Origin of the sequence: Phascolarctobacterium succinatutens (assembly GCF_958453765.1) — a bacterium.
In the GTDB taxonomy this organism is placed as follows: domain Bacteria; phylum Bacillota; class Negativicutes; order Acidaminococcales; family Acidaminococcaceae; genus Phascolarctobacterium_A; species Phascolarctobacterium_A succinatutens_B.
This window is the reverse complement of record NZ_CAUDZA010000018.1, coordinates 1-44,384: the sequence shown is the minus strand read 5'-3', so window position 1 is coordinate 44,384 and position 44,384 is coordinate 1. Positions and strand designations below refer to the sequence as shown.

Genomic DNA, 44,384 nt, shown 5'->3' with positions numbered 1-44,384 from the left:
TGGTAGCTATGCGTGAAACAGAGGGCGGCAATATCTACGGTGATTTTATTTACCGTGCAGATCTGATTGCCGAAAAGCTGGCACAGATTGAGGAGCGTTCTCCTTTAGTTGTGGAAGAATATCAGGCTAAGCTGCAGGAGCGTCTGACTAATCTGCTGGCTGACAATAATATCAAGGTTGAGCCAGAACGTTTGCTGCAGGAGGTAGCAATTTTTGCTGACCGTACCAGCATTACGGAGGAAATTGTCCGCTTGAAGAGCCATATCAAGCAATTTAAGGCCATCATTGCTACAGACCAGCCGGTAGGACGCAAGCTGGACTTCCTTATTCAGGAATTCAACCGTGAAGCAAATACTATTGCTTCCAAAGCCAACGATTATACTATGGCGCAGATTGTTGTAGAAATTAAGGCGGAAATAGAAAAAATCCGTGAGCAGATTCAGAACATCGAATAAAACTGGAGGAAGTTATGGATATAAAGCTAGTTAATATCGGCTTTGGCAATATTGTCGCAGCCAACCGCATTATTTCTATTATCAGTCCGGAATCAGCACCGATTAAACGTATTATCCAGGAGGCCCGTGATAAAGGCATGCTGGTTGATGCAACCTACGGACGTCGTACCCGTGCTGTAGTTGTTGTGGACAGCGGTCACATCATCCTGTCAGCGGTACAGCCGGAAACTGTAGCCAATCGTCTGGTGGCACAAACTGCTGATTCTGAAGAAGAGGAGTAATTGGATCATGAGCAACGATATTGATAATGTTACTCCCAAGGGAGTACTTCTTGTAGTATCCGGTCCGTCGGGAGCAGGCAAAGGAACTATTTGCCAGATGCTGAGAGACCAGCTGCCGGATTTGGGCTATTCTATTTCTGTTACCACACGCGCACCGCGCACGGGTGAGGTTGACGGAGAAAGCTATTTCTTCAAGACAATTCCCGATGTTAAGCAGATGATTGAAAAGGGCGAGCTGCTGGAATATGCCGAAGTATACGGCAATTATTACGGCACACCGCGCAAATACGTGGAAGAGCAGCTGGAATCCGGCCGTGACGTACTGCTGGAGATTGATATCCAGGGCGCTTTGCAGATTAAAAAGCGCTTCCCCGAGGGTGTTTTTGTTTTCATCGTACCGCCTTCCTTGGATGAGCTTTCCGCACGTATTTATAAGCGTGGTACTGACAGCGAGGATGTTATCAAACGCCGTATGGCTTCTGCAGCCAGCGAGCTGACCTACGCTGCAGAATATGATTATATCATCATTAATGATATTGCGGAAAAGGCAGCGCAAAAGGTACTTACAATTATGGAGGCTGAGCGTTACCGCGTAGCCAGAACATATTTTATTGTTGATAAGATTTGTAAAGCTAAAAAATAAATTTACATTATGCAGCAGTCTGCTGTGTGAACCATGAAATACTTAAAGGAGTGATTCTATAATGTCTATGGTAGATCCGTCTATTGACTATTTGGCAGAAAAAGTAGATAGCAAATACACTTTGGTTATTTTGGCAGCAAAAAGAGCACGCGAGCTCACTATTCCCGGCGTAAATTCCGCGGAAAAAGAGGTCAGCGCTGCGCTGAAGGAAATTGCTAACGATACTATTACCTACGAGCGTACTAAAAACGTATAACAGCGGGAGGGTAAAACCTTGTTAAAGGGCAAAAAAATTGTTTTGGGAGTAACCGGTGGTATTGCCGTTTATAAGGCTGTAGATCTTGTCAGCCGTCTGCGTAAGCAGGGCTGCGAGGTACGTGTGGTCATGACTGAGCATGCACAGCAGTTTGTTACTCCGTTAACCTTCAAGGAAATCAGCGGTAATGCTGTTGCTACCAGTATGTGGAACAGCAACCAGGAATTTAATGTCGAGCATATTGCTTTGGCAAATTGGGCTGACGCTTTCTTAGTTGCGCCTGCTACCGCTAATATTCTGGCTAAAATGACATATGGCATTGCGGATGATCTGCTGAGCACTACGCTTTTGGCAGCTCAGGCACCGATAGTTGTTTGCCCCGCAATGAATACCGGTATGTATCTTAATGCTGCAACCCAGGAAAATATCGCTAAGCTGCAAAACCGCGGTATTACTGTAATGCCGCCTGCTTCCGGACATCTTGCCTGCGGCACCAGCGGCCCCGGCCGTCTGCCTGAACCGCAGCAGATTGTGGAGTTTATGAGCAGCTTTTTTGCCGGCCGTGAGGGCGACCTGCGTGGCCTGAAGGTACTCGTTACCGCAGCAGGTACACGTGAACCGATTGACCCTGTCCGCTTTGTCGGCAACCGTTCCAGCGGCAAGATGGGCTATGCCGTAGCTCAGATGGCTGCCGAGCGCGGTGCTGAGGTGCTGCTTATCAGCGGTCCTTCTGCGCTTGCTGTACCGCCTAATGTGAAGGCTGTGCAGGTTGAATCAACAAATGAAATGCTGGAGGCCTGCCTTGCAGCCTACGATGCAGTTGATATCGTTATCAAGGCAGCAGCAGTTGCCGATTACCGTCCGCGTGATGTGGCAGACCAAAAGATTAAGAAGAAAACAGATGACGCTCTGATTGTCGTTATGGATAAAAATCCGGACATCCTCAAAACCTTGGGGGCCAAGAAAACGCATCAGGTTTTGGTTGGCTTTGCCGCAGAAACACAAAATCTGCTGGCTAATGCCCGCGATAAGGTCGTTAAGAAGAATCTTGATATGATTGTAGCCAATGATGTTACCGCTGCCGGTGCCGGTTTCAATTCCGATACCAATATCGTAAAGTTCCTTTACGCTAACGGCGATGTATGCGAGCTGGAGCAGATGCCGAAGGTTGATGTGGCGAACCGTATTTTGGATGAGGCTTTGCGTATTCGTAACGAGCGCGTGTAGTAGAACGCGTATAAGGCCGCATCTGCGTCATGACCGCTCCTCGACGTACTAGAAGTACGCCATCGTCGCAATCATATAGCATCTGCAGACTTCTCCGCGCTCTTTGGAGTAGGGATTGTAAGGTCGCATCTGCGTTATGACTGCTCCTCGACGTACTAGAAGTACGCCGTCGTCGCAATCATATAGCATCTGCAGACTTCTCCGCGCTCTTTGGAGTAGGGATTGCAAGGTCGCATCTGCGTTATGACTGTTTCTCGATGTAGCAGTAGTACGCCGTCGTCGCAATCATATAGCATCTGCAGACTTCTCCGCGCTCTTGGAAGATAGGCTTGCAAGGCTACGTATGCATTATGACTCTATATATAATAGAATTGAATTCTATTTAGCATCAGCAGTTGCAAAAAAGTATTTTCACATATTTTTCGTAAAAAAAGTACTTGTCATTATCTTGATTTTGTTATATAATGGCATCTGTAACCAATTTAATACAACTCATCAAGAGCGATGGAGGGAATGGCCCTGTGAAGTCGCAGCAACCATTGCAGCGTGACAGCTGTAAAACGGTGCTAAGTCCTGCAGTATATCTGTAAGATGAGAATGCTAAGAGTAATAATTTAAGGCGTTCTCATTACGAGAACGCCTTTTCTTATACCATCTAAACACTCTCAACAACGTTTTTTATTTATGAAAGGAGCTACCAATGAGAAAATTATTTACTTCTGAATCCGTTACCGAAGGTCATCCCGATAAAATAGCAGACCAAATTTCCGATGCTGTGCTTGATGCCATCCTGGCTCAAGATCCTAAAGGCCGTGTTGCTTGCGAAACTATCGTTACTACCGGTCAGGTTCACATTTTCGGTGAAATTTCTACCCAATGCTATGTTGATATCGCACACATTGCCCGCGAAACCATCAACAATATCGGCTACAACCGTGCAAAATTCGGTTTTGACGGCAACACCTGTGGTGTGCTGATTTCCATCGACGAGCAGTCCCCTGATATCGCTATGGGCGTTGACAAAGCGCTGGAGGCTAAGGAAGGCCAGGCTGCTGAGGAAGAAACCGGTGCCGGCGACCAGGGCATGATGTTCGGTTATGCAACCAACGAAACCGAAAGCTACATGCCGATGCCTGCATATCTGGCTAACAAGCTGGCTCTGCAGCTGACCAAGGTTCGTAAGGAAGGCGTGCTGCCTTACCTGCGTCCGGACGGCAAAACTCAGGTTACCGTTGAATATGATGACGGCAAACCTGTTCGAGTAGATACTATCGTTATTTCTTCCCAACATGCACCGGAAGTTTCCAACGAGCAGATTCGCAAAGATATTATCGAAAAGGTTATTGCACCGATTGTTCCCGCAGAAATGTTGGATGCGGAAACCAAATACTACATCAACCCGACCGGCCGTTTCGTTATCGGCGGTCCTCAAGGTGACGCTGGTCTGACCGGTCGTAAAATCATCGTTGACACCTATGGCGGTATGGCTCGTCATGGCGGCGGTGCTTTCAGCGGCAAGGACCCCTCTAAGGTTGACCGCAGTGCTGCTTATGCTGCACGTCACGTTGCTAAAAATATCGTTGCCGCAGGTTTGGCAGATAAATGCGAAATCCAATTGGCATACGCTATCGGCGTAGCACATCCGGTTTCCGTTCTGGTTGAAACCTTCGGTACCGGCAAAATCAGCGAGGACAAGATTGCTGAGCTGGTTCGCAAAAACTTCTCCCTGAGCCCGACCGGCATTATCCGTGAGCTGGATTTGCTGCGTCCTATCTACAAGCAAACTTCTGCTTATGGTCATTTCGGCCGTACCGATGTAGATCTGCCGTGGGAGCATACCGAAAAGGCTGCTGCACTGCGCGAGCAGGCAGGCCTGTAAGCTTAACTTAAAACTGTCGAAAGCACGCTGTCCGCAGCGTGCTTTTTCTATGCCTGTCTGCGGCTTTGCACTTGCTAACCTCTCTTGATAAGAGGTATAATATTATTATCTATAACTATAATTTGTCCACGATAAACTCAGCTGAATTTAAACTTACCCCATTATAATTTACCCCTAAGGGATTGGTGCAGGGAGGAAAGAAAGTGAATTTACAGAATCGCAAGGTTAAGATAGCTCTAGGCCTGCTGCTGGCGGTATGCGTAATTATCGGTTACCGTATTTACAGCAATATCCAGGCTGATAAGGCGCGTGCTGCTAAGCTGTCGCAGGTACGCAATGTGGCGGTCGTTACTGCTCACCCCGTAAGGCAGACGATTGTCCCGAGTCTGAGCTTTTCCGGCAGTCTGGACCCGGAATGGCAGGCAGAGGTTGCCGCTAAGGTGGACGGACGCTTGGAAAAGGTTTATGTCCGTGAAGGCGACCATGTTAGCCGAGGACAGGTACTGGCAATTTTGGAGCAGGCTGATACAGATGCTAATCTGTTAAGTGCCAAGGGCAGCTTTTTGGATGCACAGACAAGCTTGCGCAAGGCGGAAACAGATTTGCAGCGCTATGAAAAGCTATATGCTACGGGTGCGGTTTCGCAGCAAGTGGTAGATGATTACCGCTTTGCGCGCGATAATGCTGCAGCCAAGCTGGAGGCTGCCAGAGGCAGCATGCGGGCGATGGAGTCTAAATCCGAGGGCACGGTGCTGACAGCGCCTGCTGACGGTATTATTGCCAAGCGTTATTATCAGGAGGGCTACTATGCAAAGGCAGGTACGCCTATTTTTGCCGTTGCTGATATCTCTATGCTGAAAACTACGATTCATATTCCCGAAGGCCAGATTGCCGGTGTACATGTCGGCAATGAAGCAAGCATTACTCTGCCTGCTTATCCCGGTAAAAAGCTGATAGGTAAAATTACCCGCATCGCTCCGGTTGCGGATTTGCCGGCGCATACCTTTGCGGCAGAGGTGAGCGTGGATAACAGCGAAGGTCTTTTGGCCGGTATTTATGCTAATGTTATGCTTACCGCTTCGCCTAAATCTAACGTTCTCACCATTCCGGTGCAGGCTATTGTGATGCGTGATGACCAGCAGACGGTATTTGTTGTTGATGATAAAGGCGTTGTACAGCGTCGTGTGCTGAATGTCGGTTATACGAATGATAAGCTGGCTGAAATAGTGAGCGGACTGGATGAAAAGGATACTATTGTTATCGAAGGACATAACAAGCTGCGTGAAGGCAGCAAGATAGATTTGAAAAAGGCTGGTAAATAACGATGATTGGAACATTTATCAAGCGGCCGGTCTTTACTACCATGTTTATTTTGCTGTTGGTAGTGTTCGGTATCCGCTGCTATCCGGAAATCGGCGTTGATCTGAATCCTGATGTTGATTTGCCTATTGTCAGCGTGCGTGTTACCTACAGCGGTGCTTCGCCGCAGGAAATGGAAACGCTGGTTACTAAGCCGATTGAGAACCGCGTCAGCCAGGTTTCTGGTATCAAGACGTTGTCTTCCACTGTGCTTGAAGGCTACAGTGAAACGGTTCTGGAATTTAATATCGGTGTAGACCCGCAGGTGAAGGCCAGTGAGGTACGTGAAAAGGTTGCCAGCGTGCGCAAGGCGCTGCCGGATGATATTGATGAGCCGGTAACACAGACGGTAGACCTCAACTCCCGCGCTATTGTGGCCTATACCTTTGCTTCGCCTTCGCGCAGCCGTGGTGAAATCCGCCGCATTGTGGAGGATAATATCAAGGATGAGCTGCAGATGGTGGAGGGTGTTTCCGAGGTTACCGTTGTCGGTGCCAGCCAGCGTGCTATCCGCATTGTGCTGAAGCCGGAAAAGCTGGCGGAATACGGTATTGCCTATCAGACAGTGCGCAGTAAGCTGAACGCCAACAACTATAATACTCCCGGCGGTAAAGCGAAAAATGACGCTATGGAAATCACTGTGCGTACCTTGGGCAAGTATAACAATATCAATGATATTAAGCAGGTGGTAGTTGCTAATCATAACGGCCGTCCTGTTTATATCAGTGAAATTGCCGATGTGCTTGATTCCTGGGAGGATGAGGATACCTTTGCCAGCGCTAACGGCGTTCCCTGTGTTATGACCTTTGTGCGTAAGCAGTCCAAAACTAATACTGTTGATGTTACCGATAATGTCAATGCCAAGATGGAGGAGCTGAAGCACAGCAATCTGCCGCCCGATATCATTGTTGATAAGGTGCGCGACCAATCTAATTATATTCGTGATAATATTGCGGATGTCTGGAATGCGATTCTTTTCGGCGGTTTTCTGGCGCTTTTGATAACATATCTATTCCTGCGCAATTTCCGTGCGACTATTATCGGAGGCCTGTGTATTCCTACGTCTATTATCGCCACCTTCTTTATGATGAAGGTTATGGGCTTTACACTGAATAATATGTCGCTGATGGCTTTGAGCCTGGCAGTCGGCATTTTGATTGACGATGCGATTGTAGTAATTGAAAATATTTTCCGCCATATAGAGATGGGGCAGACGCCGTTTGTGGCAGCCAGGGAAGCGACAGAGGAGCTGACGCTGGCAATTTTGGCGACGTCCCTGAGCTTAATGGCTGTATTTGTGCCTATCGGCAATATGGGTGAAACCATCGGCCAGTTCTTCAAGCAGTTCGGTCTGACGGTTGCTTTTGCGGTAGCGTTCTCTACTATCGTAGCCTTTTCGCTCACGCCAATGGTTTCGGCGTATTGGATTAAGGCAGAAACCGAGGAGCAGAGCAGCAAGGAGCGCACGCATTTTGTGCAGAGGGCTCTCGATAAATTTGAAGCAGGCTTCCAGTCCGTGCGTGAAATGTATGACAGCTTAATGGCCTGGGCTTTGGAAAGACCTAAGAAGGTTGTTGCCGTAGGTATCATTTCGCTGTTGCTGAATTTGCTGCTGCTTCCATTTGTGGGCACGGAATTCCAGCCTACATATGATTCGGGTGAATTCAGCGTCAATGTTAAAGCGCCCATCGGCACCAGTCTGCAAAAAACGGTAGAGCTGGCTAAGCCGTTGCAGCAGGAGATTTCGCAGCTGCCGGAGGTCAAAATCGTGGCGCTTAATATAGGCAACGGCCGTAATCCTGTTAACCAGGGTTCTCTGGATATCCGCCTGAAGCCAAGCAATGAGCGTGAACGCAGCATGCAGCAGATTATGGATGATTTGCGCGGACGCTTCCAAAATGTTGAAGGCCTGAAGGTTACCGTTGTATCCAACCAGGGCGGCGGCCGTGGTGACAGCCGTCCGGTGCAGATTGGTCTGCGCGGCAGCAATATCAAGGAGCTGAAAAATTACGCTCAACAGCTGGCAGACATGCTGCGTCAGACTGATGGTGCGACCGACGTTGATATATCAGATTCGGAAGAGCAGCCGGAAATCGTGGTCAAGCTGGACCATGCCAAGGCCAGCGAATTCGGTCTTGATGCTACGGAGGTCGGTAAGGTTATCGAAATGGCTATTATGGGCAAAAGCACCAGTAACAGCTATACCATCGGTGACAATGACTATGATATTATTTTGCAGATGGAGCAAAGTCAGCGCACTAATATCAATGATGTTATGAACCTGCGCATTTCTTCTTCCGCAGGTCAGTTTATCCGTCTGGGTGATATCGCAGATGTGCGTTACGGCAGCGGTCCTACACGCATTGAGCGTGAGGATAAGCAGCGTCAGATAGTTGTGTATGCCAACACAGTAGGTATTTCGCCCGGTGATTTAATCAGCAAGGTGCGCAACGAATATATTCCCGAGCTGAATTTGCCGCCGGGATATAACTATAAGATGATTGGTCAGGCCGATAATATGGCACGCTCCTTTAAAGAGGTCTACAAGGCCGTTATTTTGGCTATAGTTGTGGTATATATGGTGTTGGCGGCGCAGTTCGAAAGCTTTTCGCAGCCGCTGATTATCATGGTATCACTGCCGTTTGCGATTATCGGCGCTATTTTGGGCCTTTTGGTCGCAGGACAGACGGCGAATATGATGAGCATGATTGGCTTTACGATGCTTTTGGGCCTGGTTACCAAAAATGCAATTTTGCTGATTGACTATGCCAACCAGGAGCGTGAAAAGGGCATGTCTATCCGCGAGGCGGTGCTCCTGGCCTGCTCGCTGCGTCTGCGTCCTATTCTGATGACTACTTTGTCTACGATACTCGGTATGCTGCCGATTGCTTTGGGCATCGGCGAGGGTGCGGAGCTGCGTCAGTCTATGGGCGTGGTGCTGATTGGTGGCTTAACAACCTCCACCTTGCTGACGCTGGTGGTTGTTCCCCTGATTTATCTGCTCTTTGAGGAGTGGAAGGCGAAAAACTATGTGCAAAGAGGAGAATAGGCGTGAAACAGTTGACACCTAAGGCCTTTGCCGATTATCTGGCAGAGGCTGCAGAAAAAATCCGTCAGGATGGTTTCAGTATTGTTAAGGATAAGCCGATAAATTATGGCCAGCAGATTGCAGTACAGTTTTGCGAGGCCAAGGCATCCGTGAATATATATAACGGCAAAAAAGGACTGACGCATGTTTATAACGGCGACAGTGCTTTAAAGCAAAGATTACTGCTGCTGCTTGAAGGAGTGCAGAATGCGTCTGAGGAGCTGCAGCCTGCAGCCGCTGGAGCAACAGTAAGCAATGGTTTGTGGGCAGGCAGTGATGAATCCGGTAAGGGTGATTTCTTCGGCAGCCTGGTTGTGGCGGCCACGGTAGTGGACAGCACCACCGCAGCGAAGCTGCAGGCTGCAGGCGTGAAGGACTGCAAGCTGCTGACTGATAAAAAAATCCTTGAGCTGGAGGATGTTATCAAGGCTACGGTTGTTGATTACAGTGTGCTGGAGCTGAAGCCGAAGATTTATAATCTGCGCTATGAGCAGGTAGCGGCTGCCAGAGGCAAGCTCAACCAGCTTTTAGGCTACGGACATGTGGCGGCGCTCAGTCAGGTACTGGAGAGGCAAAAGGATTGTCACAGCGCATTGATTGACCAGTTCACCCAGTCAACGGTAAACTTAAAGGCTTTGCAGCAGCGTTTTCCAGGCTGCAGTGTGCGTCAGCAGCCTAAGGCAGAAAGCAATCTGGCGGTTGCTGCTGCCTCGGTGCTGGCCCGCGCCCGCTTCTTGCGGACGATGGACGAGCTGGCGCAGCAGGCCGGCGTAGGCGAGCTGCCGAAGGGCGGCGGCGAGCAGACAACGGCTTGCGCCCGCCGCTTAGCAGAAAAATACGGCAAGGATGCTTTGCGTGAATATGTAAAGCTGCACTTTGCCAATTACAAAAGAGTGTAGAGATTATGAAAAAACTAATTGTTAATGCAGATGATTTCGGTCTGCATCCTTTGATTAACGCAGGTATTATCAAGGGCTATAAGGAGGGCTTTATTACCAGCACCTCGCTGATGCCCAGTGCTCCCTGCTGGCAGGAGGCAGTAAAGCTGGCGCAGGAAAATCCTCAGCTCGGTATAGGTGTGCATCTGACGCTTGTCGGCAGTGTGGCGCCGGTGTTGCCTGCAGCGAAGGTCAGCAGCCTTTTGGATGAGCAGGGACTGTTTTTGCCTGATTACGTTGCCTTTGCCAAGCGCTTTTACAGCGGCAGCGTCAAGCGCAGCGAGCTGGAAGCGGAGCTGCGCGCGCAAATCGAAAGGGCGCTGGAAGCAAAAATAAACATTACGCATATCGACAGTCATCAGCATACCCATGTACTGCCGGGAATTAATGCACTTGTATTAAAGCTCTGTAATGAGTATAATATTATAAGGGTACGTATACCTAAGGAAGCCTATACCTTTACCGGAGGCTTTCATACAGGTATCGGCAGAATGATCGGACGCAGCGGGCTTAGCTTTTGTGCTCAGCTGGCAGCGCAACGCGCCGACAGCCTTGGGCTAAAGCATCCGCAGCATTTCTTCGGCATGCTGGCGGGAGGTCATCTGAATGCGGAGCTGGTAGGCAATATCCTGCGTCAGCTTCCGGATGGCGTAAGCGAGCTGATGACTCATCCCGGTCTTGATTCTGCTGCCTTGGGTAAAATATTTCCCTGGCAATATCATTGGCAGGAGGAAATGCAGGCGTACCTTGACAGCGGCAATAAAAAGCTGCTGGAGCAGGAGCATATTCAGCCTGTTAATTTTACAGCCTGCTAAAGCTCTTGTACTAAAAAATAAGCTCATTTGGAGTCTGCTAGATGAATAAAAAATTATTGTTCCGCCTAGGTCTGCTTTTTGGCTTTGTCCTGCTGATTTCGGCGGCGGTTATTTATTTTACATTTGATATACGGACCTTGGAATACCTGACGATGTTCGAGCCTCGCTGTATTCTGCTGGCTTTGTCATGTCTTGCGATAGGCTTGATTTTTGACGGCCTGCGTCTGATAACCTTGGCTGAGGTGACGGACGAGAAGCTGACCTTTCATCAGATAGTGAATGTAGTTCTGAGCAACTACTTTCTGGCGCTGGTAACGCCCGGTGCCAGCGGCGGCGCTATTGCTCAGGTTATGTTCATGCGTAAGGCCGGGGTACCGGTAGCCAAATCTACGGTAGTAGTTTTGGTGCGCACGGTGATGTCCATTATCTTCCTTATACTGCTGGTGCCTGTGGTGCTGCACAGTGATGAGGATATTGTAAAATGGATGCCTGCGTCGGTGCTGACGATTCTTTCGGTGCTGTTTATATCACTGCCGATAATCGTAATTTCCTTGCTGCAAACACGTTATCCGGAGCGGGCGATTATGTGGTTTACACGTAAGCTGTCTTTTACTACGCAGCGTAATTGCTTTATCTGGTACAACGAATTCAAGAATGCCGTTGTAGTTATGGGCAAGCATCCGAAGATGGTTTTCCGTGCGTTTATTGAATCCGGTGTGAGCCTGCTCTTTATTTATGCCACCGTGCCTGCTTATTTTACCGGTCTGAATATTGATTTTGACCTGGGACAGGTTATGGGACGCATGGTGCTGCTGAATTTAATACTGTATTTTTCACCGACTCCCGGTGGCAGCGGTGTAGCGGAAGCAGGCTTCTTGGTGCTGTTTTCCAATATTCTGCCTAACGGTGTGGAAGGCATTATGGCAGTTCTCTGGCGCTTTACGGCGGAATATCTGCCCTTTATGCTGGGCGCGGTAGTAACAATCAGAGCTTTTGGCAGCGATGTGCTGAATATGGCATCGCTCAAAAGTAAAACTACCGAGGGTAAGAAAAATGAGTAGTTGGCATATGAATTTTGAAATTATTTTGAGGGATGGAAACTGATGAATCAGATTGAAAAAAACAGCCTGCTTATCGTAGCAGGCACTGCGTTATTTATGATTATGTTCGGTATCGGCAGCATTCCGCTGCTGGATCCGGATGAACCCGTATATGCGGAAACAGCAAGAGAGATGCTGGCTGCCGGTGATTTTTTGTCACCGAGAATTTTTGGCAATTTCTGGTATGATAAGCCGCCCATGTATTATTGGCTGGTGGCTTTTGCCCAGTTTCTTTTCGGTGACAGCGAATTTGCGGCCCGCTTTCCTGCGGCATTGATGGCCTGCGGCACCTCTGTGATGATGTATGTAGGTATCACAAGGCTGTTTAATGAACGTGCAGGCTTTTGGTCTGCGATGATTCTTACAAGCTGTGTAGAATTTTTCTATATGGGCAAGGCGGCGGTGACAGATACAACGCTGCTCTTTTTTATGACAGGAGCACTGCTGAGCTTTATTCATAAGCGTTATTGGCTGATGTATGTGTGCATGGCGCTGGCTACTGTTACCAAAGGTCCTATCGGTATCGTATTCCCGGGTGCGATAATTTTTCTGTATCTGGTGGTTATGGGCCAGCTGCGTGAGATTTTGCGCATGCATGTTATCCGTGGTCTGCTGCTGTATTTTCTCATCGCTTCGCCCTGGTATTACGCTATGTATACTGTGCATGGCATGGAATTTATCAATACCTTCCTGGGCTTTCACAATATAACGCGCTTTACGACGGCTGAGCATGCCAACCGCGTTACCTTCTGGTATTATTTTCCTGTAATAATCTTAGGCTTGTTCCCCTGGACCGGTATGCTGTGGCAGGCTGCGAAGGCATCCGTCAGCGAAAGCCGTATAGATGATATGCGTAAGCTGCTGTTCTTCCACGTTTGGTGGATTTTCGTGCTGCTGTTCTTTACAATCTGCAAAACGAAGCTCGTATCCTATATTCTGCCGTTGTTCCCTGCTATGGCGGTAATAATCGGCTGGAATATAGCGAGAATGCAAAGCAGACTGCGCCATAATACAACCTTTTACGGTTGGGCGGCAGGCAGCGGTATTATGTTTGTCCTGCTCGGCATTGGCTGGATTGTCGGTGCGCAGTATCTGCCGGAGGCTGACTTCAGCCTGGTGATGCTGGGCGTGCTGACCATTCTTTTGGGTGCAGCGGCAGTCTTTGCGCTGCTGTATTATCGCGATATCGAGCTGGCATCCTGGCTGCATGTGATGATTGGCGCGGTGACGATGTGCGTGGCCTTTGCTTTTGTTCTGCCTGTGATTGCCGACCGCTTCAGTGTAAAAACTATGAGCAGCGTGTATAAGGAGCAATGTGAGCAGCAGACGCCTATTTATGTCGACAAGTTCCTGCGCCCCGGCTTTATGTATTATGCAGGCAAGCCCGGTATCGAAATGATTCCGCAGACAGGTGCTTTGACAGATGCTTTGCGTGACGGCAGCAAAAAATATCTGCTGGTGCGCGGTTTGGAATACCGTCGCGTGCAGAAGGCCGGTCCGTTGCCGGATAATGTGCGTACAGTAAAGGAAATTAGCGATATCTATCTGCTGGAGCAAAATTGAGTATTAATAATCAACCGTTGTGCTATTTAGCGCAACGGTTTTTTGCCTAAAGGCTCTGAGTCTGATTTTTTAGGATGTTGAAACAAGCAATTGGTTGATGCATACATAAGATTAACGCGTATAATTGAAAAATACGCTTGTAAGGATAGTTGCTTACATTTTGTGTTTTGGTATCATGTAAGTAGCTTGAATTTACAATGTGTGATAGATGAAGTAATTACATAATCATTTGTAATTTTACAAGAACGTTGCTATAATTAGAATATGATTTATAGTAAAAATACAGAATAGAGGGGTAAATATTATGGGAAATACAGCAGACTATATTGAAGTTAAATCCTATGGTGATATTTTGCCAAAGAAGGGGACAAATTCCAGAACTCCCTATGAACATCAAAAGATGGCCATGCAAGCCTTGGATAAAATGAATCAGGAAGCAGCGTTTAGTACACTGGTAGTGATTCCGACAGGTGGCGGCAAAACCTATACGGCATCTATGTGGTTACTTAAAAATGCTATTGATAAGAAAAAGAAGATTTTATGGATTGCTCACCGTCAGATGCTTTTGGATCAGGCAGCAGAGTCTTTTCAGAAATTTGCTTACACAGAGGTTATTCCTCATGTGTCATCGTTCTGCTTCCGCATTGTTTCCGGTGCCTCCACCCATGACCGTACCATTGATATTCGTCCGCATGACAATCTGTTAATTGTCAGCAAAGACAGTCTCGGAAGAAATATGGATAGGCTTGAGAAGTGGATTCATGGTGAAAAAGAACTTTTTTTAATTGTAGATGAAGCGCATCACGCTACTGCGAAGACATATAGAAAAATTATTGATTATGTGAAATCCCAAGTACCCAATTTGAAGATGATTGGCTTAACTGCAACGCCGTTTCGTACATCTGAAAACGAACAAGGACTGTTGGCAAAGATTTTTACAGATGGTATAAAAAATGGTCAGACAGTTCATGGTGATGTTGGTATTACCTATCAGATTGGCTTGAAGGAACTGATTAAGCGTCAAATATTATCGAAACCGATTTTTGAAAGCTATTATACTGACGAAGAATACGGCGCCTCTATGGGAGCAGATGCATGGAATAGTATCCAAAACTTTGATGCATTACCGGATGAGATAGCTTCTCAGATGGCAGACAGTGCTGCCCGTAATCAGTTGATTGTGGAGACATATAAAAATAAGTGTCATGAGTATGGACAAACAATTTTGTTTGCTGTAAATGTAGTACATGCAATTCAGCTAACTGCTCTTTTCAGAAAGGCTGGTATTAAAGCTGATTATATTGTTTCCGCAATTCGTGACTCGATTACCGGTGTAACAATCAGTCGTGAAGATAATCAGAGAAATATCGAAGCGTATCGCAATGGTGAATTGCAGGTGCTTATAAACGTAAATATTTTGACAGAAGGAATTGACTTACCACAGACAAAAACAGTTTTCCTTGCAAGACCTACAGTATCTTCTATTCTGATGACTCAAATGGTAGGTCGTGCTCTGCGAGGACCGGAAGCAGGGGGTACAGCCAGCGCATATATTGTTTCGTTTGTTGATCACTGGAATGAGCATATTGCCTGGGTAAATCCAGAAAGTCTGTTTGATGGAAATAATGACTTCCAGGATAATGATCCGGAGCGTATAAAACGAGAACTGCGCATGATTGCGATTTCTAAGATAGAAGAGTTTGCCTCTATTCTGGATGATTCTGTTGATACGTCAGCATTGGAGAAGGTGCCGTTTGAGCAGAGAATACCGGTAGGAATGTATGCGTTTACCTATCTTGAAGAAAGCGGCATGGACCATGCTTATCAGGTTATGGTCTATGACAGTACACAGGCTGCTTATCAAGATTTGATGGAAGCACTCCCGGCCTTATTTGATAGCTTTGCAATTTCGGAAGAGTATCTGACAGAATCTCAGCTTGCGGAGATGGAAGCACAATGCAGAGATACTTTCTTCTGTGGCGAAATGGTTCCACCATATGAAGAAAGAGATGTGCGAAATATTCTCAAGTATTATGCACAGTATGAAACTGCTCCTCAATTTTATACGTTTGCCGATGTAGACCGCAGTAAGCTGGATGTAGGGAAAATTGCCCAGTATATTTGGGACGAAGATATGGGGCAGAGAAAAAAGACAGAATATGTTGATTCTATCTGGGATTCTAACGATGATAATATGCTCCGTCTTTTCTTTGGAAGAAAGCTGTATTTCTTACGCCAGCTTGATATTGAATTGATGAAGATATCACACTCTAAAGATATTTTTGATGAAGACAATAATGTGAAGCCTGGAACAAGAGCATTGGAAGACCTTCCTCTTTACGAGATTAGAAAGTATAACCCTGAATTGGAAAAAACTCTTCGTGCAAAGGCCTTTGAGAATGCAAAGGATGCAGATGGATTTTACTGCTGTGCAGGATGTGGTAAAAAAAATCGTTCAAAGGTATATTTCCAGGTTGACCACATTATCCCTATGAATGCCGGCGGAAAGAGTGTTGCAGAAAACTTACAGATTCTTTGCAGACAGTGCAATGGAGTAAAGGGAGACAGATAATGCGAGAATTATTTTATAACGCATTAGATGTTGCTGTAATCATCAGCGCTATGGAGTTGAATTGCAGAGATGAAAGTCACTTGATTGATTCTATTTGGGATGGGGAAAAGGTTTTTCTCTATCCGGAATATCGTCGGAATCAGAAAAAATTTATTTTGGATGTCAGGTATTGGCTTAATTACTTTTATGAAAAACCAATTTTGGACAAAGAATTTCCAGCAATACAGAAGGATACCGCAGATACAAAAAGTTCTTTTGACGAAGAAAGTTATGTGAGCGACTTTTCAAATTTGGATTTGTTTTTCAAAAATATTCGTCTACGTATTTTGTACAGTACGGAGAAGGATTATGTCCGCGTAAAGCTTCGAACGCTTTTGAAAGAATACGGTTATAAGCGACGGTCTAAATTATTATTAGAGCATATCAACAGATGTATGCTGTTTTATCATCTAGAAGCTACTCTGCGAGGTGGTGTGTCTTGCTGTATTGAAGAGGTAGGATTGGACAAGATGCTGACATTTAGAGTACTTTGAGGAAAATAGAAATAATAAAGGCTTTGGTTAAATTTTGTGTTTGCTCTATAACATAAGTTTTGGCGATTGGCGCTAGCCTCACAATTTAGTCTTATATTATAAAAATTAGCTGCATTAGCTGGTATATACAAAAACTCCCCATCCGTCTTACCTTGCAGTAAGAAAGATGGGGAGTTGCTTTTTCAGCTTATATAATTCTTTTAGTCCTGACCGGGAACCTTCAGCACAGCGCCGGTAGCAGCGGAGGTAACCAAAGCAGCATAGCGTGCCAGGTAACCGCTCTTAACCTTCGGCGGCGGGCAAACCCAGTTTTTACGGCGTTCAGCCAGCTCTTCGTCGCTCAGCTTAACGTTCAGGGTACGGTTCGGAATATCAATTTCAATGATATCGCCGTTTTCAATCAGAGCGATATTACCGCCTTCGCGTGCTTCCGGAGAAATGTGACCGATGCAGGCACCGCGGGTAGCACCGCTGAAACGTCCGTCGGTAAGCAGAGCAACGTCTTTGTCGTGGCCCATGCCTGCCAGTACAGAGGTAGGATTCAGCATCTCGCGCATGCCGGGGCCGCCCTTCGGGCCTTCGTAGCGGATAACTACAACGTCACCGGAAACAACCTTTTGTGCGCAAATTGCAGCAATAGCTTCGTCCTCGGAATTATAAACCTTAGCCGGACCGCTGAAGACCTTCATGGAAGGATCAACCGCACTTTCCTTGACAACGCTGCATTCCGGAGCGATATTGCCTTTCAGAACAGCGATACCGCCGGTTTTGTTGTACGGATTTTCTACGCTGTGAATAACTTCAGGACGCAGGATTTCCGCATTTTTGATAATCTGGCCGACAGTTTTGCCGCTGACAGTCTGGCAGGATTTTTTAATCAGTTTCAGACGGTCAAGCTCGTGCATTACAGCAGGAATGCCGCCGGCTTCGTTCAAATCAACGATGTGGTGGCTGCCGCCCGGGCTCATCTTAGTGAGGTACGGAGTTTTCTTGGAGATTTTATCGAACAGCTCCAGCGGCAGGTCGATGCCTGCTTCGTGAGCGATAGCCGGCAGATGCAGCGCGGTGTTGGAGCTGCCGCCGATGGCCATGTCAACAGTAATAGCGTTCTTGAAAGCGTTGAGCGTCATGATGTCGCGAGGCAGAACGTTTTCCTCCAGCAGACGCATAACAGCCATGCCTGCGTGCTTAGCCAAAGCAATACGCTTGCCGTTATAAGCAGCGGGGATAGTGCCGTTGCCAGGCAGGCCCATGCCCAAAACCTCAGTCAGGCAGTTCATGGTATTTGCAGTGAACAGACCGGAGCAGCTGCCGCAGCCGGGGCATGCACAATGCTCGATTTCTCTGAGCTCTGCTTTATCAATCTGACCGGACTCAAAACGGCCGGCAGCTTCAAATACAGTAGATACGCTGATATCTCTGCCCTGATAACGACCGGGCAGCATCGGACCGCCGCTGACAACAACGGTCGGGATGTTCAGACGGGCTGCTGCCATCAGCATGCCCGGAACAATTTTATCACAGTTCGGAATCAGGATTAAGCCATCAAACGCATGGCCGTTGGCAACAGCTTCAATGCTGTCCGCAACCAGCTCACGGCTTGCCAGCGGATATTTCATACCGTCATGGCCCATGGCGATGCCATCGCAGATGCCGATAGCCGGGAACTCAATCGGAGTACCACCAGCTTCCAGCACGCCGTATTTGGCTGCCTTGGCGATGGTATCCAGATGCATATGTCCTGGAATGATTTCGTTAGCGGCACAGCAGATGCCGATTAACGGTTTCTTTAATTCTTCTTCAGTATAACCCATTGCATAGAACAGAGAGCGATGGGCTGCGCGGGTTGAACCTTTTTTTACTTGTGTACTGCGCATGTTTCTTTGACCTCTTTCCCTTAAGTAAATAGTACTACCGTACGGGCTGCTGATAAAGCACCGTATACTTCATCAGGTTTCCTCGACGTACAGAATGTACGCCATCGTCAACCTTCTTCGTCTCCGGTACTTTCTGAGCAGCCTGCGTGGTTTTAAATAAAAAAACAACAGTCCCGAAGCCTTTCGGGATACTCATAAAATTTTACAATTTTTATAGCCTGATGTCAAATTTTATGGACAAAAAACTACAATTAAGTGTAAGTTTGCACCTTAAAACTGCATCTTAGTTACATTCTTTACAAACTTGGTAAAGTTTAAAAATAATTCACGATTACTGCGTGGAGAATAGTATATAATAGGCGTGTAAAATTGTTGCGAGGTGATTATCATGAAAACTAAATTAACTGAGCTCTTAGGTATAAAATATCCTGTTATCCAGGGTGGTATGGCGTGGACGAGTGACGCTGTGCTGGCTGCAGCAGTTTCCAACGCCGGTGGTGCCGGTATCATCGGCAGCGGCGGCCGCACTGTGGAATGGACACGTGACGAGGCGCGCAAGGCAAAATCTCTGACCGACAAGCCCTTCGGCGTTAACGTTATGCTGATGGCTCCTAACATTGCGGAAATCATTGCTATGCTGTGCGAAGAAAAGGTAGCCTTTGTTACCTTGGGTGCAGGCAACCCTGTACCGCACATTCCTGCTTTTCATGCTGCAGGCATCAAGGTTATTCCGGTAGTACCTAATGTTAAGCTGGCAAAGCGTATTGAGGCTGCCGGCGCTGACGCTATGGTTATTGAGGGCATGGAGGCCGGCGGTCACATCGGCAAGCAGACTACTATGGCGCTGATGGAAAACGTACTGCCGCAGATTAAATCTGTTCCGGTGCTTGTTGCAGGCGGTATCAGCGACGGCCGTGCGCTGGCTGCAGCTTTGCTGATGGGCGCTGCAGGTGTGCAGATGGGCAGCCGTTTCCTGCTGACTGAGGAATGCCCGGCAAATCCTGCTGCTAAGGAAGCCATTGTCAAAGCAACCGATACTGACAGCGTAGCAACAGGATATAGCCGTAATCTTGGTGTACGCTGCCTGGCGAACGCTTTTACCGATGCTTATACTGCCCGTGAAATTGCCGGTGCTCCCAAAGAGGAGTTGATGGCGATGGGTACAGGCACCAACCGCAGAGGTCTTGTGGAAGGTGATGTTACCAACGGTACCGTTATGTGCGGTCAGAGCCTGAACGTGCTGAATGATATCCTGCCCTGCAAGGATGTTATGGAGCGTATCATTGCGGAAGCCAAAGAGGCTATTGCCAACGTACAGAAAATCGAGCTGTAAAAATTAAAGCAAAAAGCATGCATTGCTGTAAGAAGCGGTGCATGCTTTTTTGCGTTTAAATCTGGTCTGTATTTATTCAGCTTATCTGGTTGCATTCGGGGAACAGGCTGCTTAATCGTTCTATTACCGCGGCAATTTTATCTGCCTCGATGGCAGCGTAATTGATAACGAGCGTGCAGCCGTTATTTTCTTCGGTATTATGACTGTAATCGGAATAGAAGGAAAGGCACATATCTGCTGCCAGTGCTGCCTTGCGCACTTCTGCTTCCGTCAGTCTGGTGTTGATATGCAGTACAAAATGCGTACCGGCGTTGCGTTCGGTAATTTGCGAGACAGCGGCCAGCGGCGAGGAGTGGATGGCAGCCAGAATTTTGTGACGCTGCTCGCGGTAGTAGTTTTTCATTTTGTTGATATGACGTTCAAAATAGCCTTCGGAAATAAAGCGTGCCAGCGTATACTGCTCGAAGCTGGATACGGTGCAGCTGTAAAAGCTCATGGTCTGCTCATAGCGCTCTAAAAGACGCGGCGGCAGCACCATGTAGCTGATGCGCAGTGAGGGCACAAGGCTTTTGGAGAAGGTGTTCATATAGATGACACGGCTTTGCGTATCCTGCGCGTACAGCGGCAGGATGAAGCGACCGGTGTAACGGAATTCGCTGTCGTAATCATCTTCAATGATATAGCGCTTGCGGATGCGGTTAACCCATTCAAACAGCTCCAGCCTGCGCGTTACGGGCATGACAATGCCGGTGGGGAAGTGGTTGGCGGGAGAAAGGTGCACTACGTCGGCACCGCTTTCCTCCAGCTTGTCAATCATCAGACCGTTGTCGTCAATGGGGATGTACTTCCAGGGATTGCCGAAGCTGGCGGAGATGGAGGCGAATTTTTTATAGCCCGGTTCTTCGATGGCAAAGGTGCAGGCATGGCCGAACATCTGCAGCAGGCGGCCGTAAAGATATTCCGTACCGGCGCCGATGATAATCTGCGAAGGATCAACCTGCATAGCACGGTTGTGTGCCAGATAGTCGGCAATAGCCTTGCGCAGCTCGTAGACGCCTTTGTAGGGAACAGTTTTGAGCAGCTCTTCGTTGTGCACGGATAGCGTTTCGCGCATCAGGCGTGTCCAGGTAGCCAGCGGGAAGTTTTGCAGGCTGATGCGGTTGGCCTTGAAGTCGGCAAAGTATTCGCGCTCCGCTGCCTCCGGCAGCATCGCTGCAGCAGCATTGCGGCGCACGCGGTAGCTGCTGACGTCCTCTACAAAGTAACCTTTCTTTTCGCGCGAGGTGATGTAGCCTTCTACCGCCAGCTGGGCGTAGGCGTTGGCCACGGTGATGATGCCTACGCTCAGATGCTGTGCCAGCGTGCGCTTGGAGGGCAGGCGTTCGCCTGCCTGCAGCCTGCCGCTGATGATATCCTGACGGATGCATTGGTATAAGTAATCATAGAGCGGTGTGCTGCCGCGTTTATCTAAGTCATATGTTAACATAGGTGCTACTTCTCCTTGGTTCTAAAATATTTTTGCTTTTTGATTCTTTTAATAGAACCATTTTGATTATACAATAGTGACATCGCAAAAACAAGTCCCGTCACAACGGCGTGAAGGGCAAGAGCCAAATGAGGAGGATTATCATTATTATGGAAAAAGTAAAATTACAAGCACAATATGGTTTATACATTAACGGACAGTGGCGCAACGCATCCGACGGCGCAACCTATAATGCAGAAAGCCCTGCAGACGGCAGCCATCTGGCAGTCTGCGCCCAAGGCAGCCGTGAGGATGTAGAGGCAGCCTCCGCAGCAGCCTGGGAAGCCTTCAAAACTTGGAAAAAGACTACTCCGGCACAGCGTGCCGCTCTGCTGAATAAAATTGCTGATATTATTGATGCTAACAAAGAACATCTGGCGATGGTAGAAAGCATGGATAACGGTAAGCCTATCCGTGAAACTATGAATGTAGATATTCCGATGGCAGCAGAGCATTTCCGTTATTTTGCCGGCTGCATCTTAGCGGAGGAAGGTCAGGCATCCGTACTTAACGAACAGTTCCTGTCCATCATCCTGCGCGAGCCTATCGGTGTAGTAGGCCAGATTATCCCTTGGAACTTCCCGTTCCTGATGGCAGCGTGGAAGCTGGCACCGGTGCTGGCAGCAGGCGATTGCACCGTACTGAAGCCTTCTAAGGAAGCAAGCCTTTCCATTCTGGAATTTGCCCGTCTGATTGACGGCGTACTGCCTGCAGGTGTTTTTAATGTTATTACCGGCGCTGGCAGTAAAACCGGTCAATATATGCTGGAGCACAAGAACTTTGCGAAGCTGGCCTTCACCGGCAGTACCGAGGTTGGCCGCAACGTAGGCCTGGCTGCGGCAGAACGCATTATTCCGGCAACGCTGGAGCTGGGCGGTAAAAGTGCCAACATTTATTTTGATGACTGCGATTTTGATCAGGCCATCGACGGTGCTCAATTAGGTATTCTCTTTAACCAAGGTCAGGTTTGCTGTGCCGGCAGCCGTATCTTCGTGCAGGATACTATTTACGATAAATTCGTACCGGCTTTAGTCAAAGCCTTCAACAAGGTTAAGGTGGGCCTGCCCTGGCATGATGATACTCAGATGGGTTCTCAGATCAACGAAACCCAGATTAAGAAAATCCTGAGCTATGTGGAAATTGCTAAGCAGGAGGGCGCTACTATTGCCTGCGGCGGTGAACGCTTTACCGAGGGCGAGCTGGCCAAGGGTGCTTTTATGAAGCCGACGCTGATTACCAATGTAACCAATGATATGCGTGTAGCGCAGGAGGAAATCTTCGGACCTGTTGCCGTAGTTATCAAATTCCACGATGAGGACGAGGTTGTGGCTATGGCTAATGACAGCGAATACGGGCTCGGTGGCGCTGTTTGGACTAAGGATATCAACAAGGCTATCCGTGTAGCACGCAATGTAGAAACCGGCCGTATGTGGGTGAATACCTACAATCAGATTCCGGAGCATTCTCCTTTCGGCGGCTACAAAACCTCCGGCATCGGCCGTGAAACTCACAAGATGATTTTGAACCACTATACACAAGTGAAAAATATTATGATTAATCTCAGTTATGCTCCTTCTGGGTTTTATCCTCAGGACTGACGATTAATAAACAGGATTATTCCTGATTAGTTGCGCAAAAAAAGCTCCGGCGGTTGCCGGAGCTTTTTTGCTGAGCGGGTTATATTTATTTATCTAATTTTGCATTATCCATAAATGCTGTGCCGAACTGAGTATAGTTCATTTCCGCACCGTGCAGGTCGGCGTATTCCAGCATGGCCTTGTCCAGCAGTGCCTTATCCAGCTTGCTGTTGTTCAGGCTGCTGTGGCCTAGCTTGCTGCTGCGCAGGTCTGCTTCCGTCAGGTCGCTGCGCTCTAGATGGGCACTGTACAGGTTAGTACCATGAAAAACAGCGTTTTTCAGGCTGGCACGGCGCAGCCAGCTGTAGGGCAGGTTGGCAAAACTGAAGTCGGCGTAGTCGGCCTGTACGCCGTCCATAGAAGCCTCCTGCGCTTTGACCTGCTGCAGTTTAGCGTTCAGCAGATGTGCGCCACGCAGTTGGCAGCGGTTAAGATATGCTCCCTGCAGGCTGGCGTTGGTAAAATCGCTGCCGGAGGCATTGGCATAGCGCAGGTTAGCATATGCCAGATTGGCACCGCGCAGACTGGCGTTGGGCAACAGAGCGCTCTGGAAGCAGGCATCCTGCAGCTTGGCTTTGTCCAGCTTGGTAGCATCCAGGCGTGCTTCCGTAAAATCGGTGTTGGTAAAATCGCGGCCGGATAAATCCATTCCCGATAAATCAGCACCGGAAAGGTCGCCGCCAGGGCAGCTTGCTCCGTTCAGTACCGCGTTTAAATCACTGTTGCTGTAGGCAAGGCCTGTGCTGCTTAAGCCGAGAGCCAGGAGAGTAAGCAAAGTCTTGAAAATATTCTTACGCATTTTGCCCTCCTGCATAGTTTTCTGCTTCATCCAGCAGAAGCTCCAGCTGCTTGGGATCATCCGGCAGACAGTCGATTATCTTCCAAGGCTTAACCTCGGCAAAATCCTCGGGCTTATAGCCGGAGCCTTCCAAAATAATCAGGCAGGGAGCGCCGATAGCGTTGGCGCAGCGCACGTCGTTAGGCGTATCGCCGATGAAAATCAGCTCGTTGGGCTTGGCCTGTTCGTTTTGCATATACAGGCGATGGAAGGCAACCTTAGCCAGCATTTCGCGGTTTTCACTGATTTCGCCGAAGACGCTGTGTTCATGGTTAAAATATTGGTCCAAACCGAAATGCTGCAGCTTGAGATGGGCGCCGGTGCTGGTGTTGCCGGTAAGCAGGCAGTTGCAGTAACGGCTATCCGGCCGGCAGAAGTATTGCAGCGTTTTCTCCACGTTTTTCAAAACACGGCCCTTGTGCAGCGGCAGCTGCTTGGGCAACTCCATATGGTAGCGGATAAGCAGGCCTGCTGCTTCCGCGCTGTTGCAGCGTCCGCGCAGACGGGTAACAACGCTTTTGATAATATCCGAGTCAGTGCGTCCTGCCAGGGACTTGTTGAAATCGAAGGCATCCAGAAAATAATAATCCTTGATAACCTTAATCATGGCATCCTTGCCGGCACCGCCGGACAGAATGAGGGTGCCGTCTACATCCCACATTAAATACTTCATGTGAAAAATCTCCTTTGGTTTAAGAAAAAACAGGGGCTGTTCATACAACCCCTGGAAAAGTTTATCTTACAGTCCCGTTTAGATGCCACGGGGCTTGAGCATCATTTTTTTCAGTTGAGCGCCGACGTTTTTGGTAACGTTCTGAGTGCGACGGATGAATTTGATATTGGAGCGGTGGTTGGGCTTCATATCGTATTTGCTGCCGAAATCGCCGCGGTCCAGCAGGGTAATCTTGGCTTTGTCGCAGTCAAAGGCGCTGCGCAGATAGCGTGCCATTCCAGCAGGGTCGGCATCATCATAGCAGCTGAAAATATCTGCCGCAATAAAACCGAGCTTAGGATATACATGCAGAGTTACATGACCTTGTTTGCAGAGTGCGGAGATGGAATATTCGCTCTGGCCCTCTTCCTGACAAACAAGCAGCTCGCGGCTGTTCATCTGGTATTCATCGCAGCCTTCCTGCAGCAGAGTCTTTGCTTTTTCAGTGTCGTTGACTTCGTTTACGCCGCAGTTATACATATCTATGGCTATTAATTTTCCTGTAAATTTCTTAGGTTGCATGTGTAAAACTCCTCATGTTTATAATTACAATAATACAAAGCCGGTTCAGGCGCAGGGCGCTGATTTGCCGGAAACAATATATAGTGTATATCTCATTCAATTATAGCGAAAATTATAATACTTGTAAAGTCAAATTGCTATCCTAATTGAGAAAACTATGTTATAATAATAGCTATAGTTAAAACATTTGTTTTGTGTGGCGGTGAGAAAATGGAAAAGCTGGAAGCGATAGTTGATGATATAGTGTTTCAAAGCGATGACGGCATGTTCAGCGTGCTGCGTATGGAAAGCAAGGCGCAGGGACGCTTTACTGCTGTTTATCATGGCAATGCGCCGTATATGGGCGAAAATGTGGCTATGGAGGGCAGCTGGATTGAGCATGCGAGATTCGGCAGACAATTTGATATACAGTCACTGCATGTTTTGCAGCCGACTTCGGTAGCAGGCATTGAACGCTTTCTGGCTTCCGGCGCTGTGAAGGGCGTCGGCCCGGTGACGGCGGCAAGAATTGTGGAGGCCTTCGGAACGGATACGCTGGAAATTTTAGGCAGCTATCCAGAGCGCCTGGCACAGGTGCGCGGCATCAGCGCCAAAAAGGCTGCCGCTATTGGTGAATCCTACAGCCAGCTTTCAGGCCTGCGCGAGCTGATGGTGTTTTTGGAAGCTCACGGCGTGAGCAGCGGTTATGCGGCACGCCTGCAGGCAACCTACGGCGCTACGGCGATTACCCGCATTAAGGAAAATCCCTACAGCCTGGCGGAGGATATTACCGGCATCGGGTTTAAAACTGCGGACAGAATTGCTATGGCTATGGGCATGGAGCATGACTGCGAGGAACGCTTGCGCGCAGGCATTGCTTATGCGCTGACGCAGGCCGCAGGCGTGGGACACACCTGCGTGCCGGAGGAGCTGCTGGTGCGTGAAACGGCGAGAGCATTGGCGGTAGACACTTCCATGGTGCAGGATGTTTTCAGCAGCCTGTTGGAGCAGGATTTACTGCGCACGGAGGAAATGGGCGGTATTCGCCTGATATATCCTGAATATCTGTATACGGCGGAGGTGCAGACCGCACGCCGTCTGCTGAAGCTGCGCGATCAGGCGAAGCCGGTGACGCGCGTGAATGCGGATGAGGTTATTGCCAAATGGGAGCGTGATGCCGGTATTACGCTGGCAGAGGCGCAGCGTCAGGCAATTTATGCTTCGCTGGAGCATGGTGTCTTTGTGCTCACCGGCGGCCCCGGTACAGGTAAAACAACTGTTGTCAAAGGCATTCTGAATGTGCTGGAGCAGGCTGGCTGCCGCATTCTGCTGGCCGCGCCTACCGGACGCGCAGCACGCAGACTGGCGGATTCTGCCGGTCATCCTGCAGCAACGGTGCATCGTCTGCTGGAATATCAGCCTACGGGTGACGGCCTGTGCTTCGGCAAGGATGACAGCGATCCTCTGGATGCGGAAGCGATTATTATCGATGAGGCTTCGATGCTCGATATCAGCCTGACCTATCATCTGCTTAAGGCAATTCCCGGCGGCTGCCGCCTGATTTTCGTCGGTGACGTGGACCAGCTGCCGTCCGTTGGTGCAGGCTCGGTGCTTAAGGATATGATCCGTTCGGGCAGAATGCCTGTTGTACGTCTGGAAAATGTTTTCCGTCAGGCAGAGGTAAGTCCGATTGTCCGCAATGCGCATAAGATTAACCGTGGGCAGATGCCGGAGTTTCTTGCCGGTGCCGACAGCGAGTTTGCGTTGGAGGAGTTTGCCAATGAGCAGGATGCTGCGGAATTTGTAGCACGTACCTATGCCCAGCTTACGTCCGGCGGTGACTGGCGCAGGGTGCAGGTGCTGACACCGATGCACAAGAATCCCTGCGGCGTGCAGAATCTGAATAAGCTGCTGCAAAAATATCTTAATCCGCCGTCTGCTGCCAAGCCCGAGGTAAACATACCGGGTAATGTACTGCGTGTGGGTGACAAGGTTATGCAGATTCGCAATAACTATGAAAAGGATGTTTTCAATGGCGACATCGGCCGTGTAATTAAAATAGACGGAAAAAATGTTACGGTAGCCTTTCCGGAGCGTCCTGAGGGTGATTACGTTACCTACGCTCAGGGTGAGGTGGAGGAGCTGCAGCTTGCCTACGCTATGAGTGTGCATAAGTCGCAGGGCAGCGAATATCCCTATGTTATTTTGCTCATGGTGCAGAGCCATTACATTATGCTGCAGCGCAACCTGCTGTATACGGCTGTGACCAGAGCTAAGGAAAAGGTGCTGATTGTCGGCAGCAAAAACGCGGTGCGTACCGCTGTGGAAAATGACAAGACGAAAAGGCGTTACAGCCTGCTGGCTGAGCGCCTGCAGGAAAGCAGCGAGGTGTTCTGATGCATCGTTGGTTAAGAGATTTTGCTTATTACGGGCGTGTGGCGAAGGAGCTTATCTTTCACCGTCGCTGCGCTGTGTGTGCGACTAATATTGATAACGGCTACGTTTGTGAGCAGTGCCGCAGGGAATATCTGCTGCAGCGTCAGCTGCCCTGCTGTCCGCGCGAGGAATATCTGGCTGGACAGGCAGCACCGTTGCCGACGGACGTTTTATACAGTGCGTTGCTGCTTTATAAATATGAGGGTGTGTTTAAGGATGCGCTGCACAAAATTAAATTTGAGGGTGAGGCAGGCTGGCTGCCGCTGCTGCGTGAGGAAGCGGAGCTTGCGTTGCCCGTGGCCAAAATGCGCTGGCTGCAGCAGTTTGACCTTATTACCTGCGTACCGACTGCGCCTGAGCGACGCAGGCAGCGTGGCTTTGATGTGCCGCAGGAGCTGTTTGCGGGCCTCTTGGAAGGACGCAGCGTGGGCATGGAGGTTTTGCTGGAGCGGGTGCGCCATACTCAGCCCTTGTACGAGCTGAAGCCTGAAGAAAGAAAGCAGGAGCTGGCAGGCTGCTTTGCCCTGCTGCCGCATGCCAAGGTGCGCGGCAAGCATGTACTGCTTTGCGACGATATTTATACTACGGGCAGCACCTTTGCGGAAGCGGCACAGGTGCTGCTGGACGCAGGGGCGGCGCGCGTATCGGCGTTGGCGCTGTGCGCGGCGCAGGCTAACTGGGAGTGACTTTTGGTTGATGCAAAAAATAAAGAATTATTGGCGGCGTGAGCCTGTTTTGTGCATAGCGGTTATTTTGGCTGCCGTAAGCAGCCTTTACAGCAGGCCGCAGCTTGCCTATATAGATTTTGACGTGTTGGCGATACTGCTTTCGCTGATGCTGGTGGTAGCGGAGCTGAAGGAGATACGCTTTCTGGACTGGCTGGCGGTGGAGCTGCTGAACAAATGCCGCAGCAAGCGTCAGCTGGAGCTGGTGCTGTTGGCAGTTACCTATGTCAGCTCGATGTTCGTGACGAATGACGTGGCTTTGCTTACCTTTGTGCCGTTGGCACTGGTTATCGGCAAAACCTTAAAAATGGATATGGAGCGGATTATTATCCTGCAGACGCTGGCTGCCAATCTCGGCAGTATGCTGACGCCGCCCGGTAATCCGCAGAATTTGTTTTTATACGCGCATTATGCTTATACCGCCAGCAGCTTTTTCGCCGTGATGGCTGTGCCGGGAGTGATTTCGCTGGCGTATCTGCTGCTGCTGCTGTTCCATGGCAAGGACAGCGTGCTGAAGCTTGAGCTGCCTAAGCTGCAAAGGCCGCCACAGGGAATATTGCTGCTCTTTTTGGGACTGCTTTTATTAAACATTGGTGCTGTGCTGCATTGGTTCGACAAGCTGTGGGCTCTGCTGCTGACAGCAGGCGTAGTGGCCTTGTGCGACTGGCGTCGCCTGCGTGAGGTGGATTACAGTCTGCTCGTGACCTTCGCCGGTTTCTTTGTATTCATCGGCAACATCAGCCACAGTCCTGCGGTAAGCTATTTGCAGCAGTCGCTGATGGGCAGTGCGGCAGGAACATATTTAACCGGACTGCTGGCAAGCCAGTTCCTCAGCAATGTACCGGCGGCTATGCTGTTGGCAGGCTTGACTAAGGAAGCAGACGCGCTACTTTTGGGTGTTAACATCGGCGGTCTTGGCACGATGATTGCTTCGATGGCTAGCGTGATTTCCTACAAATTATATGCTGCAGAGCATCCTTCGCAGGCAGGAAAGTATGTACGTACCTTTTTGTACTACAATTTTCTGGGCCTGCTGCTGATAGGAGGAGCGGTTTACTTCCTTCTGTGAGCGGGGAAATGCTTTGCGGCATTTCTTTTAGCGTAATGGTAAACCAATAGTATGTAATAAGTTGACTATTTGCATCACTTGCATTATAATAAAGCACGTGAAGCAGATACAAGTAAGCTGCTTAGATGAAAGGAAAATGCAAAAATGTTAGAGCTTGCACATAAGCTGGCGGACAGCGATGCCAAATTCTTCGGCGGCTGGGTGCTGGCAGGAGCAGAGGCACATATTCATCAGCCGGCAGAGGCTATGGCGAATCAGGTGCTGCTGGCGAAGGAACGCAAATCAATCATCCGCGTAGCGGGAACTGCGGCAGACGGCAGTTTGGCTAAGGAGCTGCGGGTATTTTTGGTGCTGCCTAAGCATAAATTAGGCACGAAGCCGCTGGAGCCCGAAGCGATTAAGGGCGATTTGCTGATAAAGCACACCTTTACAACACAGGAAATAGCGGACTATGTTACCTATACCGGTGACGAAAACGTCATCCATAAGGGTGAACATCCCATCGTGCCGGGGCTATGCATGGCTGCCTGGCTGCAGAAGGAACTGGCGCTGACAGAGCTGGACTGGCGCATCAGCTTCCTTGCTCCTGTTTACGCAGGCGACGAGCTGTGTATCTACAGGTCGGAGGGTCAGCTTGCTGCTTATGTGGGAGCAATAAATGTTTTTGTGATTAAAGAATTATAGTAAGGCTGGTGTATGGAAATGACAACTTCTGGTACAGAAATCAATAAGAATCATAGAGGAGCAAGCGTCAACAAGACTGCGGAAATGACTAAGATGGCGCTGATGGTAGCAATGAACTGCGTATCCGCATATATTATTATTCCGCTGCCGTTTTCACTTTCTCCGCTTGCATTGCAAACTTTGATTGTAAATCTTACAGGCTATGTGCTGAACGCTAAGCAGGCCTTTATGACCATGCTGGTTTATCTTCTGGTAGGCTTGGCAGGTGTGCCGGTATTTACCGGCGGCAGTGCGGGACCGGGCAAGCTCTTCGGTCCTACCGGCGGTTATATTATCGGCTTCTTGTTTACCGCTGTTTTCCTGGCATATTTCAGAGGCGAAAAATACAACTTCAAGCGTTACGCTCTGCTTGGCTGCGTTATCGGTATTCCGCTGATTTATGTGTTCGGCGTTGTGCAGCTGAAGCTGATTACCGGTATGCCGTGGGATAAAGCGATTCTGACAGGCGCGCTGCCCTTCATTCCGCTGGATATTGTTAAATGCTTGGCTGCCGCAGTTATCGCAGGACCGATTAACCGTATCTTTACTGATAACAGATAAATAAGATATAATTTAAGAGCTGTCAGCTATTTGCCGGAAGGCAGGTGGCAGGCAGCTTTTTTCGGATATAGAGGTGTTAAGATGGAAAATGCATATATTTTAGGTGGCCTGCGCAGCTACGTAGGCGTAGTCAACGGTATGTATCGTCATATCCCGGCGGAGGTGCTGGGGGCGGAGGTGCTTAAGCAGGTGATGGAAAAATATCAGCTGCGTGAGCCCGATTATATTATTGCCGGCAACGGTGTGGGCGCCGGCGGCAATATTGCGCGCCTGATGGCATTGACGGCAGGAGTAGATATTTCGGTGCCGGCCTTTACGGTGGACGTACAATGCGGCAGCGGGTTGGAAAGCATTGCTGTTGCCGCAGCAAAGATTAACAGCGGCGAGGCTGATGTAATTATTGCCGGTGGCTTTGAAAGCAGCTCTACACAGCCAAGACGTGGCTATAATCCCAATCATCCCGATTATGCGGGAGACGAATGGTACAGCGTAGCTAAATTCATGCCCGGCATTCACCGCGAAACGGTAATGCTGGAGGGGGCGGAGCTTGCTGCCAAGCGCGAAGGCATTACTAAAGAAGAAATGGACAGCTGGGTACTGCGCAGCCATGCGCTCGCAACGCAGGCGCGCGAGCAGGGGTTGCTGCATAATATTATCGCTCCGGTCTGCGGTGCCGTTAAGGATGAAGGCATCAGGCCGCGTATGAGCCAGCGACTGCTTGACAGAATGCCTAAGGTGCTGGAGAGCGGCGAATTTATTACTGCGGCCAATTCCTGCCTGATTAACGACGGTGCGGCCTTTGTGGTGCTGTGCTCGCAAAAATATCTGCAGGAGCACGGCTTAAAGGCGCAGGCCAGAGTGCTGGGCAGCGCAGCTTGCGGCGGCGATCCCTTGGTAAGTCCGCGTACTGCAGTTACCGCACTGCAAAAGCTGTTGGCAAAGCATGGCCTGCAGGAGCAGGATATCGCAGACTTTGAGCTGAACGAAGCTTTCGCTGTAATTGATGTGCTGTTTGCCCGCAGCTTTCCGCACAGCGTTGATAAATACAATGTGTTCGGCGGGGCGTTGGCCTATGGTCATCCCTACGGTGCCAGCGGCGGCATAATTACGCTGCATCTGCTGGAGGCGCTGAAGCAGAAGGGCGGACGCTACGGCGCCGCAAGCGTAGCAGCAGCAGGTGGCGTAGGAACGGCGCTGCTGTTGGAAAGAGTGGAGTGAAGCAGATGGATTACTTAACCTTAATTGCACAACAAAAACAGGATAAGCTCGCTCTTATAGAGGACGAAGAAGAATATACTTATGCCGGATTGGCGAAGGCAGCACGTGAGCTGCGCAATCAGGCGGATTTTAGCGCTCCGGCGGTTTTTATCCATGAAAACAGCATTGCCCGTCAGCTAATTGCCTTTTTGGCCTACAGCGGTACTAAAACAGTGCCTGTTATCGCTACCGAGGTGAGCAAAAAGCAGCAGTTCTGCTGCGACGATATTCCGCAAGCGGCCTGCATGGGCGTTATGACCAGCGGCAGCACCGGCAAAAGCAAGCTGTTGTGGCGCAGCTATCATAGCTGGGCGGACTTTTTCCCGGAGCAGAACCGCATTTTCGGCGTTGATGAAAAGACGGTAATTTTTTCTCAGGGAAGCCTGGCCTTTACCGGCAATCTTAATATTTATATGGGCGTGTTGGCTGCAGGCGGTACACTGGTGGTGACGGAGCGCTTCCGTCCGCGCCATTGGCTGCAGCTGATGCAGCGCTATGCGGTGAACGAAATCTATCTGATTCCGTCTAAGCTTTTACTGTTGCCAAAATTTTTGCATGAGCCTGATTTGCGTGTGCGCAGTATCATCAGTGGCTCGCAGAGCATGGGCAGGCAGGAGGCGGACAAGCTGCTGCAGGTATTCCCCAATGCGGATATTACGCTGTACTACGGTGCCAGCGAGCTGAATTACATTACCTACATCAAGGCTACGGAAATGACGGATGACCGCACACTTATCGGCCGTCCGTTCAAGGGCGTGCAGGTGGGCGTTTGTAATGAAGAAATTTTCATTGATACGCCATATCATGTGGAGGATATTACGCTGCCGTTTTCCCTGAAGGACAGAGGACATCTGGATGCAGAGGGCCGTCTGCACTTTTTGGGGCGCACGGATGATATTGTGAGCGTCAACGGCCGCAAGGTTTCGGCAGTCAAGGTGTGCACCGCGTTGACCGAGCTGGAGGGCATTGAGGAGGCTGCAGTAATCTGCCGTCATGTGGACGATGCCGATGCGCTTATTGCTTTTGTGGGGGCGGCGCGCGAGTACGGCAAGCAGGAGCTGGTTAAGCTGCTGCGGCAAACCTTAGAGGATTACGAGCTGCCCAAGCAGTTTGTTTTTATGGAACAGCTGCCGCATAACGAAAGCGGTAAGGTGGATAAATTGGCGCTGAAAAAAATGTACTTAGAGTGATTTTGGAGATATAAAATAAACCGTCGTCAGAATGTGTTGGATTGCAGGTTCTGACGGCGGTTTTTGTGTTTAAGTTTAATAAAAAGATAAAAATACTGATCAAAAATGCCTTAAAAATTTTTTATAAATGTAAGCAAAGCTGGCAAGATAGACAAAAACTGTCATTTGCATATGCTATAATACGTTATAGCAAGGCTTTAAAAGAAAAAGTGATACCGAATTATAAGCAGTTTTTTATAAATAAAGGATTTTTAAATTTGCTGTAGAATTGATTTAATATACTGTACATGAATTTTTTTGAAATAAACAAAAAAGCTTGCCGAAGCAAGCTTTAGTTCCACACACTGTGGGGTCTTCTGAAGAAGACGATTTGAATAAATCATGTTTTTTGAACTCGTGATGTAACTTCTGATGGTACTCAAGAAGTTATTCATAGTATATTTCATCTGTGGAGGTTTGTCAATATGCAAAAATTAAAGAATTGTGATTATTATATCGGCTTAGATATGGGTGATGCATCTGTTGGCTGGGCTGTTACGGATACAAATTATAATATTTTAAAATTTAATGGCAAAGCATTATGGGGAATCAGACTTTTTGATTCTGCCAATACTGCAGCTTCTACAAGAGTTTTTCGTTCCGGCAGACGCAGAATTGACAGAACAACATGGCGTCTTAAGATGTTACAGGAATTATTTGCGGAGGAAATCGCTAAGGTTGATCCCGGTTTCTTTATGCGATTAGAGGATAGCCGTTTACATTTGGATGATAAGCGGGATAAGGCAGTATATAATTTATTTGTTGATAAAAATTACACAGATAAGGATTTTTATCAGCAATATCCTACAATGTATCATTTGCGTTATGCATTGGCAACGCAGGCGGGACCGTTTGATGTGCGCTTACTTTATCTTGCTGTGCAGCATATTGCTAAGCATCGTGGACATTTTTTGTTTGATAATCTTGATGCTTCCAAAGTAAACGATTTTAATGCGGTTTTCAGTGAGGTTGAGAATTATGTCCGTGATGAGATGGGAATTGAAGATTGGTCATGTCAAAATATAGATGAATTGGCTAAAGTTTTGTGCGATGTAAACTTAGGACGTACTACTAAGCAGAAAGCGATGCAGAGTTTATTACCGGCACAGACAAAACAGCAGAATGCTATTATACAGCTTTTTAGTGGTGGTAAAGCTAAGTTAGCTGAGTTATTTGTTGATGAAGAATTAGATGAATGTGAAAAGAAATCAGTAAGCTTTCAAGATGATGATTTGAATGAATTTGAGCCTGTGCTTACAGCAGCATTAGGGGAGCGTTACGAAGGGTTACTCCGTTTCAAAGCTATTTATGATTGGAGTTTGCTGGCAAAAATATTGCATCTAGATACAAGTAAAAAAGATGAAGATGAACAGCATCTGCTTTCTGAGTGTAAGGTGCAGGTTTATGAAGATCATAAACGGGATTTGGCTGTTTTGAAATCCATGCTTAAAGGTAAGCCTTTATATAATAAGATTTTCAGGCAGGATGGAGATATTTCTTACGAGAAATATGCTAAAGGAATCAAAGGACGTAATCAGATTGATTTTTGCAAGGATTTAAAGAAGCAACTTGAAGGTATTGCAGAATATAAAAAGATAATGCAGGAAATTACGAGTATTGATGATGCCAAAACAGAGGAGGAACGTGTACTGTTTCGCATTACCAATGGATTTGCTTTTCCTAAACAAACAACTAAGGATAATGGCATCATTCCCATCCAGGTGCATTTAGCGGAATTAAAATGCATTCTTGATAATGCTGAGGGCTATTTACCGTTTTTAGGTGAGACTGATAATAACGGTCTTTCTGTGCGTGAAAAAATTGAACAGATTGTTAAGTTCAGAATACCGTATTATGTAGGTCCGCTTGCGGGGACACGTATGTCCAGAGAACAGGGCAGATGTTGGGTTGTACGTAAGAATGAAAAAATTTATCCTTGGAATTTTACTGAAATTGTAAATTTGGAAGAGAGTGCAGAAAAGTTTATAACCAATATGACAGCAAAATGCACGTATCTTGTCGGTGAAGACGTACTTCCTAAGGAATCATTGCTGTATTCGGAGTTTATGGTGCGTAACGCAATTAACAATATTACTGTTGATGGCGAACGCTTACCTGTTGATGTGCTGGAAAAAATCTTTAAGCAGCTTTTCCTTGCGAAAACTTCAAAGGTTACCAAGAAAACATTAGAAAGATTTTTTAGGCAGGAAAATATTTCTTTCCAAAATATCGGAGGCATTGATGACAAGATTAATGCTTCGATGAAATCATATAATGATTTTAGAAGAATTTTCGGTGAAGATTATATTCAACTGCATAGAGATGAAATTGAGAATATTATCAGATGGATAACCTTATTCTGCGACGAGAAAAAAATGTTGGTCACTAAAATAAAAAACACTTATCCGCAGATTTCTGATGATGAAATCAAAGCTATTAAAAAACTGAAATATAAAGATTGGGGCAGATTGTCTGCAACTTTATTGAATAGCAGTACTATTGCTTATGAGGATAAGGCTTTTGGTGAACTTGTCACTATTATTAGTGCTTTGCGTCATACAAATAAGAATTTCATGGAGCTTTTGAGCAGCTATTGTTCTTATGATTTTATTGGCAAGATTAAAGAGTTTAATGGTAGCAGACAAAGCAGTAATGGTAAGCTTACTTACAAAGACGTGGAAGAGCTTTATGTTTCTCCTTCTGTTAAACGTTCTATCTGGCAGACGCTGACGATTTTGGAGGAAATCAAGAAAATCATGGGTTGCGAGCCAAAGCGTATTTTTATTGAGATGGCTAGGAGTAAAGAAGAAAGTAAGAGTACTGACAGTCGTCTGAAAAAGTTGCAGGACTTATATAAACAATGCAGGGAAGAAAATATTGATTTCATGCCTCAGACAGATGAGCTCAACGCATTTAAAATTCAGCTGAGTTCCCAAAAAGAAGATGATTTGCGCATTGATAAGCTCTATCTTTACTATACACAGATGGGACGCTGCATGTATACGGGCGAAACAATAGAACTGGCTTCTTTGTATGATGATAATCTGTATGACATTGATCATATCTATCCGCGTTCCAAAACAAAGGATGATAGCCTTAGCAACAGGGTACTTGTTAAAAAGGAGGTTAATGCCGCCAAAACAGATATTTATCCGCTTGATGCAGCAATTCGCACCAAAATGCATAGCTTCTGGAAGCTGCTGTATGATAAGGGATTCATTGATGAAAGAAAATATGAACGTCTGACACGCAGTACACAGCTGAGAGACGAAGAGCTGGCCGGCTTTATCAGCAGACAGCTTGTGGAGACAAGACAGTCGACAAAAGCTGTTGCTACGATTTTAAAGACAGCGTATAAGCATAGTGAGATTGTATATGTTAAGGCCGGTAATGTATCTGATTTCCGTCAAAAGTTTGAATTTGTAAAATGTAGAGATGTTAACGATTTACATCATGCAAAGGATGCTTATCTGAATATCGTGGTTGGTAATTGCTATTATGTAAAATTTACTGCTAAACCTTTGGATTTTATTAAAAAAAATCAGGATAACAGAAGTTATAGCTTGAAGCCAGAGATTTTTTATAAATTTAGCATTAAACGTGATAGTGAGATTGCCTGGGTTGGCGGTAAAGATGGTACGATTACAACTGTTACCAAGACCATGCATAAGAACAATATTCTCTTTACCAGACAGCCGGTTGAAGGCAAGGGAGAATTATTTAAACAGCAACCGCTTAAAGCCAAGAGTGGACAGTTGCCTTTGAAAGCAGGTTTATCTGTAGAGAAGTATGGCGGGTATGATTCCTTGACTACAGCATATTTTGCTTTAGTTAAATCAGAAGGAAAAAAGGGAGCTGTTCAGTTATCAATAGAAGGAATCCCTTTGGTTTATGCAAAACAAGGAGAAAAAGCTGTGCAAAATTATCTAACTGATGTTTTACAGCTGTGCAAGCCTGAGATTAAGATTCCTAAAATCAAAAAATATAGTTTGTTTAAGATAAATGGCTTTCCTATGCATATTTCTGGGAGACAACTAAAACAACTTCAATTTTATGTTGCTAGTCAATTATGTATAGATGAATATAGTATTGCTTACTTGAAAAAGGCATTTAAATATGAGAATAATTTGGCGGTCAATGACGAGATTATTGCTGATAAGAATGCTGATGAAGAGAAAAAGCAAAAAGCAAGAAAAAGGTTAGATTTTTATGAAAAGACATGGGGAATCGGTAAAGAAAACAATATGCGGATTTATGATATACTGCTTGCAAAGTCTGCTAATAATTTGTATAAAAAGAGACCTGCTTCTCAATCTGCAACCTTGGAAAAACGTAGAGAGAATTTTAAAGGCTTATTTGTATCAAAACAAATTCACGTTTTGAAAGAAATTTTAAATCTGTTTAAGTGTTTAAGTGCGACAGCTGATTTACAACTTCTTGGAGCAGGTAAGAACGTAGGAAAGGTAACATGGAATACCAATATCTCCAATGTTAAACAATGCATTCTGATTAACCAGTCACCGACAGGAATTTTTGAACAGGAAGTGGATCTGATGAAGCTATGAGCTGGCGTGTAATTGTTATAAGTACACGGGCAAAGCTGGATTTACAATTGGGCTATATGGTGGTTCGCGGCGAGCGGACCACCAAGGTCCATCTTGATGAAATTTCAGTACTGCTTATTGAAACAACGCAGGTTTCATTGACAGCAGCTTTGCTTGCGGAAATGATGGATAGAAAAATAAAGGTTATTTTTTGTGACAGCAAAAGAAATCCTTCAGCTGAGCTTATTCCGTATTATGGAGCGCATGATGTAAGTGCAAAAATAAAGCAGCAGATATCCTGGAACGAAAGCACAAAAGGCGATGTTGGTACGGCGATTATATATACCAAAATAAAGATGCAATCTGCATTGTTGAAAAAGCTGGGGTTTGATACAGCTTTTATGCTGGACGAATATGCCACACAGTTACAGTATCTGGATGCCAGCAATAGGGAAGGTCATGCGGCCAAAGTTTATTTTAACTCCATTTTTGGACTTGGCTTTACTAGAGCAGATGATATTGCTGTCAACTCAGCTTTGAATTATGGTTATATGGTCTTACTTTCTGCGTGCAACAGAGAGATAGTTGCCAATGGTTATCTTACACAATTAGGGCTGATTCATGATAATATTTTCAATGCATTTAATTTGGGATCGGATATTATGGAGCCACTGCGACCTTTTGTTGATTATCAGATATATGATATGTTGGTAAAAGAAAAGCTTCATTGCTTTGACAAGGAACAGAAGCACGAGGTTTTGGATGTACTGAATAAAAATGTTGTAAACAACGAAAAGCAGGTTACACTTAATTATGCTATTAAGCTTTATTGCAAGAGTGTTTTTGATGCGTTGAACAGTAATGATGTGAGCGTAATCAAGTGGAGCAGCTTTGTATGATGTATTATGAGCTATAGATTTATGAGAATATTAGTTCTTTTTGATTTGCCTGTTACTACGCTTGATAATAAGCGTTCCTATAGGATCTTTCGTAAATATCTGTTAAAAAATGGGTTTATGATGATGCAGGAATCGGTTTATTGCAAGATTGCACTTAATGCTGTGGCTGCTGACGCTGTTATTAAAAATGTTAAGCTGAATTTGCCGTCAGATGGACTGGTACAGTTGCTTACGGTTACGGAACGCCAGTTTTCACGCATGGAGGTTTTGGTCGGAGAAGCACATAATGATGTTTTGAATAGTGATGAAAGATTGGTAGTATTATGAAACTGGTTTATACAGAGCTGGAGCAGCAGCTTGTTTTTCAGGAAAACAAGGTTAACGTTTTAGTGATTGAGCAAAAAGAGCTTTTTCGAAGAATGATTCAAGAGCTTGATAAGCAGATTAGCGGGGAAGAGGGTGGATTTGTTTTATCTGATAATAATAAAACAATGAAAATAGATAAGGAGATCTGCCTGATTTTAAATCCGTTTGCTTTGGACATCAATTCACGCAAGGCGTTAACCGGTTTATATAATGAGCTTGGCAAGCTGGGACTGAATGAAGAAAATTATTTGAAGACATGCAGTCTAAAGGGGCAGATAGCGGAGTATATTTATGATTTGCTGAATCAGGCAGATTATGCGCTTAAATTTCAGGATGATTTTAATTTGCAAAGTATGTTTAAAGCACTTGAAGTGGAATTTGAAGCTGGAGAAGGAAATTTTTTAGAGGGACTGGTATACTTTTTAGATGTCTGCAGCAAGTTTCAAAAGGTAAAGATATTAACGTTCGTAAATTTGAAAACGTACTTGATGAGTGAAGAGCTGCATGAGTTCTATAAAGAAGCTTTTTACAGAAAAATACAGTTACTGCTACTGGAGAATAATATTGTTGATGAGCTTGCAGAAGAAGCTGTGAGTATAGTTGATGCAGATTTATGTTTGATTAAATGATTTTGACAAAAAAATTTGAGTGATTTATAATGTTTTTGTAAGCACCTGAGGAAATTACGCTATGGTGATGATAGTTTCATTCGTGGACAATCTCTTAATTTGAGGTTTGAGAGTGATGTAATTTCTGATGGTACTCAAACCTGTCCCCCACAATGTATTGAACACTCTGCGTTTGAGAGTGATGTAATTTCTGATGGTACTCAAACTTGAATGAGCGTACTGGCAGTTTCGGCAGGTTTGAGAGTGATGTAATTTCTGATGGTACTCAAACTCTATGTGAAGCTATCTTAATATCGTCATAGTTTGAGAGTGATGTAATTTCTGATGGTACTCAAACAGGGCAAAATTCGGGCATGCCCTAAAGGCGGTTTGAGAGTGATGTAATTTCTGATGGTACTCAAACTGCTTTCCTAACAGGCTATGAAATTGTCAAGTTTGAGAGTGATGTAATTTCTGATGGTACTCAAACGAAAAGGCAGCTGAAATAAATCGGCTACTGGTTTGAGAGTGATGTAATTTCTGATGGTACTCAAACTCAAATTCTGCACATCAGCATGTCTTTTGGGTTTGAGAGTGATGTAATTTCTGATGGTACTCAAACAACAAATTCAGAGGGTAATTTAGGGTATAAGTTTGAGAGTGATGTAATTTCTGATGGTACTCAAACTTGTTGATTTTATTGACATGTTTCGTACCGGTTTGAGAGTGATGTAATTTCTGATGGTACTCAAACGAAGTAGAATTTCGCGCGGAAGCTCTCGCCGTTTGAGAGTGATGTAATTTCTGATGGTACTCAAACCGAGGAGGCGGATAAGATTGAATACCGTTAAGTTTGAGAGTGATGTAATTTCTGATGGTACTCAAACTAGAGAGTTGGCGCTGACGTTTGACGGCGAGTTTGAGAGTGATGTAATTTCTGATGGTACTCAAACACAAATCTACTCTGCAAAAAGGCCCCTTTTTCGTCACTGAAAAACTTTCTCTAAAATTTTTTCAAAAAAACCTCTTGCCAAAACGCAAAACGTATGGTAATATATATAACTGTCAGACACACTGACATTGGCCCGGTGGTTCAGTTGGTTAGAATGCCGCCCTGTCACGGCGGAGGTCGTGGGTTCGAGTCCCATCCGGGTCGCCAATGCGGAAATAGCTCAGTGGTAGAGCACCTCCTTGCCAAGGAGGGGGTCGCGAGTTCGAATCTCGTTTTCCGCTCCATAGGGGCATAGTTCAATGGTAGAGCAACGGTCTCCAAAACCGTCGATCTGGGTTCGAGTCCTAGTGCCCCTGCCATAGCAAGCCTAGCCTGAGAGTTCAGCTCTCAGGCTTTTTTCATGTCTGCGTTTAGCAAGATACTACTTTATTAGCAAATAGTTTATGCAAGGCTTTGTCGCTAATCCCTTTACCTTGCATCTTACAAGCTTTTCTGTAACTTTCAAGACAATTTTATTGACAGTATGACGGAAAAAGCATATAATAAAATAGTTTAGTAATACTGTGAAAGGATGCACTTGACAAGCATCCTTTTTCTTGTCTTTTATGAAGGAGAGAAAAGGAATAATGATTAGAAACGATATTCGTAATATAGCAATTATTGCCCACGTTGACCATGGCAAGACTACCCTGGTTGATGCTATGCTGAAGCAAAGCGGCGTTTTCCGTGCTAACGAGCGCGTTGAAGAACGTGTTATGGACTCCAATGCTCTGGAGCGTGAACGTGGTATCACCATTCTGTCTAAAAACACCGCTGTTATGCACAACGGCGTAAAAATCAACATTCTGGACACCCCAGGCCATGCTGACTTCGGCGGCGAGGTTGAACGCGTACTGACCATGGTTGATGGCGTACTGCTGCTGGTTGATGCTTATGAAGGTCCGATGCCGCAGACCAAATACGTACTGCGTAAAGCATTGGAACAGCACCTGAAACCGATTGTTGTAATCAACAAGATTGACCGCCCCGACCAACGTGTTGATGAAGTTATTGACGAAGTTCTGGACCTGTTCATTGAGCTGGATGCAGATGAAGATCAGCTGGAGTTCCCGGTTGTTCTGGCTTCCGCCCGTAACGGTATTGCCAAACTGTCCATGGACGAGGAAAGCAATTCTCTGGAGCCTTTGTTCAAAGTAATTCTGGAAAACATTCCTGCTCCGGACGTTGACGTTAATGCACCGCTGCAGATGCTGGTTAACACCCTGGACTATGATGATTATGTAGGCCGTATCGTTGTAGGCCGTGTAGTTCGCGGTACCATCCACAACGGCGAAAACATCATTCTGATGGATGAAGCAGGCAACCGTAACGGTAAAATCGGCCGTCTGTACACCTACCAAGGCCTGAAGCGTGTAGAAGTGCCTGAGGTTGAAGCAGGTGATATCGTTGCTCTGATCGGTCTGCAGGACGCTAACATCGGCGACACTATCGCTGACAGCGAAAATCCGGAAGCTCTTAAGGGCATCAAGATTGACGAACCTACCCTGTCTATGATTTTCTACGTTAACAACAGTCCGTTTGCCGGCCGTGAAGGTGAATTTGTTACCAGCCGTCATCTGCGTGACCGTCTGTTCAAAGAGGTTAAGACCAACGTTTCCATGCGTGTTACCGAGACCGAAAGCCCGGATGCTTATGAGGTTGCCGGCCGTGGCGAGCTGCATCTGTCCATTTTGATTGAAACCATGCGTCGTGAAGGCTTTGAGCTGCAGGTTGGTAAACCTAAGGTTATTATGCACCGCGATGCAAACGGTAAGCTGATGGAACCTATGGAAGCATTGACTATCGATGTACCGCAGGACTTCATGGGCGCTGTTATGGAAGGCCTGGGCCTGCGTAAGGCTGAGCTGCAGAACATGACCGAAATGGCAGGCTATCTGCGTATGGAATTCAAGATTCCTGCTCGCGGCCTGATCGGTTTCCGTAACCAGTTCCTCACCGATACTAAAGGTAACGGCATTATGAACCACGTATTTGCCGGTTACGAAGAATATAAGGGTGAAATCCCTGGCCGTACCCGTGGCAGCCTGGTTGCTTTTGAAACTGGCGAAACCACTTCCTATGGTATCGGCAACGCTCAGGAGCGCGGTACCATGTTCGTTGTTCCTGCAGAAAAGATTTACGAAGGCCAGCTGGTTGGCGAAAACAGCCGTGAGGACGACATGGATGTTAACCCCTGCAAGAAGAAACATGTCAGCAACATGCGTGCTTCCGGCAGTGACGACGCTATCCGTCTGATTCCGCCTCAGACTTTCTCTCTGGAGCAGGCTCTGGAGCACATCAATGACGATGAGCTGGTTGAGGTTACTCCGAAGAGCATCCGTATGCGTAAGAAGGTTCTGGACCGTCTGGAGCGCGGTAAGATGCGTGGCCGTATGAAGAATGTTCAGGCATAATTTTTGACAATCTGTTAAAAATCTGCTACAATTAATATTACTAAGCAGGACTTTTGCCTATAGGCAGCGAATAATAGTCTAAATAACTGTTTTGGTTTGGAGGCTGATGGCCATGGGTTTAAAAAATACAGCAATGAAATTCTTTTGGTCTGATGAAATGGAAGAGCAGCAGGAGGAATATACCCGTCCGCGTCTGTTGAAATCCGGACATCTGAATATTATGGTGCGTACACCGAAATCCTTTGCGGACGTGCGTGAATATGCTGATTCGCTGATGAACGGCAGTGCCATTATGGTATGCTTTGATGCAGTTGACGAAGCACTCAGATATCGTATTTTTGATTATCTGAACGGTGTAAGCTACATCATTAATGCCGATGTGAAAAAAATTAATGACGATCTGCTGCTTTATGCGCCTGAACAGGTGCAGGTCAACAAAGAGGAAGCAAGAACTTCTTCTAATGTACGTTCCTGGCTTAGCAAATAAATAACAAAAGTTAGCCGTTGCTTGTCACCTTGCGGGGTGGCCGGCAACGGCTTTTTGTGTGCGGATACAGCAGGTGATATTTGCAAATAACAGCCCGGTGTGCTAAAATTATAAGCAATTTATTAATCCTATAAGCGATGCTGAACAAGAAAGAAGAGGTATATATGAGCGAAAAGAAAATGATGAAAAACGGTAAAAAATTAGGTGTTGTCGGTGGACTTGGCCCTGCAGCAGCTGCAGAGTTCTTGCGTCAGTTTACTATGAGATGCCCGGCTAACTGCGACCAGGAGCATCCTGTTGTATATATGATCGGTGACTGCGATATTCCGGACCGCGGCACAGCAATTTTCGGCAAGGGTGAATCCCCGCTGCCGAAGCTGAAGGCTGATTTGCTGCAGCTGTGCGATATGGGCGCAGATGTGCTTGCTGTTCCTTGCAATACCGCACACTTTTTTATCGACCAGTTTGCTGCCGAGCTGCCGGTGCCGCTGCTGCATATCGTTGACGAAACCGTTAAGGCTGCCAAAGAGCTTTCTCCGGAAAAGGGTGCCTGGATGCTGTCCACCAAGGGTACTCGTGCTTGCGGACTGTATCAGAAATATGCCGAAAAGCGCGGACTGACACTGTACATTCCGAATGAGGAGCAGAGCGATAAATCTCAGGAGGTTATCAACTGCGTTAAGGCTAACCAGCTGGCAAAGGCCGGCGCTATTATGAAAGAGCTGGTAGAGGAGCTGTGGGCTGAGCGTGATATTCCTGTAATGACCGCCTGCACCGAGCTGCCGCTTGGCTATGATGCATCCGGACTGCCGCAGGAGCGCAGCGTTTCCAGCATCGGTGCGCTGGCAGATGCCTGCGTGCGCGCGCTTTATGAAGAAGTAAAATAATAGGTTCTTTGTCAAGTTTTGGGGTATTCAAGACTTTAACATCATAGACCTAGACA

Annotated in this window: 35 protein-coding genes, 3 tRNA genes, 1 CRISPR repeat array and 1 riboswitch; of the genes, 33 read left to right on the top strand and 5 right to left on the bottom strand. The window is 46.9% G+C overall.

Translation table 11 applies throughout. The features are described from left to right. The 14 genes from Q7Q81_RS07810 to Q7Q81_RS07745 form a co-directional block, all read left to right on the top strand. Positions 1–455: YicC family protein (locus tag Q7Q81_RS07810; RefSeq protein WP_304275095.1), on the top strand; the 455-nt coding region annotated here is incomplete at its 5' end. A gap of 14 nt (positions 456–469) precedes the next feature. Beyond that, positions 470–736: an extracellular matrix/biofilm regulator RemA gene (gene remA / locus Q7Q81_RS07805; protein WP_009146168.1), complete on the top strand. Its 267-nt coding sequence runs from the start codon at positions 470–472 to the stop codon at positions 734–736. Between the two features lie 7 nt (positions 737–743). Next, positions 744–1,379, top strand: a complete 636-nt coding sequence (gene gmk, locus Q7Q81_RS07800; RefSeq protein ID WP_293811914.1) for a guanylate kinase — start codon at positions 744–746, stop codon at positions 1,377–1,379. A 67-nt stretch (positions 1,380–1,446) separates the two neighbouring features. After that, the gene (rpoZ, locus tag Q7Q81_RS07795) at positions 1,447–1,635 is read left to right on the top strand and encodes a DNA-directed RNA polymerase subunit omega (protein ID WP_148495367.1); all 189 of its coding nucleotides are present in this window, start codon (positions 1,447–1,449) and stop codon (positions 1,633–1,635) included. A gap of 18 nt (positions 1,636–1,653) precedes the next feature. Beyond that, on the top strand, positions 1,654–2,862 hold the full coding sequence (coaBC, locus tag Q7Q81_RS07790) for a bifunctional phosphopantothenoylcysteine decarboxylase/phosphopantothenate--cysteine ligase CoaBC (RefSeq protein WP_304275092.1): 1,209 nt from the start codon (positions 1,654–1,656) through the stop codon (positions 2,860–2,862). A 489-nt stretch (positions 2,863–3,351) separates the two neighbouring features. Further along, positions 3,352–3,460: riboswitch (SAM riboswitch) on the top strand. 102 nt (positions 3,461–3,562) lie between these two features. After that, positions 3,563–4,741 carry a methionine adenosyltransferase gene (metK, locus tag Q7Q81_RS07785; RefSeq protein WP_304275090.1) on the top strand — a complete coding sequence of 393 codons (1,179 nt, stop codon included), beginning with the start codon at positions 3,563–3,565 and terminating at the stop codon, positions 4,739–4,741. Positions 4,742–4,944: 203 nt separating this feature from the next. Further along, positions 4,945–6,063, top strand: coding sequence for an efflux RND transporter periplasmic adaptor subunit (locus Q7Q81_RS07780; RefSeq protein WP_304275085.1), 1,119 nt, complete (start codon positions 4,945–4,947; stop codon positions 6,061–6,063). A 2-nt stretch (positions 6,064–6,065) separates the two neighbouring features. Further along, on the top strand, positions 6,066–9,149 hold the full coding sequence (locus tag Q7Q81_RS07775) for an efflux RND transporter permease subunit (protein WP_304275084.1): 3,084 nt from the start codon (positions 6,066–6,068) through the stop codon (positions 9,147–9,149). A gap of 2 nt (positions 9,150–9,151) precedes the next feature. Beyond that, positions 9,152–10,087, top strand: coding sequence for a ribonuclease HIII (rnhC, locus tag Q7Q81_RS07770; RefSeq protein ID WP_304275080.1), 936 nt, complete (start codon positions 9,152–9,154; stop codon positions 10,085–10,087). Between the two features lie 5 nt (positions 10,088–10,092). Beyond that, on the top strand, positions 10,093–10,941 hold the full coding sequence (locus Q7Q81_RS07765; protein ID WP_304275077.1) for a ChbG/HpnK family deacetylase: 849 nt from the start codon (positions 10,093–10,095) through the stop codon (positions 10,939–10,941). A 41-nt stretch (positions 10,942–10,982) separates the two neighbouring features. Beyond that, complete coding sequence (locus Q7Q81_RS07760; protein ID WP_304275075.1) at positions 10,983–12,002, top strand: lysylphosphatidylglycerol synthase transmembrane domain-containing protein; 1,020 nt, start codon at positions 10,983–10,985, stop codon at positions 12,000–12,002. 42 nt (positions 12,003–12,044) lie between these two features. Continuing rightward, positions 12,045–13,604 (top strand): ArnT family glycosyltransferase, encoded by a 1,560-nt coding sequence (locus Q7Q81_RS07755; protein WP_304275072.1) that lies wholly within the window; start codon positions 12,045–12,047, stop codon positions 13,602–13,604. 304 nt (positions 13,605–13,908) lie between these two features. Next, a complete protein-coding gene (locus tag Q7Q81_RS07750) occupies positions 13,909–16,176 on the top strand; it encodes a DEAD/DEAH box helicase family protein (protein ID WP_304275070.1) in 2,268 nt (755 codons plus the stop codon). Further along, positions 16,176–16,709: a hypothetical protein gene (locus Q7Q81_RS07745; protein ID WP_304275067.1), complete on the top strand. Its 534-nt coding sequence runs from the start codon at positions 16,176–16,178 to the stop codon at positions 16,707–16,709. The genes Q7Q81_RS07750 and Q7Q81_RS07745 overlap by 1 nt, the downstream gene beginning before the upstream one ends. A 200-nt stretch (positions 16,710–16,909) precedes the next feature. On the opposite strand, the gene ilvD is transcribed toward Q7Q81_RS07745, so the two are convergent. Beyond that, entirely contained in the window at positions 16,910–18,586 is a 1,677-nt protein-coding gene (gene ilvD, locus Q7Q81_RS07740) for a dihydroxy-acid dehydratase (protein WP_210684125.1), read from the bottom strand. Between the two features lie 388 nt (positions 18,587–18,974). On the opposite strand from ilvD, the gene Q7Q81_RS07735 reads away from it, so the two are divergent. Further along, positions 18,975–19,919 carry a nitronate monooxygenase gene (locus tag Q7Q81_RS07735; protein WP_304275064.1) on the top strand — a complete coding sequence of 315 codons (945 nt, stop codon included), beginning with the start codon at positions 18,975–18,977 and terminating at the stop codon, positions 19,917–19,919. A 76-nt stretch (positions 19,920–19,995) separates the two neighbouring features. Here the strand turns inward: Q7Q81_RS07735 and Q7Q81_RS07730 are convergent, their stop codons facing one another. Then, positions 19,996–21,405, bottom strand: a complete 1,410-nt coding sequence (locus Q7Q81_RS07730; RefSeq protein WP_304275060.1) for a PLP-dependent aminotransferase family protein — start codon at positions 21,403–21,405, stop codon at positions 19,996–19,998. A 149-nt stretch (positions 21,406–21,554) separates the two neighbouring features. Between Q7Q81_RS07730 and Q7Q81_RS07725 the strand changes: the two genes are divergently transcribed. Further along, positions 21,555–23,042 carry an aldehyde dehydrogenase family protein gene (locus Q7Q81_RS07725; RefSeq protein ID WP_304275057.1) on the top strand — a complete coding sequence of 496 codons (1,488 nt, stop codon included), beginning with the start codon at positions 21,555–21,557 and terminating at the stop codon, positions 23,040–23,042. Between the two features lie 85 nt (positions 23,043–23,127). Here Q7Q81_RS07725 and Q7Q81_RS07720 read toward each other — a convergent pair whose 3' ends face one another. The 3 genes from Q7Q81_RS07720 to Q7Q81_RS07710 form a co-directional block, all read right to left on the bottom strand. Then, positions 23,128–23,880 carry a pentapeptide repeat-containing protein gene (locus tag Q7Q81_RS07720; protein ID WP_304275054.1) on the bottom strand — a complete coding sequence of 251 codons (753 nt, stop codon included), beginning with the start codon at positions 23,878–23,880 and terminating at the stop codon, positions 23,128–23,130. After that, a complete protein-coding gene (locus tag Q7Q81_RS07715) occupies positions 23,873–24,592 on the bottom strand; it encodes an HAD family hydrolase (protein WP_304275050.1) in 720 nt (239 codons plus the stop codon). Before Q7Q81_RS07715 ends, Q7Q81_RS07720 begins: the two co-directional genes overlap by 8 nt. A 78-nt stretch (positions 24,593–24,670) precedes the next feature. After that, complete coding sequence (locus Q7Q81_RS07710; protein ID WP_210684131.1) at positions 24,671–25,153, bottom strand: S-adenosylmethionine decarboxylase family protein; 483 nt, start codon at positions 25,151–25,153, stop codon at positions 24,671–24,673. Positions 25,154–25,363: 210 nt separating this feature from the next. Between Q7Q81_RS07710 and recD2 the strand changes: the two genes are divergently transcribed. The 17 genes from recD2 (at position 25,364) to Q7Q81_RS07625 (ending at position 44,328) form a co-directional block, all read left to right on the top strand. Continuing rightward, positions 25,364–27,529 (top strand): SF1B family DNA helicase RecD2, encoded by a 2,166-nt coding sequence (gene recD2, locus Q7Q81_RS07705; RefSeq protein ID WP_304275047.1) that lies wholly within the window; start codon positions 25,364–25,366, stop codon positions 27,527–27,529. Next, entirely contained in the window at positions 27,529–28,254 is a 726-nt protein-coding gene (locus Q7Q81_RS07700) for a ComF family protein (RefSeq protein ID WP_304275043.1), read from the top strand. The genes recD2 and Q7Q81_RS07700 overlap by 1 nt, the downstream gene beginning before the upstream one ends. Positions 28,255–28,264: 10 nt before the next feature. Continuing rightward, positions 28,265–29,362, top strand: a complete 1,098-nt coding sequence (locus Q7Q81_RS07695; protein WP_304275040.1) for an SLC13 family permease — start codon at positions 28,265–28,267, stop codon at positions 29,360–29,362. A 144-nt stretch (positions 29,363–29,506) separates the two neighbouring features. After that, positions 29,507–30,046, top strand: a complete 540-nt coding sequence (locus Q7Q81_RS07690; RefSeq protein WP_304275037.1) for a hypothetical protein — start codon at positions 29,507–29,509, stop codon at positions 30,044–30,046. Positions 30,047–30,064: 18 nt separating this feature from the next. After that, a complete protein-coding gene (locus Q7Q81_RS07685; protein ID WP_418948445.1) occupies positions 30,065–30,646 on the top strand; it encodes a biotin transporter BioY in 582 nt (193 codons plus the stop codon). A gap of 81 nt (positions 30,647–30,727) precedes the next feature. Then, the gene (locus Q7Q81_RS07680) at positions 30,728–31,864 is read left to right on the top strand and encodes a thiolase family protein (RefSeq protein WP_304275033.1); all 1,137 of its coding nucleotides are present in this window, start codon (positions 30,728–30,730) and stop codon (positions 31,862–31,864) included. Between the two features lie 5 nt (positions 31,865–31,869). Then, positions 31,870–33,093 carry an AMP-binding protein gene (locus Q7Q81_RS07675; RefSeq protein ID WP_304275031.1) on the top strand — a complete coding sequence of 408 codons (1,224 nt, stop codon included), beginning with the start codon at positions 31,870–31,872 and terminating at the stop codon, positions 33,091–33,093. A 464-nt stretch (positions 33,094–33,557) separates the two neighbouring features. Then, positions 33,558–37,697 carry a type II CRISPR RNA-guided endonuclease Cas9 gene (gene cas9 / locus Q7Q81_RS07670; RefSeq protein WP_304275028.1) on the top strand — a complete coding sequence of 1,380 codons (4,140 nt, stop codon included), beginning with the start codon at positions 33,558–33,560 and terminating at the stop codon, positions 37,695–37,697. Beyond that, entirely contained in the window at positions 37,694–38,575 is an 882-nt protein-coding gene (gene cas1, locus Q7Q81_RS07665) for a type II CRISPR-associated endonuclease Cas1 (protein WP_304275024.1), read from the top strand. Before cas9 ends, cas1 begins: the two co-directional genes overlap by 4 nt. 21 nt (positions 38,576–38,596) lie before the next feature. Continuing rightward, positions 38,597–38,902: a CRISPR-associated endonuclease Cas2 gene (cas2, locus tag Q7Q81_RS07660; protein ID WP_277228829.1), complete on the top strand. Its 306-nt coding sequence runs from the start codon at positions 38,597–38,599 to the stop codon at positions 38,900–38,902. Then, positions 38,899–39,570 carry a type II-A CRISPR-associated protein Csn2 gene (csn2, locus tag Q7Q81_RS07655; protein WP_304275021.1) on the top strand — a complete coding sequence of 224 codons (672 nt, stop codon included), beginning with the start codon at positions 38,899–38,901 and terminating at the stop codon, positions 39,568–39,570. Before cas2 ends, csn2 begins: the two co-directional genes overlap by 4 nt. Before the next feature lie 104 nt (positions 39,571–39,674). Beyond that, positions 39,675–40,502: direct repeats of the CRISPR family, unit length 36 nt; unit sequence GTTTGAGAGTGATGTAATTTCTGATGGTACTCAAAC. Positions 40,503–40,631: 129 nt separating this feature from the next. Next, a tRNA-Asp gene (locus tag Q7Q81_RS07650) sits at positions 40,632–40,708 on the top strand. A gap of 2 nt (positions 40,709–40,710) precedes the next feature. After that, positions 40,711–40,785, top strand: a tRNA-Gly gene (locus tag Q7Q81_RS07645). Position 40,786: 1 nt separating this feature from the next. After that, positions 40,787–40,860 (top strand) — tRNA-Trp (locus Q7Q81_RS07640). A 267-nt stretch (positions 40,861–41,127) separates the two neighbouring features. Continuing rightward, the gene (gene typA, locus Q7Q81_RS07635) at positions 41,128–42,954 is read left to right on the top strand and encodes a translational GTPase TypA (protein WP_210684139.1); all 1,827 of its coding nucleotides are present in this window, start codon (positions 41,128–41,130) and stop codon (positions 42,952–42,954) included. A gap of 112 nt (positions 42,955–43,066) precedes the next feature. Further along, the gene (sepF, locus tag Q7Q81_RS07630; protein WP_249747930.1) at positions 43,067–43,441 is read left to right on the top strand and encodes a cell division protein SepF; all 375 of its coding nucleotides are present in this window, start codon (positions 43,067–43,069) and stop codon (positions 43,439–43,441) included. A gap of 164 nt (positions 43,442–43,605) precedes the next feature. After that, positions 43,606–44,328, top strand: coding sequence for an aspartate/glutamate racemase family protein (locus Q7Q81_RS07625; protein WP_304275019.1), 723 nt, complete (start codon positions 43,606–43,608; stop codon positions 44,326–44,328). The last annotated feature ends 56 nt before the right edge of the window (positions 44,329–44,384 follow it).

What these genes read in the sequence shown, in the direction of transcription:
- Q7Q81_RS07715 (WP_304275050.1), bottom strand. Translation starts at nt 24,592, where the DNA reads ATGAAGTATTTAATGTGGGATGTAGACGGCACCCTCATTCTGTCCGGC.
- cas2 (WP_277228829.1), top strand. Translation starts at nt 38,597, where the DNA reads ATGAGAATATTAGTTCTTTTTGATTTGCCTGTTACTACGCTTGATAAT.
- Q7Q81_RS07680 (WP_304275033.1), top strand. Translation starts at nt 30,728, where the DNA reads ATGGAAAATGCATATATTTTAGGTGGCCTGCGCAGCTACGTAGGCGTA.
- remA (WP_009146168.1), top strand. Translation starts at nt 470, where the DNA reads ATGGATATAAAGCTAGTTAATATCGGCTTTGGCAATATTGTCGCAGCC.
- Q7Q81_RS07730 (WP_304275060.1), bottom strand. Translation starts at nt 21,405, where the DNA reads ATGTTAACATATGACTTAGATAAACGCGGCAGCACACCGCTCTATGAT.
- Q7Q81_RS07700 (WP_304275043.1), top strand. Translation starts at nt 27,529, where the DNA reads ATGCATCGTTGGTTAAGAGATTTTGCTTATTACGGGCGTGTGGCGAAG.
- Q7Q81_RS07685 (WP_418948445.1), top strand. Translation starts at nt 30,065, where the DNA reads ATGACAACTTCTGGTACAGAAATCAATAAGAATCATAGAGGAGCAAGC.
- Q7Q81_RS07710 (WP_210684131.1), bottom strand. Translation starts at nt 25,153, where the DNA reads ATGCAACCTAAGAAATTTACAGGAAAATTAATAGCCATAGATATGTAT.
- Q7Q81_RS07690 (WP_304275037.1), top strand. Translation starts at nt 29,507, where the DNA reads ATGTTAGAGCTTGCACATAAGCTGGCGGACAGCGATGCCAAATTCTTC.
- Q7Q81_RS07775 (WP_304275084.1), top strand. Translation starts at nt 6,066, where the DNA reads ATGATTGGAACATTTATCAAGCGGCCGGTCTTTACTACCATGTTTATT.
- Q7Q81_RS07720 (WP_304275054.1), bottom strand. Translation starts at nt 23,880, where the DNA reads ATGCGTAAGAATATTTTCAAGACTTTGCTTACTCTCCTGGCTCTCGGC.
- csn2 (WP_304275021.1), top strand. Translation starts at nt 38,899, where the DNA reads ATGAAACTGGTTTATACAGAGCTGGAGCAGCAGCTTGTTTTTCAGGAA.
- cas9 (WP_304275028.1), top strand. Translation starts at nt 33,558, where the DNA reads ATGCAAAAATTAAAGAATTGTGATTATTATATCGGCTTAGATATGGGT.
- ilvD (WP_210684125.1), bottom strand. Translation starts at nt 18,586, where the DNA reads ATGCGCAGTACACAAGTAAAAAAAGGTTCAACCCGCGCAGCCCATCGC.
- Q7Q81_RS07750 (WP_304275070.1), top strand. Translation starts at nt 13,909, where the DNA reads ATGGGAAATACAGCAGACTATATTGAAGTTAAATCCTATGGTGATATT.
- Q7Q81_RS07675 (WP_304275031.1), top strand. Translation starts at nt 31,870, where the DNA reads ATGGATTACTTAACCTTAATTGCACAACAAAAACAGGATAAGCTCGCT.
- Q7Q81_RS07625 (WP_304275019.1), top strand. Translation starts at nt 43,606, where the DNA reads ATGAGCGAAAAGAAAATGATGAAAAACGGTAAAAAATTAGGTGTTGTC.
- Q7Q81_RS07695 (WP_304275040.1), top strand. Translation starts at nt 28,265, where the DNA reads ATGCAAAAAATAAAGAATTATTGGCGGCGTGAGCCTGTTTTGTGCATA.
- Q7Q81_RS07765 (WP_304275077.1), top strand. Translation starts at nt 10,093, where the DNA reads ATGAAAAAACTAATTGTTAATGCAGATGATTTCGGTCTGCATCCTTTG.
- typA (WP_210684139.1), top strand. Translation starts at nt 41,128, where the DNA reads ATGATTAGAAACGATATTCGTAATATAGCAATTATTGCCCACGTTGAC.
- Q7Q81_RS07725 (WP_304275057.1), top strand. Translation starts at nt 21,555, where the DNA reads ATGGAAAAAGTAAAATTACAAGCACAATATGGTTTATACATTAACGGA.
- sepF (WP_249747930.1), top strand. Translation starts at nt 43,067, where the DNA reads ATGGGTTTAAAAAATACAGCAATGAAATTCTTTTGGTCTGATGAAATG.
- metK (WP_304275090.1), top strand. Translation starts at nt 3,563, where the DNA reads ATGAGAAAATTATTTACTTCTGAATCCGTTACCGAAGGTCATCCCGAT.
- rpoZ (WP_148495367.1), top strand. Translation starts at nt 1,447, where the DNA reads ATGGTAGATCCGTCTATTGACTATTTGGCAGAAAAAGTAGATAGCAAA.
- cas1 (WP_304275024.1), top strand. Translation starts at nt 37,694, where the DNA reads ATGAGCTGGCGTGTAATTGTTATAAGTACACGGGCAAAGCTGGATTTA.
- gmk (WP_293811914.1), top strand. Translation starts at nt 744, where the DNA reads ATGAGCAACGATATTGATAATGTTACTCCCAAGGGAGTACTTCTTGTA.
- recD2 (WP_304275047.1), top strand. Translation starts at nt 25,364, where the DNA reads ATGGAAAAGCTGGAAGCGATAGTTGATGATATAGTGTTTCAAAGCGAT.
- Q7Q81_RS07755 (WP_304275072.1), top strand. Translation starts at nt 12,045, where the DNA reads ATGAATCAGATTGAAAAAAACAGCCTGCTTATCGTAGCAGGCACTGCG.
- Q7Q81_RS07735 (WP_304275064.1), top strand. Translation starts at nt 18,975, where the DNA reads ATGAAAACTAAATTAACTGAGCTCTTAGGTATAAAATATCCTGTTATC.
- Q7Q81_RS07745 (WP_304275067.1), top strand. Translation starts at nt 16,176, where the DNA reads ATGCGAGAATTATTTTATAACGCATTAGATGTTGCTGTAATCATCAGC.
- Q7Q81_RS07760 (WP_304275075.1), top strand. Translation starts at nt 10,983, where the DNA reads ATGAATAAAAAATTATTGTTCCGCCTAGGTCTGCTTTTTGGCTTTGTC.